The following is a 57,671-nucleotide window of genomic DNA, read 5'->3' on the forward strand; positions in this document are numbered from 1 at the left end:
GCCTACGACCGGCCCCGCGCGGTGAACGAGTAGCCGCCCTGCTGCTATCCTCTACGCGGCTTGGGGCTGTAGCGCAGTCCGGTAGCGCACCTCGTTCGCATCGAGGGGGTCAGGGGTTCGAATCCCCTCAGCTCCACCCAGTCAGAGGCGGTGTCGGGTCTCCCGGCGCCGCCTCTTTGCTGCTCGTACAGCAGTCAAGTACAGCACTACCCATCAGCTGTCCAAGCTCTCGGACAGCCGCCTCAGCGCCTCGCGGGTCTGGTGGGCGGGAGCCTGGCTGTAGATCTCCATCGTGACCTTGATCCGCGCGGGCCGGAGAATCTGCATGATCACCTGTGGGTGCACGTCGAGGTCGACGAGCAGGGTTGCGCACGTGCGGCGCGCGTCAGCACGCTGATGTCCCGGGACATGGGTAGCGGCAGGGTCGGCTTCCGAGGCCTCGGTCTCCGGGTCCGGGTGGAGCAACTGGCCGGTACCGCAGCGCCACACCGCAGTCCGGTGCAGCGTGGGCTCGCTTGACATGCCGTGGTGGCGGCGGGAGGTCTACTCAGAGCAGCCGAACGCGTGGAAGCTCTACCTGGTCCTCGCTGGCCTGTTTCCCCGGAACTGCACTGTGGGATTTGGCCATCGGCCACCCGGTGCTCACGATCGGCGGTGCGGTGGTCGCCGCCGGGTGGGTGGGAGTCTCGGTCTATGCCTTCCGTGTCGCCCGCCGAGGACGGTCCGGGCCGACCCGCGGGCACCTCGACAGCTAGAACGACCGACGCCGCGGCCGCTTGAATGGAGTCGGCGAGGTCGACGGCCGTTAGTGGCATCTCGGAGGTGGCACGGAGCCGTACGAGCCCGTGGGAGGCTGGCTGAGTGACTCGTCTTCTCGTCCTCGGCGGCACTGCTTTCGTGGGTCGAGCGGTGGTCGAAGACGCCCTGTTACGCGGCTGGACGGTGACAACCTTCAACCGTGGGAGGACAGGACCCGATCTACCTGGTGTCATCACGGTCCGAGGAGACCGGACCTCTTCCGCCGACGTGGACCGGCTCAGCCGAGAAGGGCCATGGGACGCGGTCGTTGATACCTCTGGATACGTGCCCGTCAACGTGCTCGACGTCGCCCGCCGCCTCGCTCCGACGACCGATAGGTACGTTTTCCTGTCGACGGTCAGCGCCTATGCCGGCTGGCCCACCGTTCCACTGGATGAGTGCTCCCCGGCTTTGGTGTGCCCGCCCGACGCAGGGCCCGACTACGGCGAGGATCATGAGGACGGCCCCACTCGGTACGGCTACCAGAAGGCCGGGTGCGAAGCCGCGGTCCGCGAGGTTTTCGGGGATATCCGGACCACGGTTCTACGACCTGGAGTCATTCTCGGACCGCACGAGTACGTGGGCCGTCTACCGTGGTGGTTACGGCGTATTGCCACTGGCGGTCGAGTCATCGCACCAGGTTCGCCAGATCGATCCATCCAGCCGATCGACGTACGCGACGTAGCGAACTTTGCGATTCGCTGCGTTATCGAGAACATCGGCGGCTTGTTCAACGTCACCGCACCAATCGGCCGGGACTCGTTCGGAGCGCTCCTGAGGTCCTGCCGGCAGATCGCGCAGTCGACAGCAGAACTTGTATGGGTACCCGACAGTGATCTGCTCGCGGCCGGCGTCCGCCAGTGGAGTGAGATGCCGTTGTGGCGTGTAGCTGCCGGTGTCTGGCAGGTCGATTCGTCGGCCGCAGTCCGTGTCGGGCTCGTAGCCCGCTCCCAGGCGGACACGGTCACCGACACGTGGACGTGGATGCGCACCACCGTTCCCAGCAAGGAGCCCGATCGGGCCGGCGAGACCGGCCTCGACGCCGCGGCCGAGCTGCGCTTGCTGGAGACGTTCACGCGGACGAGCTGAGCGCCGGCAGCGGTACGGCTCTGGCGAGCCAGTCGTTCGCCTCCTCGTGGAGTCGTCTCGCGGCTGGTTCGTTGCGCCAACGGGTCGTGGCGAGCTGATCCCGTGCGCGGGCGAGCCGACTCGATACGGCGACACTGGTTGGGCTGGCTCCCGGAGCCAGTACCGCTTCGAGCACAGCGCCGGCCGCGTCCAGATCACCTTTCAGGAGCAGGGCGGAGGTCAGGTCGAGACGGGCACCTGCCGCCAGCCCGGCTCCGGTCAGGCCGGACTCGTTGAGAGGTCGGCTGATGTACGCCTCCGCCCGGGTGCCGTCGCCGACCGTCAGCCATGCCGCGCCGGCGCAAGCCGCGGCCCGACCTTCGTCGAAGCGGAACTCGCCGCGGATCTCGTCGTGCAACTCGTCGTGACCGCCAACGGTCGCAGCCAGTGTTTCGGCTGTCCGTAGGGATTCCGCGACTTCCTCGACGTTGCCGCCCACCGCATGTGTTCGTGCGGCGATGTAGTGGAGTCGCATTTCCGGACTGCCGGCCGGGGCGACCGCCAGTCCGTGGCCGACTGCGTCGAGAGAGCACCGGCGACATCGCGGCTCCAGAAGGCCACCGTGGCGCGCAGGCCGTACGCCCAGGCGGTGAGAGAGGCGTGTCCGGCGAGGTCGGCGTACTCGGTCGAGCACCGAGCCAGGATCGCCGCTGCGTCCCACCGGCCGAGATCGAATGCGGTTGATCCCATCAGAGCCGTTGCCTGGCCGAGCACGGTGTAGAGGTCGGCCAGGTGCCGTGGCCGATGAGTGGTCTGCACCAGGCGCAGCGTGACGGCCCGCAGGTCGCGCGCGGTGGCGAACGCCTGGACGGAGGGCATGTCGTTGTACGAGCGGGCCAGCAGGACGATCCGTTCCTGCAGATGCGAGATTGCGCCTGTCCCGAGCTCGCCGCTCCTCGCCAGCACGTCCGTCGAGCATTCTTCCGCCGCAGCCAGCAGTCCGCTGACCGCCGCCAGCCCGATTGCGCCCTGCCGGTCAGCCGTGGAGGTCTCCGACAGGCCGATTTCTGAGAGCGTCACGGTTCGATCGAGCTTCGCGCTCAGCACCGCAGCAATGAACTGCGTTGTCCTCGCGCGCGGATGGGTGCCCTCGCACCAGCGGCTCACCGCGGTGTGATCGCATCTCACGGGGTGACTGGCGCGCACCGATTCCTCACGAACCGCCCGCGCGAGCGCCTTGTACGACAGCCCCGCACTTGTCATGACCTGCAAGAGCCGGTCGTTCGACCTCGTCTCCTTCACCGGTCGACCTTCCCCAGGCGGACGGCGCGGGCCGGCGCCCTCTTCGAGAGCCCGGCTCGCGTCATGGCCTCGTGGAGTCGGTCGCTGAACCGTCTCTCGGTCACGGGACCCTCTTTCGCGCCAGCAGGGAGCGCATTCCGCATCCCTGGAGTGCTCAAGTGCGCCCCCGTTTGCGCCCTGCTCTGCATATCACTGTAGCGGCAAGATACTTCGCAAGTAGTGCTGATCGGTTACGAAACGCCGCTCGTCGGAAGGAGTGTCGTGTCCACTCACACCGACCGGTTGCCTCGCATCCGCGGTCTCCGGATCGAACGCGGCTGGACCCAGCGGGAGCTGGCCGAGCGGATGATCTTGCGGTCGGACGATCCACAGGTCGCGGTCGTCGCCGACGTGATCTCCAAGTGGGAGCGCGGCGAGAAGGGGGTCAGCGCGCGCTATCGCGCCCTTCTCGCTGCCGTTCTCGGCGTCAGCACCGACGAGCTCGGGCTGCCCGGCCTGGCGCGCGGGCAGAAGAAGCCCGCCGTGCCGCCCGGGGAACCCGCCGCTGATCAGCTCCGCGCCGCGGCCAGCGCGCTCAGGGTGGCGCTCGATCATGTCGAGCGAGCGGCGGCCCTCCAGGACCGGGCGTCGGAAATCTGCAAGAGGGCGGACGGGGAGATCGATAGCGTCGGGGGGTGACGGAGACGATGACGAGTGGGACGGTCAACTTCGAGATTCTCGGGTGGGACGAGACTTGGACCGGGGAGCTCGCCGAAGGTTGGGTGCTGGCGAGGGCGACCGTGCGGAAGCGGATGACCGGGGCGATCGAGGGGACCTCGGTGGCCGAGGTGAGTACGACCGGGCAGGGGACCGGCCGGGCGTACTCGGCGTTGGAGCGGGTCGAGGGGGCGGTCGGCGGGCCGACCGGATCGTTCCTGCTGCAGCACGGCGGGGCCGGGGACGAGACCGGGCAGGAGGCGTTCGGGCACATCGTGCCGGGGACCGGGACCGGTGAGCTGGTCGGCCTGCGCGGGACCGCCGTGTTCGCCCACGACGACGAGGGCGCGCGGATCACGCTGAGCTGGATCCTCTAGATCCAGCTGGGGAACCAGATCCGGGAGCGCCATTCCTGGTAGGTGATGAGCTGCCCGGACAGGATCGGCCACAGCCAGGCCGAGTTCACCACGACCAGCGCGACGTACGCGCAGACCGCGACCAGGCCGATCGTGCGCCGCTGCTCGCCGGCGCCGGCCGAGCCGAGCACGGCGCCGAGGATCAGCGTCACGCCGATGACCAGGAACGGCACCAGCGGGGTCATGTAGAACAGGAACATCGTCCGGCCCGGCACCGAGAACCAGGTCACCCAGCCGGCGAAGAACGCCATCAGGATCGTCCAGCCGCGCCAGTCCCGGCGGACCAGCGCGATCCAGCCGGCCCAGAGCACCGCCGGCACGAACATCCACCACAGCGCCGGCGTCCCGACATCGAGCACCGTCCGGACGCACTGGGACGCGCCGCAGCCGGTCGGGGCCGGGTTGCTCGGGTAGTAGAAGAGCACCGGCCGCCCGGTCACCAGCCAGCCCCAGGGCGAGGACTGGTACGTGTGCGGCGTGGACAGTCCCTCGTGGAAGTGCCACATCTCGGAGTGGTAGCGCAGCAGCGACCGCAGCGGTCCCGGCAGGAACGAGCCGTAGCCGGAGTTGTGGTCGGCCCAGTGCCGGTCGTACGAGTTCTCCCCGAGAAACCAGCCCGACCAGGTCAGCAGGTACGCGATCGTCGGCGCCACGACGTACGAGCCGACGGCGCCGGGGAGGTCACGGGCGGCGGTGACGATCCAGGGCCGGGGTACGCCGGCCGCGCGCCGGGCGCCGAGGTCCCAGAGCACCGACAGGACCGCGAAACCGGCCAGGAAGTAGACGCCGCTCCACTTCACCCCGCAGGACAGCCCGAGCAGGACGCCGCCGGCCAGCCGCCACGGCCGGAAGCCGACCCGGGCGCCGACGGCGGAGAGAACCCGGTCCCGGTCCACGATCAGGCAGGCGAACCCGGCCAGCACGAACAACGCCAGGTAGATGTCCAGCAGCGCGAACCGGCTCTGGACGATCGAGAGCCCGTCGGCGGCCAGCAGGATGCCGGCGACGCTGCCGAGCAGCGTCGAGCGGGTCATCCGCCGTACGACCCGGACCAGGATCAGCACGCAGAGGGTGCCGGCGATCGCCGACGGCACCCGCCAGCCGACCGAGTTGTCCCCGAAGACCGAGATCCCGGCCGCCACCAGCCACTTCCCGAGCGGCGGGTGGACCACGAACATGTAGCCCGGGTTGTTCTCGAAGCCCCCGTTGCGCAGGATCTCGCCACCCTCGGTGGCGTAGTAGACCTCGTCGAACTGCTTCGCCTGCGGGAACCCGATCCCCCACAGCCGGACCAGCGCGGCGATCAGCGTGATCAGCCCGGTCGCGACCCAGGACAACGCCTCGTCGGCCGGCATCGGCCGGCGCTCCGTCGGGCGGACCCGGCCCCGGTGCCGTCGCGGCGGCTCGTCCGCGCCCGAGGCGTCCGGCGGGGCTGCCTCGAGCGTCAGAGCCATGCTGGGATGGTAAGCGGCAGGAGTGCGCGCCGGGAGCGGAGGCCGGGCGCGGCGGCGTCTGGACCGGAGCGCCGCCGGCCGCGACTGCGTTCATGCGGGGGCGCGGAGGGAAGACGCCGCCCGAAGCGCTCGGCCGGGAGTGAACAAAGGTGCACAGTACTCTCGGCGCGTGGAAGGCGGGACGCTCGTGCTGGCCGGGGCCCCGTTGGGTGACCCGGCCGACGCCAGCCCGCGGCTGCGGGACGCCCTGGAGAAGGCGGACGTGATCGCGGCCGAGGACACCCGGCGGCTCTTCCGGCTCGCCTCCGACCTGGGCCTTCGCGTTCCGGGGCGGGTGGTCCGGCACGACGACGCCACCGAGGAGGCCGGTACGCCCGGCCTGGTCGAGGAGCTCCGCGCCGGCCGTACGGTCCTGCTGGTCACCGACGGCGGCATGCCCAGCGTCTCCGACCCCGGCTACCGGCTGGTGTCCGCCGCCGTCGCCGCCGGGATCCCGGTCACCGCGGTGCCGGGGCCGTCCGCGGTCACCACCGCGCTGGCACTGTCCGGCCTGCCGAGCGACCGGTTCTGCTTCGAGGGCTTCCTGCCCCGCAAGCCCGGGGAGCGGCGCCGGGCGCTGACCGAGCTGCGGGACGAACGCCGGACGCTGGTCCTCTTCGAGGCCCCGCACCGGCTGGCCGCGACGCTGGCCGACGCCGCCGAGATCCTCGGCCCGGACCGGCCCGCGGCGGCCTGCCGGGAGATGACCAAGACGTACGAGGAAGTGCGCCGGGGGCCACTGCAGGAGCTCGCGAAGTGGGCCGGTGAGGGCGTACGGGGCGAGATCACGCTGGTGATCGGCGGTGCGCCGCGGGCGATCGTGGACGCCGACCCGCTCGTGTTGGCCGGTGCGGTCGCCGCCCGGGAGCAGGCCGGCACCGACCGCAAGGCCGCGATCGCCGAGGTCGCGAAGGAGACGGGCCTGCCCAAGCGGGTCGTGTACGCCGCAGTGGTGGCGGCGCGTTAAGGCGCGCACGGCTTCACTACGCTGGGTCCATGCCCGATCGACACATCCTCACCTCGGTGGCCTGGCCGTACGCCAGCGGTCCCCGGCACATCGGCCACGCCGCCGCGTACGTGCCCTCGGACGTCTTCAGCCGCTATCACCGGATGTCGGGCGACAAGGTCCTGATGGTCTCCGGGACCGACGAGCACGGCACCCCGATCCTGGTCGCGGCGGACAAGGAGGGCGCCTCCACCCGGGAGCTCGCCGACCGCTACAACCGGCTGATCTGCGAGGACTTCAGCTCGCTCGGCCTGTCCTACGACCTGTTCACCCGGACCACGACGCGCACCCACTACGAGGTGGTGCAGGAGCTCTTCACCGGCCTGCTCGCCAACGGCTACGTCTTCCCGCAGATCACGCTGGGCGCGATCTCGCCGTCCACCGGCCGGACCCTGCCCGACCGCTACATCGAGGGCACCTGCCCGATCTGCGGGTACGACGCCGCCCGCGGCGACCAGTGCGACAACTGCGGCAACCAGCTCGACGCGACCGACCTGATCAACCCGCACTCGCGGATCAACGGGGAGACCCCGAAGTTCGTCGAGTCCGAGCACTACTTCCTGGATCTGCCGGCGTTCGCCGAGGTGCTCGGCACCTACCTGCAGTCCCGGGACAACTGGCGTCCGAACGTGGTGAAGTTCTCGCTCAACCTGCTCGACGACCTCAAGCCCCGAGCGATCACCCGCGACCTGGACTGGGGCGTCCCGGTGCCGCTGGACGGCTGGCGGGACCGGCCGGACAAGAAGCTCTACGTCTGGTTCGACGCGGTCGTCGGCTACCTGTCGGCGTCGATCGAGTGGGCGAAGCGCACCGGCGACCCGGACGCCTGGCGGCCGTTCTGGCAGGCCGACGAGCGCAGCTACTACTTCATGGGCAAGGACAACATCGTCTTCCACACCGAGATCTGGCCGGCGATGCTGTTCGGCTACTCCGGGATCGGCGCCCGCGGCGGGCAGCCGGGCTCGCTCGGCGCGCTGGACCGGCCGTACGAGGTGGTCTCCAGCGAGTTCCTGACCATGGAGGGCAAGCAGTTCTCGTCCTCCCGCGGCGTGATCATCGGGCTGCGCGACGTGCTGTCCCGGTACGACGCCGACGCGCTGCGCTACTACCTCTCGGTCGCCGGGCCGGAGACCCAGGACACCGACTTCACCTGGACCGAGTTCCGCCGCCGCAACAACGACGAGCTGGCCGACAGCTGGGGCAACCTGGTGAACCGGTCGATCTCGCTGGCCGCCCGCAACTTCGGCGAGATCCCGGCCGCGGGCGCGCTGACCGACGCCGACGCGGCCATGCTGGCCTCGGCCAAGGACGCCTTCGGCACGGTCGGCGACCTCATCGCGCGGTCCCGGCAGAAGGCGGCGATCGCCGACGCGATGCGCGTAGTCGGCGACGCCAACCGCTACATCTCCGACCAGGCGCCCTGGAAGCTGGCCAAGGGTGACGCGGCGGACAAGGAGCGGATGGGCACGATCCTCAACGTCGCGCTGCAGGTGGTGGACGACTGCAAGACGCTGCTCACGCCGTTCCTGCCGACGTCGTCGGACGCCGTGCACCGGGCGCTGGGGAACACCGCGGCGCCGGGGGAGTGGGCGCCGATGCCGGAGGTGGTCGAGGTCGACGAGCCGACCGCGATCGGCTCGCCGTCGTACCCGGTGATCACCGGGGACTACACCGGCGGCGGGCACTGGGAGTCCACGCCGCTGCCGGTCGGCCGGCCGCTGGCCCCGCCGACGCCGCTGTTCAAGAAGCTCGACGAGTCCATTGTGGACGAAGAGCTGGCTCGGCTCGCTCCCCCATGAGCGGACGGTCGGGCGCGGCGGCGTCTGGACCGGAGCGCCCGCCGGCCCCGGGCGCACATTCGCCCCGGGGGCGCGGAGGGAAGACGCCGGCTGGGGCGCCCGACCGGGAGCGAGCTAAGGCGACACAACCTCCACCGTTGCCGGAAGCGCTTCCGGCGACGGTGTTCGACAGTCATTGCCACCTCGACGCCATGGGTGTCGATGTCGGACGGTCGCTTGTGGACGCTGCCGCGGTCGGGGTGACCCGGGTGGTGACGGTCGGGGACACGCTGGCCTCGTCGCAGTGGTGCGCGGACACCGCGGCCGCCCACCCGCAGGTGGTCGCCGCGGTGGCCGTGCACCCCAACGAGGTCGGCGACATCGACGAGTCCACGTGGGACGGTCTGGCCGAGCTCGCGACAAGGCCTGAGGTGCGGGCGATCGGCGAGACCGGGCTGGACTACTACTGGGGCCGGGTGCCGGAACCCGTGCAGCAGGAAGCGTTCCGGCGGCATATCGCGCTGGCCAAGGAGCACGACAAGGCGCTGGTGATCCATGACCGGGACGCGCACGCCGACGTGCTGCGGGTGCTGGCCGAGGAGGGCGCGCCCGAGCGCACGGTGTTCCACTGCTTCTCCGGCGACGCGGAGATGGCCCGCGAGTGCGTCCGGGCCGGGTACGTGCTGTCGTTCGCCGGCACGGTGACGTTCAAGAACGCGCCCGCGCTGCGGGAGGCGGCCGCGGTGACCCCGCTGGAGCAGCTGCTGGTCGAGACGGACGCGCCGTTCCTGACCCCGGTGCCGTACCGGGGGCGGCCGAACGCGCCCTACCTGATTCCTCTCACCGTACGCGTTCTCGCGGACGTGAAGAGTGTCCACATCGAACAGCTGTGCGAGAAAGTAACCCACACGGGCCAACGAATCTTCGGTATCTGGTAGTCGATGCGCTACAAAGCGTGATGCAACTTGGCTCAACCGCCTACGCCGGTTACTGTCCCGTCCTCATATGGACGGCAACAGTAGCGAGCGCGGCCGCCACCGGCACCGCGCCCACACCGAGAAGCCGCCCACTGTGGAGAATCCACAGTGGACCGCCCCGTCGGCTGACCGTCCGCAGTGGACGCCGCCGCAGCAGGCCACCGAGTCCTGGTTCGAGAAGCGGGACGAGCCCGACGGTGACCGCTGGCGGCAGGCCGCCGCGGACAACGCCTCCCGCTGGCGTCCGGTCTCCGACCTGACCGACACGGCCTGGGGCGTCGACGGGGCCTGGCACGACCCGGCCGCACAATGGAACGTCGCCGCCGGCGACGCCGGCCCGACGCCGACCCAGGCTGCGCCGCCCGCGGCGCCGCCGAGGCAGCCGAGCGCGCCGACCCGGTCGGCTTCGCCGACCCAGGCTGCGCCGCTCCCGGCCGCGCCGAGGCAGTCGGCTGCGCCGGCCCGGCCGGCAGCGCCGAGGCAGCCGGGCGCGCCGAGCACGAACGGTCCGGCCGCGCCCGAGCAGCGCGGCGCCCCGCTGGAGAGCCCGTTCGACACCGCCAACGGCTGGCGCGGCACGGACTGGGCCGGCTGGAACGGCGACACCTGGGCGTCCGGCGAGCCGACCGACGCGGCCTGGCGTGACTCGGTGGACGAGCCCGCGGCCGCGGTCGGCCTGCTGGAGCGCCCGCCGGCCGCGGACGCGCCCCCGGCCCGCACGCACGTCGTCCGGCACCCGCTGCGACTGGGCCTGTTCGCGTTGGTCCTGTTCGGGCTGGTGGCCGGCAGCGTCGCCTGGATGTCGATGGACAAGTCGGTCCAGCTGTCCGTGGACGGCCAGGCCCGCTCGATCAAGACGTACGCGTCGACGGTCGGCGGTGTGCTCGACGACCAGAAGATCACCGTCGGTCAGCACGACACGCTGGCCCCGAGCCGGGAGACCAAGGTCTCCGACGGCGCCGAGATCGTGCTGCGCCGCGGCCGCCTGGTCACGCTGACCGTGGACGGCAAGCCGCGCGCGGTCTGGACGACCGCGACCACCGTGCAGGAGGCGCTGGAGCAGGTCGGCTATCGGCAGAACGGGCTGTTCGTCTCGGCCAACCGCTCGACCCGGCTGCCGCTGGAGGGCTACCAGCTCACCCTGCGTACGCCGAAGACCGTGACGTTCCTGGCCGACGGCAAGAAGTACACGGTCACCACGACCGTGCCGACCGTGGGCGAGGCGATGGACGCGGCCGGGGTCTCCGTCGACGGCGACGACCGGGTCTCCCAGCTCGCCGGCACCTCGATCGTGGCCGGCATGACGGTCACCGTGACCCGGGTGAAGACGACCTCGACGACGACCCAGACCGTCATCGAGTACAAGAGCGTGGAGAAGACCGACCCGAAGGCCGCACCGGGCTCCCGCACGGTGAAGACCAAGGGCGTCAACGGGCTGCAGCAGGTCACCCACGTCCTGACGTACGTCAACGGCAAGCTGACCAGCAACAAGGTCGCCAAGGTCACCGTGGTCAAGAAGCCGGTCGACGAGGTGGTCGTGGTCGGGCCGGAGCCGCCGGAGGGGGCGTCCCCGCCGCCGGGTGGCTCGACGCAGCCGGCCGAGTGCGCCGACTTCCCGACCAGCGGCGGGCTGAACTGGTGCGGGCTGGCCAAGTGCGAGTCGGGGCTGAACCCGTCGGCGTACAACCCGGCCGGGCCGTACTACGGGCTCTACCAGTTCGACCAGCAGACCTGGACGGCGAACGGCGGCTCGGGCTCGCCCAGCGGCAAGTCGATCGCCGAGCAGACCGCCGTGGCGTACTCGCTCTACCAAGCCAGAGGCGCGTCACCCTGGCCGGTCTGCGGGAAGAACCTCTAGGCAGGGCAGGATGGGCCGGTGGCCGGGGACCGAGCGGGTGATGGGCTGCTCGGTCCGGCCGAGGTCCGGGCGCTGGCGGCCGGGCTCGGCATCACGCCGACCAAGTCGCTCGGGCAGAACTTCCTGCACGACCCGAACACGATCCGCCGGATCGTCCGGACGGCCGAGCTGGGGCCGGACGACGTCGCGCTGGAGGTCGGGCCGGGGCTCGGTTCGCTGACCCTCGGGCTGCTCGGCGCGGCCGGGCACGTGATCGCGGTGGAGATCGACCCGGTGCTGGCCGCGGCGCTGCCGGGCACGGTCGCCCGGCGGCGGCCGGACCTGACCGACCGGCTGACCGTGCTGGCCGCGGACGCGCTCGCGCTCGGTCCGCTGGTGCCGGCGCCGACCGCGCTGGTGGCGAACCTGCCGTACAACGTCGCGGTGCCGGTGGTACTGCACCTGCTCGAGGTGCTGCCCTCGCTCCGGACCGGGCTGGTCATGGTGCAGGCCGAGGTCGCGGAGCGACTGGCCGCGAAGCCCGGCTCCCGGATCTACGGCGTGCCGTCGGTCAAGGCGGCCTGGTACGCGGAGGTACGGAAAGCCGGGTCGATCCCGCGCTCGGTGTTCTGGCCGGTGCCGAACGTCGACTCCCTGCTGGTCGCGCTCACCCGCCGGGAGTCGCCGACCGGGGCGCGCCGGGAGGACACGTTCGCGGTCATCGACGCCGCGTTCGCGCAGCGGCGCAAGACGCTGCGGGCGGCGCTGGCGCGCTGGGCCGGGTCGGCGGCGGCCGCGGAGACTCTGCTGCGGGCGGCCGGGGTGGACCCGGGGCTGCGGGGCGAGGCGCTGGACGTCACCGCGTACGCGCGGATCGCGGCTGTCCGGGCGGCCGCCGGTCCCGCGTCGGTAGGGCGGGAGGAGGCGTGATGGCCACGTACATGCTGTTGCTGTATTCCGAGGACGCCGGCGAGGAGGAACGGGCCCGGCGCTGGGCCGAGCTGCCGGAGTGGGACGCGCTGACCGAGGAGCTCCGGGCGACCGCGGTCTGGATCGCGAACGCCGCGCTGCACCCGATCGAGTCGGCCAGCACCGTCCGGGTCCGGGACGGGGAGGCGGCCGTGACCGACGGGCCGTTCGCGGTGACCAAGGAGGTGCTGGCCGGGTATTACCTGGTCGAGTGCGCCGATCTGGACGAGGCGCTGGCGGTCGCGGCGCGGATGCCGATGGCGCGGTACGGGTCGGTCGAGGTCCGACCCGTCGTGGAGCTGTGACCGGGCCGGTCGAGCGGGCGTTCCGGGACGACTGGGCCACCGTCCTGGCCACGCTGATCGGCTGGACCGGCGACGTGCAGTTGGCCGAGGAGGCGACCCAGGACGCGTTCGTCGCCGCGGTCGCCGCCTGGCCCCGCGACGGCGTCCCGGACAACCCGGCGGCGTGGCTCACGACCGCGGCCAAGCGGCGGGCCATCGACCGGCTGCGGCGCACCCGCTCGCAGGCCGATCGGGCCGAGCGGCTGGCCGCGCTGGCCCGCCTGGACGAGCAGGAGCACCCGGTGCCGCCGGCGGACACCTCGATCGGCGACGACCGGCTGCGGCTGGTCTTCACCTGCTGCCACCCGGCGCTCGATCCGGCGGCCCGGGTCGCGCTGACCCTGCGCACGCTCGGCGGCCTGAGCACCGCCGAGATCGCCCGCGCGTTCCTGGTCACCGAGCCGGCCATGGCCAAGCGGCTCACCCGGGCCAAGCGGAAGATCGCGCTCGCCCGCATCCCGTACCGGGTGCCGCCGGACGCGGAACTGCCGGCCCGGCTGCGCGGCGTGCTGCAGGTCGTCTACGTGATCTTCACCGAGGGGTACGCCGCGGCGGCCGGCGAGCAGCTCGTCCGCGACCCGCTCTGCGACGAGGCGATCCGGCTCGGCCGGCTGCTGGCCGAGCTGATGCCGGACGAGTCCGAGGTGCACGCGCTGCTGGCGCTGATGCTGCTGCAGGACACCCGGCGGGCCGCCCGGCTCGACGCGGGCCGGTACGTCCCGCTCGACGAGCAGGACCGGTCCCGCTGGGACCGCGCGAAGGCGGCCGCGGGACTGGCCGCGCTGCGCCGCGCCACCCGCACCGGGGCGTACCAGGTGCAGGTGGCGATCGCGGCGCTGGAGCTGCAGGACCCCGTCGAATGGGACCGGGTCGCCGACCTGTACGGGGCGCTGGCCCGGATCGCGTCGTCGCCGGTGGTCGAGGTGCAGCGGGCCGCCGCGACCGGCCTCGCGTACGGCCCGGAGCACGGGCTGGAGCTGCTCGCGCCGCTGCTGGCCGAGGAGGGACTGGCCCGCTACCAGCCGCTGCACGCCACCCACGCCGAGCTGCTGCGCCGGGCCGGTCGCCCGGCGGGTGCCGCGTACGAGACCGCGATCGCGCTGACGGCCAACGAGGTGGAGAAGGCGGAGCTGCGCCGGCGGGCTGTCCTGGCGGGCGGTCCGTCCGCGTCGTCCTGACGAACGGTCTCCTACCGAGAGGACGGACGATGGGTGTGATCGTGAGCAGCCTGGCCACCGCGGACGGGCTGCGGGACGACCCGATGACGTGGATCGGCGACTTCTTCGACGCCGACGCGGTCGACGGGTCGGTCGCGCAGCTGAAGTCGGTGGACGCGTTCCTGATGGGCCGCGGCTCGTACGACTACTTCGCGCCGGCCTGGTCCGGCGGCGGCGACCCGTACACCGATGCGCTGGCCGCGCTGCCGAAGTACGTCTACTCCACGACGCTGGAGCACACCGACTGGCCGAACACGACGATCGTGTCCACCGACGCGGTCGAGCACGTCCGCTCGCTCGGCGGCTCCAGCATGCTCTACGGCTTCGGCCGGCTGGCGCAGTCGCTGCTCGCCGCCGGGCTGGTCGAGCGGGTCGAGTTCGGCGTGCACCCGGTCGTGCTGCGCCCGGCCCGCACGCTGCTGCGCCTCGGCGAGGTCGAGCGCCGCGACAACGGCGCCCTCGTCCTGCGCTACACGACCTGACCCGGGTCGGCAGCCGGGCCGCGCACTACTCTGCTGGCGTGTCCTCGACCCGTCTGCTCGGCGTCCCCGAGCCGGTCACCGTACGGGTCCCGGCGAAGGTCAACCTGCACCTGGCGGCAGGCCCGGCCCGCGACGACGGGTACCACGACCTGGTCACGGTCTTCCACGCCGTCTCGCTCTACGACGAGGTCACCGCGACCCCGGCCCGCGACCTCTCGATCGGGATCAGCGGCGAGGGCGCGGGCGACCTGCCGCTGAACGCGGACAACCTGGTGTGGCAGGCCGCGGTGCTGCTGGCCGAGCGGGCCGGGGTGCAGCCGGCCGTCCGGCTGGACGTGGCCAAGGGGATCCCGGTCGCGGGCGGGCTGGCCGGCGGCAGCGGCGACGCGGCCGGCACGCTGGTCGCCTGCGACGCGCTCTGGGGCACCGGCATGGAGCGGGCCGAGCTGCTGGAGCTGGCCGCCGACCTCGGCAGCGACGTCGCGTTCTCGCTGACCGGCGGCACCGCGCTCGGCACCGGCCGGGGCGAGCGGCTCACCCCGGTGCTGGCCACCGGCCGCTGGCACTGGGTGCTCGCGGTCGCCGGCGACGGCCTGTCCACCCCGCGCGTCTACGGCGAGCTGGACCGGCTCCGTACGGAGACGGAGCAGCCGGCCGCGGGCGAGCCGGACCGGCTGATCAACGCTCTGCGTACGCACGACCCGACCGCGCTCGGCGGGCTGCTGGCCAACGACCTGCAGGCGCCGGCGCTGGCGCTGCGGCCGGAGCTGCGGCGCACGCTGCGGGTCGGGGTCGACCTCGGCGCGCTCGGCGGGATCGTCTCCGGGTCCGGGCCGACCTGCGCGTTCCTGTCCCGGTCCCGGGAGGCCGCGGTCCGGCTGGCGGCGGCGCTGGCCGGGGCGGGCGTCTGCCGTACGGTCCGGGTCGCGTACGGCCCGGTCCCCGGCGCCCGGATCGTCGCGGACGAGGAGGGCACCCCGTGACCGGGGCGGTGCCGCTGGTCTCGCTGGAGGGTGTCGGCAAGGCGTACGCGACGACCGTGGTCCTCGACGGCGTCTCGCTCGGGGTCGGTGCCGGCGAGCGGATCGGCGTGGTCGGCGTCAACGGCGGCGGCAAGTCCACCCTGCTGCGCCTCCTCACCGGTCAGGAGGAGCCCGACAGCGGCCGGGTCGCGATGGCCGGCAGCCTGCGGATCGGGTACGTCGACCAGCGCACCGACCCGGCCGGCGGCACCGTCCGGGACGCCGTGCTGGCCGGCTACGGCGAGGTGCACGAGTGGGCCGGCGACGCCGCCGTCCGCGAGGTGCTGGCCGGACTGGGGCTGCCCCGCATCGGCCTGGACAGCCTGACCGAGCGGCTGTCCGGCGGCGAGCGGCGCCGGGTCGCGCTGGCCGCCGCCCTGGTCGCCCGGGCCGACCTGCTCGTGCTGGACGAGCCGACCAACCACCTCGACGTCGAGGGCGTGGCCTGGCTGGCCGGGCACCTCACGGCGCGGCGGGAGGGGCTGGTCGTGGTCACCCACGACCGCTGGTTCCTCGACGAGGTCAGCGAGCAGACCTGGGAGGTCGGCGACGCGACCGTCCGCCGCTACGAGGGCGGCTACTCCGCGTACGTGCTGGCCCGGGCGGAGCGGTCCCGGCAGGCGGCCGCGTCCGAGGCCCGCCGGCAGAACCTGCTGCGCAAGGAGCTGGCCTGGCTGCGCCGCGGGCCGCCGGCCCGGACCAGCAAGCCGAAGTTCCGCATCGACGCCGCCCAGGCGCTGATCGCGGACGAGCCGCCGCCGCGGGACTCGACCCGGCTGCAGGCCTTCGCCACCCGCCGCCTCGGCAAGAGCGTCTACGACGTCGAGGACGTCACCCTCAAGCTCGGCGACCGGACCCTGCTCGACGGCGTGACCTGGCGGCTCGGGCCGGGCGACCGGGTCGCGATCGTCGGCGTGAACGGGGCCGGCAAGACCACCCTGCTGCGCCTGCTGCTCGGTCAGCAGCAGCCGGACGCGGGGGCGGTCAAGGTCGGGCAGACCGTACGGCCCGGGTACCTGTCCCAGGACGTGGCCGAGCTGCCGCCGGAGATCCGGCTGCTGGAGGCGGTCGAGGAGATCGCCCGCAGCGTGAACCTCGGCGGGGTCGACCTGACCGCGTCCCAGCTGGCCGAGCGGTTCGGCTTCGGCGCGTCCCGGCAGTGGACCCCGGTCAGCGACCTGTCCGGCGGGGAGCGGCGCCGGCTGCAGCTGCTGCGGCTGCTCATGGCCGAGCCGAACGTGCTGCTGCTGGACGAGCCGACCAACGACCTGGACACCGACACGCTGGCCGCGCTGGAGGACCTGCTCGACTCCTGGGCCGGCACGCTGATCGTGGTCAGCCACGACCGGTACCTGGTCGAGCGGGTCTGCGACTCGATCGTCGCGCTGCTCGGCGACGGCCGGCTGGCCGCGCTGCCGGGCGGGATCGAGGACTACCTGGCCCGGCGCCGGGCCGACCGGGAGGCCGAGGCCGGGCCGGTGTCGCGGCGCGCCGGCGGGGACACCCGGGCCGACGCCAAGGCCGCCCGCCGGGAGCTGAGCCGGCTCGAGCGCCGGATCGCCACGCTGGACAAGCAGCAGGCCCGGCTGCTGGAGGAGCTGGCCGAGCACGCCACCGACCACGTGAAGGTGACCGAGCTCGACGGCCGGCTGCGGGCGCTCGCGGCCGAGAAGGACACGGCCGAGGCCGCCTGGCTCGAGCTCGCCGAGACCGCCGAGGGCTGATCGCCGACCCGGTGACGCCTCCGCGTACGGACTGGGTACGGTCTGTCCGGATCACGGATGGAGGCCCCGCGATGGCGATGCTCGGTCTGAAGACCCTGCCGGTGAACCATCGCCTGCACCCGATCTACCGGATCCTCGGTGTGCTGGTCGGGTTGCTGCTGGTCGCTCTCGGTATCGTCGGGTTCCTCGTGTCCGGCAACTTCCTCGGCATCCCGACCAGCGCCGCGTTCTGCGGGATCTGCCTGGTGGCCGGGGCGATCTACATCGCCGCGGCGGGGCAGGGACGCAACGCGGCGGCCGAGGCCAATGCGTACACCGGGGCCGTGCTGATCCTGCTCGGCCTGGTCGGCATGCTGACCATGCACAACGCCGGCTCGAACTTCCTCGACGTCACGATGGCGGACCTGGTCGTCTGGTTCGTGGCCGGGATGACCGGCCTCGCCGCCGGCTTCTACGGCCGCGTCGGTCCGGTCCCGGCGCACTAACGTTCGCGGGTCACGAGGGCCGGCTTGGTCTTGAGCTCGGACAACCCGTACCAGGCCAGGTTGACCAGGTGGGCGGCGACCTCGTCGCGCTTGGGCTTGCGGGCCTCCAGCCACCACTGGCCGGTCAGCGCGACCATGCCGACCAGGGCCTGCGAGTAGAGCCCGGCCAGCTTCGGGTCGAAGCCGCGGTCCTTGAACTCGCCGGCCAGCAGGTATTCGACCTGGCTGGCGATGTCGTTGAGCAGGCTGGAGAACGTGCCGCTGGTGCTGGCGACGGGGGAGTCCCGGACCATGATCCGGAACCCGTCGGTCTCCTTCTCGATGTACGTCAGCAGCGCCAGCGCCGCCTGCTCCAGCAGCTCGCGCGGGCTGCCGGCGGTCAGCGCGCCGGTGAAGACGCTGAGCATGCGCTCCATCTCGCGGTCGATGACGACCGCGTAGAGGCCTTCCTTGCCGCCGAAGTGCTCGTACACGATGGGCTTGCTGACGCCGGCCCGGTTCGCGATCTCCTCGGTGGAGGTGCCGTCGAACCCCTTCTCGGCGAACAGGGAGCGGCCGACATCGAGGAGCTGCTCGCGGCGCTCCTTGCCGCTCATCCGGACCCTCGGCCGGCCCCTGTCCGGGTCAGTCACCGGGCCAGCCTAGGGCGTGCCGCCGGCGCCCGGCGGCACGCCCCTGGCACCCGCGGATCAGGCCGGGACGTTTTCGGGGGCCCGCTCGACCGCGGTGACCCGCCGGCTGGCGATCCGCTCGGGCGTCGGCCACTTCACGTCGCGCACCCAGCCGACCTTCTCGAAGAACCAGATGAGCCGGGCGGAGATGTCGATCTGCCCGCGCAGCACGCCGTGCCGGGCCATCGACGGGTCGGCGTGGTGGGAGTTGTGCCAGGACTCGCCGAAGCTCAGGATCGCCAGCGGCCAGAAGTTCGCCGACTTGTCCCGGGCCACGAACGGCCGCTCGCCGATCGCGTGGCAGATCGAGTTGATCGACCAGGTCACGTGGTGCAGCAGGCCGATGCGGACGAGCGAGGCCCAGAAGAACGCGGACAGCGCGCCGGACCAGGACATCGTGATCAGGCCGCCGAGCAGGGCCGGCAGGCCGAAGCTGATCAGCACCAGCACCGGGAAGAACTTCTCGATGCGGACGATCGCCTTGTCCGCCAGCAGGTCCGGGGTGAACCGCTCCTGGTTGGTGTGCTCGACGTCGAACAGCCAGCCGACGTGGGCGAACCAGAGGCCCTTCAGCAGCGCCGGCACGGTCTCGCCGTAGCGCCAGGGCGAGTGCGGGTCGCCCTCCTTGTCGCTGAACGCGTGGTGCCGGCGGTGGTCGGCGACCCAGCGGATCACGCCGCCCTCGACCGACAGCGACCCGGCCACCGCGAGGGTGAGCCGCAGCCAGCGCTGGGCCTTGAAGCCGCCGTGGGTGAAGTAGCGGTGGAAGCCGACCGTCACCCCCAGCCCGGAGACCAGGTAGAAGCCGACCGCGAGGCCGACGTCGAGCCAGCTGATGCCCCAGCCCCAGGCGACCGCGATCGCGCCCACCAGGGCCAGGAACGGGAGAGTCACGATGACGTAGAGCAGGGTCTGTTCGACCATGCCTTTGCTCTCGTCGGTCATCGGCTTGGGGCCACGGGGCGGGGCGCTGACGGCTGTCGGCATGGGTCCTCCCGGTAAGGATGCGGGGGCGGGGCCGCTCGGTGCCTGGCTACGCCACCGTAACCTACGGATCCGTAACTTGCGACCGTGCATTGTGGTAGTTCCCGTTACGAGCGGGGCTCACTCGTCCTCTGGACTACTCTCGGCACACCGTGGGGGATGGGGTAATCGGCAGCCCGCCGGCCTTTGGAGCCGTGCAGTCTCGGTTCGAGTCCGAGTCCCCCAGCTCCCTAGGCGACGCTTGCCCGTGGAAAGCGCGGGCCTTGGGGAGCTGTCCATGCTTGCCGCGGGGGCGACCCCCGCGAGCCCCGCGTTCCGGCGGCCGCCGGTCGGGCGGTGGTTCCGCCCGGCCTCGCCTGTCGGCCTCGCCTGTCGGCCTCGGTTGCTCGCCTGTCGGCCTCGCCTGTCGGTCTCGGTTGCTCGGCTGTCGGCCTTGCTGTCGGTCTCGGCGGCTGGCCCCGGTCGTGGGGGTGGGGAGCTGGGGTTGTCCCGGCGGGTGGGGGAGTGGGGGCACGGTTACGCTGGGGTGGCAACGGTGCCGTCGCATGCTGAGGAGCTTCTCTTGACGGACGCCCGCCCGGCCGCAGTTGTCGTGCTCGCCGCGGGAGAGGGCACCCGGATGCGGTCGGCGACCCCGAAGGTTCTTCACGAATTGGCCGGGCGCACGCTCGTCGGGCACGCGCTGGCGGCCTGCGCGCCGCTCGGCGCGGACGCCACGGTCGTCGTCGTCGGGGCCGGGCGGGACGCGGTCTCCGCGCACCTGGCCGCGATCGCGCCCGCCGCGCTCCCGGTCGTGCAGGCCGAGCAGCGCGGGACCGGGCACGCCGCCCGGGTCGCGCTGGAGGCCGTGCCCGAGGTCGACGGCACCGTGCTGGTGCTGCCCGGTGACGCCCCGCTGCTGCGCGCGGAGACGCTGCGCCGCCTGGTCGAGGAGCACCAGAGCAGCGGCGCGGCCGCGACCCTGCTCACCGCCGTGCTGCCGGACCCGACCGGCTACGGCCGGGTGCTGCGCCGCCCCGGCGGCGAGGTCGAGGCGATCGTCGAGCACCGCGACGCCACCGACGAGCAGCGCGCCGTCGCCGAGATCAACACCAGCGTGTACGCGTTCGAGTCCGGCCCGCTGCGGGACGCGCTGGCCCGGCTCTCCTCGGACAACTCGCAGGGCGAGGAGTACCTGACCGACGTGGTCGGGCTGTTCGTCGCGGCCGGGCTCCCGGTGGGCGCGCTGCCGGCCGCCGCGCTGGAGACGGCCGGGGTGAACGACCGGGTGCAGCTGGCGGCGGCGCACCGCGCGTACAACGACCGGCTGCTGGCGGACTGGATGCGGGCCGGGGTGACCGTCGTCGACCCGGCGACCACCTGGGTCGACGCCGAGGTCGAGCTGGCCCCGGACGTGACCCTGGCCCCGGGCGTGCAGCTGAAAGGCCGGACCCGGGTCGAGCGCGGCGCCGAGATCGGCCCGGACTGCACGCTGATCGACACCGCGGTCGGCGAAGGCGCCCGCGTGCTGCGGGCGCACTGCGTCGGCGCCGAGATCGGCCCGGACGCGGACGTCGGCCCGTTCGCCTACCTGCGGCCCGGGGCCCGGCTCGGCCCCGGCAGCAAGGTCGGGACGTACGTGGAGGTGAAGGGCAGCGAGATCGGCCCCGGCGCGAAGGTCCCGCACCTTTCCTATGTGGGGGACGCCACAGTCGGTGCCGGATCGAACCTCGGAGCGGGCACGATCACGGCGAACTACGACGGCGTGGCCAAGCACCGCACCACGATCGGCGAGCATGTCCGGATCGGCAGCGACACGGTGCTGGTCGCCCCCGTGACCGTGGGCGACGGCGCCTTCACCGCGGCCGGCTCGGTCATCGTCGGCGAGGTGCCGCCGGGTGAGCTCGGGGTCGGGCGAGCCCGGCAACGGAACATCCCGGGGTGGGTGGCGAAACGCCGCGGGGGTACCCCGTCGGCCGCCGCGGCCGAGCGGGCGCGGGGCGAGGAGGGCCAGCGGTGAACCAGGCGATCCATGCGCAGAACCGCAAGAGCCTGATCCTGCTGTCCGGACGGGGCTACCCGGCGCTGGCCGAGGAGATCGCCGCGCACCTCGGGGTCGAGCTCACCAGCACCTCCGCGTACGACTTCGCCAACGGCGAGATCTACATCCGGTACGAGGACTCCGTCCGCGGCAGCGACGCGTTCGTGATCCAGAGCCACACCGCGCCGATCAACACCTGGGTGATGGAGACGCTGATCATGGTGGACGCGCTGAAGCGCGCGTCGGCCAAGCGGATCACCGTGGTGACGCCGTTCTATCCGTACTCGCGGCAGGACAAGAAGCACCGCGGCCGGGAGCCGATCTCGGCCCGGCTGATCTCTGACCTGTTCGAGCGGGCCGGGGCGGACCGGATCATGTCCGTGGACCTGCACACCGCGCAGATCCAGGGTTTCTTCGACGGCCCGGTGGACCACCTGTTCGCGCTGCCCCTGCTGGCCGACCACGTCGAGGAGAAGTACGCGGGGGCCAAGTTCACCGTGGTCTCCCCGGACTCCGGCCGGCTGCGGGTGGCCGAGCGCTGGACCGACCGGCTCGGCGGCTGCCCGCTGGCCTTCATCCACAAGACCCGCGACCCGCTCAAGCCCAACGAGGTCGTCGCGCACCGGGTCGTCGGCGACGTCGCCGGCCGCAGCTGCATCCTCGTCGACGACATGATCGACACCGGTTCGACGATCGTCAGCGCGGCCCGCCAGCTCAAGGACGCCGGGGCCGCGGACGTGATCATCGTCGCGACCCACGGCATCCTGTCCGGACCGGCGATCGACCGGCTGAAGAACGCGCCGATCAACGAGATCGTGCTGACCAACACGCTGCCGATCCCGCCGGAGAAGCAGATCGACGGGATGACCGTGCTGTCGATCGCGCCGCTGATCGCCCGCGCGATCCGCGAGGTCTTCGAGGACGGCTCGGTCACCAGCCTCTTCGACGGCGCCTCCTGAGCCGCCGGCCGGCCGGCCCGCGCTCGGGCTGACCAGCCGGATTCGGGCCCGCACCACCCCCGCTGCTAAACTCGCAGGGTTGCCCCGGCGAGGGCGTCCCAGTGGCCGCCGTCATCGACGCGGCGCGCCGTGCGCGTCTCTCGCCCCCTGCGCGCGTACGAGGAGAATTCCACCGTGGCCGACGAGGTCCGCATCCAGGCCGAGCCCCGCACCGAGTTCGGCAAGGGCGGTGCCCGCCGCACCCGCCGGGCCGGAAAGATTCCCGCCGTGCTCTACGGGCACGGCACCGAGCCGCGACACCTCTCGTTGCCGGCCCGCGAGTTCGGCCAGGCGATCAAGGGTGGCGGCAACACGCTGCTGACCCTGCAGATCGACGGCGCCAGCGAGCTCGCGCTGCCCAAGGCGATCCAGCGCAACCCGATCCGCGGCGACTACGAACACGTCGACCTGCTGCTGGTCCGCCGCGGCGAGAAGGTCACCGTCGAGGTCCGGCTCTACCTCACCGGCGAGGCCGACCGTGACGGCCTGGTCGACCAGCAGCTGATGACGCTGACGGTCGAGGCCGAGGCGACGAACATCCCGGACCACTTCGACGTGAGCATCGACGGCATGCGGATCGGCGACAACGTCACCGCCGGCGCGGTCGACCTGCCCTCCGGCACCACGCTGATCGGCGACGCGGACCAGGTCGTGGTCGCGGTGCTGGCCGCGCCTTCCGAGGCGCAGCTCGACGCCGAGCTCGCCGACGCGGAGTCCGAGGCCGGCATCGCGCGCGACGAGCCGACCGAGACGGGCGACGAGGCTCCGGCCGAGCAGCCCGCGGCGGCCCCCGCCGAGTAGTAGTGGATCCGTTCCTGGTCGTCGGGCTCGGGAATCCGGGCCCGGCGTACCGGGGCAACCGGCACAACGTCGGTTTCTTCGTGCTCGACCTGCTGGCCGGACGGGTCGGTGGCCGGTTCTCCAAGCACAAGGCCCGCGCCGACGTGCTGGAGGGCCGGCTCGGCCCGCCGCCGGCGCCGCGGGTGGTGCTGGGCGAGCCCCGGTCGTACATGAACGAGTCCGGCGGACCGGTGGCCGGGCTCTGCGGCTTCTACAAGATCCCGGTCGAGCAGCTGGTCGTCGTGCACGACGAGCTCGACCTGCCGTACGGGTCGCTGCGGCTCAAGCGCGGCGGCGGCGACAACGGGCACAACGGGCTGCGCTCGATCACCCGCTCGCTGGGCAGCAAGGAGTACCTGCGGGTGCGCTTCGGCATCGGCCGCCCGCCCGGCCGGATGGACCCGGCCGACTACGTGCTGCGGGACTTCTCCGCCACCGAGCGCAAGGACCTCGACTTCCACGTCGACCGCTGCGCCGACGCGGTCGAGGCTCTCGTCCGCGAGGGCCTCGAGGCCGCGCAGAACCGGTACAACGACTAGCTGAGCGACAGGGCCGCGGGGACCATCGCCAGGCTCTCCGAGAGCGTGGACAGGTGCGCCTGCATCTTCAGCTTGTCATCCGGCTTCAGCGCCGGGTAGAGCTTGTACCCGGCGCCGTCCTGGTACGCCGCCAGCGACTTCTCCACCTCGGTGAAGGCGTTGTCCACTGTGGACACCAGCTGGGGCGAGCGGGTCTGCAGCACCGACCGGAACGCGTCGTACGCGGCCTTGGCCCCCTCGACGTTGGCCGCGAAGTCGGACAGGTCGGTGTGCGAGTAGCGGTCCTCCTCGCCGGTGATCTTCCCGTCGGAGACCTCGGCGACCAGGTCGCTCGCACCCTTGATCACCGCGTCCGGGGTGATCTTCACGGTCGAGACCGCCTTGGTCAGCGTGGCCAGGTCGGTGTCCAGCTTGTCGGCCAGGGCACGGGTGCCGGCCGTGGTGTTCTTGGTCCACAGGATGTATTCGATCTTGTGCCAGCCGGTCCACTGCGGATCGTTGACGCTGGAGTGATCGTCGACCCGGGAGTCGAGCGCCACGTCGAAGCGGGAGACCAGCAGCGCGATCGGCTCGATCCCCTCCCACTTGTAGCGGCTCGGCGCGAACTGCTTCTTGGCCTCGGCCAGGTTCCCGGCCCGCAGCGCGTCGGTGAACTTCTTGCCGTCGGCCTGCAGCGCGACCGCTTGCTTCACCACGTACGCCTGGTAGGTGGCGATCTGGGCGGTCAGGTCCGGGGTCGCCGCGGTGGTGGCCGCGGCCGCCGGTGTGCTGGGGGCGGCCGCCGGAGCGGAGTCGCCGGAGCCGCCGGAGCCGCAGGCGGCCAGGGCCAGGACGGTGGCCGTCGCCACCAGGATTCGTACGCCACGCATGTCAGAGTCCCCCGAGCCGGCGGCGGCACCGTACGGCGCCGACCTCGTTGCCGGCTGAACCCTATGACGGCGCCCGCGACGCCTGGGCCGATTTGGTGAACCTTGCTAACCCCGGCACGGCCGGTCGACACGGCCCGTGACCACGGACGGGCTGTCCGCCCACGTCGACCTGTAATTCCTACTGAATTGGTCGATAACAGAGTCACGGAGAGTAGTTAAATTTTGGGCGACCTCTCGACACTCCCAGGCAAAATCTAAGTAATTCTCGATTTCGTTCACTGAGCGTCACAGCAGCGGCTAGGGTCGAGTTGCTCTTGGGGGGAACTGTCCTCAGATCGTGCTGTCCGGACCGGATCGCAGGCATCAGTGGCACAGCCAAGAGCTCTGTCGGACACGGGTGGTCGGGGAGAGGCGCCGGAAGCGGCGCCCAGTGGGGGGTGGCTCATGCGCGTGCGCGCGCACAGCCGTTGGGGTATCGCACTTGCTCTGGGTGCACTGGTGCTGGTCACCGTGCCGCAATCAGCGTCGGCGGCACCGCCGTCGGCGCCGAAGGCCACGGCATCAGCAGCACCGAAGGCCACGGCACCAGCAGCCCAGAAGGCGGCGACGCCGGCGGCCAAGACGCCGGCGAAGTCCACCGCGACGCCGGGCAAGGTCGACCCGAAGCAGAAGCAGCCGGGCACCGACGCCGACCCGCCGCGCGCCGGCATCGCCGGCGACCTCGACAACGAGAAGGGCTCGCCCGGCATCCACCTGCCCCGCTCCGGCGGCGGCTCGAAGGTCGCCGCGCCGGTCGTGGCGAAGAACTCCGCCGGCCAGTTGGCCGCCGGGCCCACCGCGGCCGCGGCCAAGGCGGCGGTCGCGACGAACGCGGCCACCCCGGCCGCCACGGCCGCAGCCGACCCCTGCACGGGCACGACGATCAACGCGGTCGCCTGTGAGAACTCCAAGCCGGGCACGCCGGACACGACCTGGGACGTCGTCGGTTCCGGCGACGACGGGCTGGCCGGCTTCGCCACCGACATCAGCGTGAACGTCGGCACCACCGTGCACTTCAAGGTCAAGGCGACCGGCGCGTACCGGGTCGACATCTACCGGGTCGGCTACTACGGCGGCGACGGCGCGCGGCTGATGAGCAGCTTCACCCCGCAGGTGCCGTACCCGCAGACCCAGCCGACCTGCCAGAAGTTCGCCGACACCGGGATGATGGACTGCGGCAACTGGGCCGAGTCGGCGTCCTGGGCGGTGCCGGGCACGGCCGTCTCCGGCGTCTACTTCGCCCGGCTCACCCGGCTGTCCAACGGCGCCGGCAGCCACATCCCGTTCATCGTGCGCAACGACGCCAGCCACTCGCAGGTGCTGTTCCAGACCTCCGACGAGACCTGGGAGGCGTACAACACCTGGGGCGACCAGAGCACCGCGGCCAAGCCGAACAACTGGGGTCCGGGCCTGGGTAACAGCCTCTACCTCTGCAACGACGCCTGCCCGGCCGGCAGCCCGAAGCTCTACAAGGGCGCGTACGCGGTCTCGTACAACCGGCCCTTCGACACCCGGACCACGCCGGACGGCCAGGACTGGATGTTCGCGGCCGAGTACCCGATGATCCGGTTCCTGGAGCGCAACGGCTACGACGTCAGCTACACCACCGACGTCGACAGCGACCGGAGCGGCGCGCTGATCAAGAACCACTCGATGTTCATGTCCAACGGCCACGACGAGTACTGGTCGGCCGGGCAGCGCGCGAACGTCGAGGCGGCCCGGGACGCGGGAGTCAACCTCGCGTTCTTCAGCGGCAACGAGGTCTTCTGGAAGACCCGCTTCGAGAACAGCAAGGCCGGGCCGGTCTCCTCGTACCGGACGCTGGTCACGTACAAGGACACGCACTTCGATGCCCAGACCGACCCGACCGGGGTCTGGACCGGCACCTGGCGGGACCCGCGGTTCAGTCCACCCGGTGACGGCGGGAAACCCGAGAACGGGCTGACCGGCGTCGCGTACATGGTCGACCCACCGACGGACTTCAACATGGTGGTCCCGGCCTCATTCGGGAAGCTCCGATTCTGGCGCAATACCGCGCTGGCGACGATGACGTCGGGTTCGCTGACCCTGGCCAACGCGACGCTCGGGTACGAGTTCGACGCCGATCTGGACAACGGGTTCAGACCCACGGGTCTGTTCCACGTCACCCAGCAGACCGAGAACGTGCAGAGCAAGCTGCAGGACTACGGCAACACGGTCGGGCCGGGCACGGTCACGCACAGCATGACCGAATACCGGGCGGCCAGCGGGGCGCTGGTCTTCGGCGCCGGCACCGTGCAGTGGAGCTTCGGCCTGGACGGCGACCACGACGGCCCGGCCTCCACCGCGAACGCCACCCAGCAGCAGGCCACCATCAACCTGCTCGCCGACATGGGCGCGCAGCCGTCCACGCTGATGACCGGGATGGTTGCGGCGACCAAGTCGACCGACACGACCAAGCCGACCTCGACGATCAGCAGCGCGGCCCACGCCGTGGTGGCGACGGCGTACTCGATCACCGGCACCGCGGCCGACACCGGCGGCGTGGTCGGCGGCATCGAGGTCTCCACCGACTCCGGCTCGACCTGGCACCCGGCGACCGGCACCACGAGCTGGACCTACAGCTACACCGCGACCTCGCCGGGCACGGTGACGGTGCTGGTCCGCGCGACCGACGACAGCGGCAACATCCAGGGCACGCCGACGAGCAAGACGCTCACGGTCGACCCGCGGACCTGCCCCTGCAGCATCTTCGGCAGCGTCACGCCGGACACGCCGCAGGTCGCCGACGCCACCGCGTACGAGCTGGGGGTGCGGTTCCGGGCCACGGTGCCGGGCACGATCAGCGGGATCCGCTTCTACAAGGGCGCCAACAACACCGGCACGCACACCGGCACGCTGTGGAGCAACACCGGCCAGCAGCTGGCCACCGGCACGTTCTCCGCGGAGTCCGCGACCGGCTGGCAGACGCTGACGTTCAGCTCGCCGGTCACGGTCACGGCCAACACGACGTACGTGGCCAGCTACCACACGAACACCGGCTTCTACGCCAACGATCCGACCGGCTTCACCGACAAGGCGGCCTACTCGGCGCCGCTGTTCGGGCTGCCGGACGGGCTCGACGGTCCCAACGGCGTGTTCCACACCGGGACCAGCGCGTTCCCGGCCAGCTCCGTCGGCGGCAACAACTACTTCGTCGACGTGGTGTTCAACGGCGACCCGAGCGCGGACACGGCGCCGCCGGCGGTGGCCAGCACGACGCCGCAGAACACCGCGACGTCGGTGCCGTCGAACACGACCGTGACCGTCGACTTCAACAAGCCGATCGCCCCGTCGTCGCTGTCCTTCCAGCTGCTCAACGGCGCCACGGTGGTCGCGTCCTCGGTCACGGTCGGGGAGGGCGGCCTGGCCGCGACCCTGACGCCGTCGGCGGCGCTGGCGGCCGGGGTGACGTACACGGTCAGGATCAGCGCGACCGACCTGGCCGGGCACGCGATGACCACGCCGTACACGGGGACGTTCCGGACCGGGGCGGCACAGCCACCGGCCGGCACCTGTCCGTGCTCGCTGTGGAGCGACCAGCAGCAGCCGCAGGTGCCCTCGGCGGCCGACCCGAACCCGGTCGAGCTGGGGGTGAAGGTGACGCCCAGCAGCAATGGCTGGATCACCGGCGTCCGGTTCTTCAAGGGACCGGAGAGCACCGGCGTGCACACCGGCACGCTCTGGGACGCGGCCGGGCAGGCCCTGTCGACGGCGACGTTCACCAGCGAGTCGGCCACCGGCTGGCAGCAGGTGAGCTTCGACCCGGCGGTCCAGGTGACGGCGGGCACGACGTACGTGGCCAGCTACCACTCCAACGGCGACTACTCCTACACAGCGAACTACTTCGCCACGGCCGCGACGACGTACGGTCCGCTGACGTCGCCGGTGAACGCCACCGCGACCGCGCCCAACGGCGTGTTCGCGTACGGGCCGGCCGGCACGTACCCGCGGTTCGGCACCGACGCGGCCAACAACTACTGGGTCGACGTGACGTTCCAGACGACGGCGCCACCGCCGCAGCCTCCGGTCGTGTCCGGCACGACGCCGGCCGCGGGGGAGACCGGCTCGGCGCTGAGCTCGCCGGTGACGGTGACGTTCAACAAGTCCGTGCAGCCGAGCACGCTCGGGTTCACGCTGAGCAGCAACGGCACCGCGGTGACCGGCACGACGGCGTACGACGACACGTCGCACACCGCGACGTTCACACCGTCGGCGTCGCTGGTGGCGGCCCGGGCGTACTCGGCCTCGGTGACGGCGACGAGCACGCTCGGCATGACGATGACGGCGCCGTACACGTGGTCGTTCAACACCGGCACGCCGGCGACCTGTCCGTGCACGCTGTACGGCACGGCGACACCGACGAACACGACCACCGACGACGCCGGTGACTACGAGCTGGGCGTGCGGTTCCGGTCCGACCAGGACGGGTTCGTCAACGGGGTGCGCTTCTACAAGGGCGCCGGCAACACCGGCACGCACACCGGCACGCTGTGGAGCACCGACGGGCAGGAGCTGGCCACGGCCACGTTCAGCGGCGAGAGCGCGTCGGGCTGGCAGACGGTCACGTTCGACACCTCGGTGCCGGTACAAGCCGGGGTCGACTACATCGCCTCCTACCACACGACGACCGGGCACTACGCCTTCGACGGCGGCTACTTCGCGCAGCACAATGCGAACGCGTCGCCGCTGCACGCGCTGGCGTCGACCGGGGCGGCACCCAACGGCGTCTTCGCCGCGGGCGGCCACCTGTTCCCGGACCGCACGTTCGGGGAGACGAACTACTGGGTGGACGTGACGTTCTCGACGACCCGGATCGACACCGTGCCGCCGAAGGTGAGCTCGGTGACGCCGGCCAACGGCGACACGTTCCAGGCGGCGGCCGTGAAGCCGACGGCGACGTTCAGCGAGCCGGTGTCGGCGGGGACGGTCGTCATGACGCTGTCCTCCCCGGCCGGCGCGGTGACCGGGACCGTGGCGTACGACGCGACGTCGCAGACCGCGACGTTCACGCCGTCGGCCGCGCTGGCGGGCAACACGACGTACACGGCCACGGCGAAGGCCAGTGACACCGCGGGCAATGCGATGGCCGCGGCGTTCTCCTGGAGCTTCACCACCGCGCCGGCGTCCGGGTGCCCGTGCACGTTGTTCGGGTCCGACCCGCCGACCGGGGCGGCCACCGACGACGCCAGCGACGTCGAGCTCGGGGCGAAGTTCACCTCGGACACCGGCGGGCAGGTCCGCGGGGTGCGGTTCTACAAGGCGGCCGGCAACACCGGCACGCACACCGGCACCCTGTGGTCGGCGACCGGGACAGTGCTCGGCTCCGGGACGTTCAGTGGTGAGACGGCGACCGGGTGGCAGACGCTGACGTTCGCCACCCCGGTGACGATCACGGCCGGCACGCAGTACGTGGTCTCCTACCATGCGGGCAACGGGCACTACGCCGGGACGCCGCACTACTACGACGCCGGCTACGACAAGGCGCCGCTGCACGTACCGGCGTCCGGGGGCGTCTACCACGTGGGCGCCGGGTTCCCCGACAGCTCCTTCGGCGCCGCGAACTACTGGGTCGACCTGATCTTCGGCTGACCCACATCCTCCGACGGCCCGCGACCCTTCCAGGGGCGCGGGCCGTCGTCGTTCATTCGGCGCGTATCGCAGCATCTTTCATGGAATCCGGCCAACGCCGGTCGGCAGAATGCGGGAGCGGCGGACCGGTAGCCTCGACCCATGGGCGCGACGGCGCGCAAGGTCTCGTTGACGGGCATCAAGCCCACGGGTGAGCCGCATCTCGGCAACTACATCGGGGCCATTCTTCCGGCGCTCGATCTCGCGGACAGTTACCAGTCGGTCTACTTCATCGCCGATTACCACGCACTGACCACGGTCCGGGACCGGACGTTGCTGCGGCACTACACCCGGTCGGTGGCCGCGACCTGGCTCGCCGCGGGACTCGACCCCGATCGAACCATCCTCTATCGGCAGTCGGACATCCCGGAGACGTTCGAGCTGACCTGGGTGCTGTCCTGCCTGACGAGCAAGGGCCTGATGAACCGCGCGCACGCGTACAAGGCGGCGCGGGACCGCAACCGCGAGGCCGGCCGGGACGATCTCGACGCGGGCGTCAACATGGGCCTGTTCAACTATCCCGTGCTGATGGCGGTCGACATCCTCATCAACGAGGCCGACGTGGTGCCGGTCGGTCGTGACCAACTCCAGCACGTCGAGTACGCCGCGGACATCGCGGGCGCGTTCAACAGCGTCTACGGCGATCGGTACCGGTTCAAGATTCCGGCGCCGGTCGTCCCGCAGGAGAATTCGGCGCACACACTGATCGGCACCGACGGCCGGAAGATGAGCAAGTCCTACAACAACATCATTCCGTTGTTCGCTCCGGAAGCCGAGCTGCGGAAAGTGATTCGGCGCATCCCCACCGACAGCGTCCCGGTGGAATCACCCAAAGACCCGGATTCATCGGTTGTCTTCGGCCTGCTGGAGCGTTTCGGCGAACCGAAGATAGTGGCGGACACCAGAGCCCAGCTTCTGGCCGGCGGCATGGGATGGGGCACGGTGAAAGCCCAACTCGCCGAAGCGGTGAACAACCGGTTCGCACCGCTGCGCGACCACTACGAGTCCTTGATGGATTCGGGCAGCGAATTGGACGACCTTTTGGCGCACGGCGCGGACAAGGCCCGCAAGCAGACCAGCCCCGTTCTGGAGCGGGTCCGCGACGCCATCGGCGTCGGTTGATCGTCCGTCTTCTATCTACTGCACGGCAAGGAGCACTCGATCGGTGCAGTGCCATGCCGTGGTGCTCGCTGCGCTGCTCACACACTGTGCCCCAATGCAGATTCAGGGCATGGTTGATCAGATCGAGATGTCGTCGGTCGAGGGCGGTTCTGAGCCGCTGGTTCTCGGTTTCGCTTGCCCCGTAGTGTCCGTTGATTCCGGGTAGGCCCACTCGGCCATCGTTCAGGTCGGGGCTGATGGCCAGCATATCGCCGTCGAGCCAGTAAGTCAGAGAGTGTGTCGCTGATCCAGTGTACCGACCCCAGGCGATCCGTCGCGTGTTCAAAGTGTGTTTGATTCCAATTCGGCAGTGTCGAATAGCGCGTAGCCGTGGGGTCGAGCGGCCAGCGCCGGTCGAGCCAGATCGCGCCAACGGTCCCGGTACTGCCAGCAGGCCGAAGCTACTTCGGGTAGAACCGGCGCGTAGACAGCACCCGAGTGCAATTGCCCGAAGTTAGCCAGGGATGCACCCGGAAGACCGTTATCGACACACTGGACGCGGAGACCACTTCGGGCCGCCGTGATGGCGATGCTGAGGCCGCACAGCCCTGAGCCAACAATCAGAGGCCGCTCGCTTGTCAGCCATTGGTCGCGCCGACCCGGGTTGGCTGGCAGGGGCATGTGGGGCAGGTCAGGCGGGGTGCAGGGTGCCGTTCGACTCGAGGTAGTGGTCGCCGGTGTCGGGGCAGACGAAGGTGTTGTTGCCTGCGTCGGTGAGGCGCTTGCCGGCGCGGCCGACCCAGCCGATGCGGCGGGCCGGCACCCCGGCCACCAGCGCGTACGCCGGGACGTCGCGGGTCACCACCGCGCCCGCGGCGACCATCGCCCAGGTGCCGACCGTGATCCCGGGGACGACGACGCTGCGGGCGCCGAGGGAGCAGCCCTCCTCGAGGGTCACGCCCACGGCGTGCCAGTCGTCCGCGGTCTTCAGGGCCCCCTCGGGGGTGACGGCCCGCGGGTACAGGTCGTTGGTCAGCACGACCGCCGGCCCGATGAACACGCCGTCGCCGATGCGGGCGGGCTCGTACAGGAGGGCGAAGTTCTGCACCTTGACCCGGTCGCCGATGACGACGTCGCCGTCGACGTAGACGCCGCGGCCGAGGTTGCAGTCGGCGCCGACGACCGCGCCGGAGCGCAGGTGGGCCAGGTGCCAGACGCTCGTGCCCGCACCGACCACGGCGCCGGGCTCGACCTCGGCGCTGGGGTGGATGCGGGCGGCGGTGGTCGTCATCAGCCGGTGGTGGCGGCGTCGCGCTCGGCGCGCCACCACTCGACCAGCCGGCGCAGGCCCTCCTCGAGGTCCACCTCGGCGCGGAACCCGAGCAGCGCCGCCGCCCGCGAGGTGTCGGCGAGCCGCCGGGTGACGCCGTTGACGCCCCGGGACGGCCCGAACTCGACCGAGAGGTCGGAACCCATCACCCGCAGCAGCGCCTGGGCGAGCTCCAGCAGGCTGGTCTCGACGCCGGAGGCGATGTTGAACACGTCGTCGCTGACGTCGGCCCGCGCGGCCAGGATGTTGGACCGGGCGACGTCGTGCACGTGGATGAAGTCCATCGTCTGCTGGCCGTCGCCGAAGATGAGCGGCGGCTCGCCCTTCTCGATGCGCTCCATCCAGCGGATGAGCACCTCGGTGTAGAGCCCGTGGATGTCCATCCGGGGGCCGTACACGTTGAAGTAGCGCAGCGCGACGTAGTCCAGCCCGTACATGGCGGTGAAGCTGCGCAGCATGCCCTCGTTGAAGACCTTGGCCGCGCCGTAGAACGTGTCGTTCGCGTACGGGTGCTGGGTCTCCGGGGTCGGGAACTGCGTGGCCAGGCCGTACGCGGAGGCGGAGGACGAGGCGACGACCTTCCGCACCTTCGCGTCCACCGCGGCCTCCAGCACCGTGAAGGTGCCGTCGACCAGCACCTCCAGCGCCAGCCGGGGCTCCTCGGCGCACTGCGTGATCCGGATCGCGGCCAGGTGGAACAGCACGTCGACGCCGTCCATCAGCTCACGCACCAGCGCGGCGTCGCGGATGTCGCCGTCGACGACCCGGATCGGGGCCCGGTCGAGGGCGGCGGCCAGGTTGGCCCGGCGGCCGCGGACGAAGTTGTCCAGCACGGTGATCTCGGCGCCCGCGTCGACCAGCAGGTCGACCAGGTTCGAGCCGATCGTGCCGGCCCCGCCGGTCACGAGGACGCGCTGGCCGGTCAACGGCTGCCCGCTCATCGGGCGCTCCGCAGCGGCACGACCGAGCCGGCGAACTCCAGGCTGCGGGAGGCGGCCTCGAGGATGTCCAGCACCCGCAGGCCGGCGGCGCCGTCGGTGCGCGGGGCCCGGCCTTCTCGGACCGAGGCGGCCAGCTCCTCCACGACCTCGCGGAGCGCCTCCCGCTCCGGGAGCGCGGGGGCGACCATGTCGCCGCTGCGGTACTGCACCAGGGCCTCCCTGCGTTCGTCCGCGCCGAGCTGCTCGCGCGGGGTGAGATCGACACCCCGGTCGAAGACGCTGATCCGCTGGGTGGGGTGCAGGTCGTCCCACACCAGGGTCCGCTTGGACCCGCCCACCATCGTGGTGCGCACCTTCGTGGGGCTGAGCCAGTTCACGTGCACGTGCGCGATCGCGCCACCGGGCAGGGTCAGCGTCAGGTACGCCACGCAGGCGTGCCCGGCGCCGATCGGGTCGGCGCCGTGCGCGGCGACCGCCAGCGGGTGCACCCCGTCCGGCAGCACGAAGTCCAGAATGGACAGATCGTGCGGGGCGAGGTCCCAGAGCACGTCGACGTCCCGCTGGACCAGCCCGAGATTGATCCGGACCGAGTCGATGAAGTGCACCTCGCCGAGCTCGCCGCTGTGCACCAGCTCGCGGATCTTCCCGACCGCGGGCGTGTAGCAGTACGTGTGGTCGCACATGAGGACCAGCCCGCGCTCGGCCGCCGCGGTGACCATCTCCTGGCCGGCCGCGAACGTGGTCGCCAGCGGCTTCTCCACCAGCACGTGCTTGCCGGCGGCCAGCGCCGCCAGCACGATCTCGTGGTGGGTGCCGGCCGGGGTGGCGACCGCGACGCAGTCGACCTCCTCGTCGGCGAGCACGTCGGCCAGCCGGGTCGTCGTCTCCACCGTGCTGTACGAGCCGAGCACCCGGCGGGATCGCTCCTCGTCCAGGTCGCACAGCCAGCGCAGCCGGAACGACGGCGATGCCTGGAAGTTGCGCAGCAGGTTCGGACCCCAGTAGCCGGCGCCGATCACAGCGACGCCCAGCGGCCGGGATGCGGGCACGGTCGAACGACTATTTCCCCCCATGCGGCAATCCTGCCCGAACCGGGGCCCCCGCGTCAGCGGAACGGCGAGGCCGCACCCGTCCGTGGCGTGGTGTTCATCTCAGCGGGCGGGCCGGGTTGCCCACCCAGACCGCACCGGCCGGCACGTCCCGGGTCACGACGGACCCCATCCCGATCAGCGCGCCGGCCCCGACGGTGACCCCTTCGCGGACCAGGGCGCCCGACCCGACGTACGCGCCGCGCTCCAGCCGGACCCCGCCGCCGAGCCGGACGCCGGCCGCGATCGTGCAGAAGTCCTCGACCACGTCGTCGTGGGTGATCACCACCTGCGGCATCACCGCGACGTGGTCGCCGACCGACGCGGCCGCGGTGACGACGACGCCGGCCAGCAGGACGGTGCCGCGGCCCACGGTCGCGGTGGACGCGACGACGGCGGACGGGTGCAGAACCTGTCCGTACCGGTCGCGGGGGAGGGCGAGCCGCCCGGTGATCCGCCGCCGGCTGTCGAAGTCGCGCGGGCTGCCGGTGCAGACCACGACCGCCGCGTCCGGGTACGCCGCGACCTCGGCCGAGCCGCCGAGCACCGGGACCCCGTCGACGGCGGTGTTCCAGCGGTCCGGGTCGTCGTCGAGATGCCCGAGCAGCTCGAGGTGAGCGGCGCGGGCGGCCTCGGCGGTCTCCCGCGCGAAGCCGCCCGCCCCGATGAGCAGGAGCGCGGTCACCGCGCCTGGTACACCCGGTGCTGGTACGCCCCGAAGTGGTCGGTGATCGTGCCGCCCTTGACGGTGAGCGAGCGGCCCTCGCCGACCACGTCGATCACCGTGCCGTCCGGCACCGGGACCTTGACGGTCAGGTCGGTCGCACCGGACATCGTGTGCGACTCGTTGCCGTCGGCCTGGGCCAGCATCCAGAGCTTGCCGCCGACGTCCTTCGCCAGCACGGTGCCGGGCACCGCGGTCGAGGAGGTGACGGTGACCCCGGCGACGGTCGGCGCGTTCAGGGCCGGCGCGTTGGTCTTGATCCAGGAGTTCACCGAGGCCAGCCGGGTCTTCACCGGCACGGCCGCCGCGTCGGTCAGCACCGCGTACTCACCGCCGCCGCCGTCGAAGTCGTGGATGAAGTACTCCACACCGCGGCCGCCGTGGACCAGCACGTTGAACACGGCCTGCTCGGCCTCGTCCGGGGTGATCCGGTCGTTGTTGCCGGAGAACGGGCGGGTCGTCTCGACGAAGCCCCACGCGGCCTTGCCCGGGCACATCTGCTGCTGGCGGTCGATGCCGAGGCCGTAGACCCAGGCGCCGGAGTGCGGGCCGCCGGCCTCCCAGGGGTCGGTGTAGCCGTAGATGTCGGTCGAGGTGATGTCGATGTTGCGGCAGTAGAGCTGCAGGTCAGCGGTCTTGCCGGCGTACACCATGCCCTTGGTGAAGTTGCCGTACGTCGGCCGCTCCGGGTCCTGCTGCTTGGCCTGCTGCGCGTCCGCGTCGTAGGTCGAGGCGGCGACGTTCCCCTCGGGCTCGTCCGGCTGGATCATGTTGCCGCGGTTGGCCGAGCCGCCCGGGAAGCTGTCCGCGTCCGGGGTGGCGGCGCCGACGGTGTACATGCCCTGTGCCTTGGCGGCAGCCAGCGCCTGCGCGGTCCACGGCGAGTCGCCGTAGTTGTAGAGCCCGACGAACGTGTTCGCGCCCCAGGCCTGGTAGTCCGCCGCGGTCGCACCCTTGTCCGGCCGCTGCGGGGTCTGGTCGAACACGCTGACCGGGAAGAAGCCCGGGTCGGTCGGGAAGCTGGTCTTCCACTTCGCGTAGTAGTCCGGGCCGACGTACGCGGGGTCGTGCGGCAGCGCACCGGCCGGGGGAGCGCCGGTCGCGCTCCCGCTCGGCGTCGTCGGGGCCGGCGTGGTCGGCTTCGCGGTCGGCGACACCGGTGACATCGAGGGCGCACCCGGCGCGGTCGTCGTCGCGGACGGGGCGGGCGCGGGCGTCGTGGTCGGCGCCGGGGCCGTGTCGCCGGAGGCCGCGAACAGCGGGGAGACGAAGTACTCGGACGCGGCATACCGCTGCCGCGGGAAGGCCTCCGCCGCGCCGTACCGGTAGACGCCGGCCCGGGCCGGAACGGCCAGGTCACCGACCGTCCGGGCGGCGGCGAGGCTGGCGTCGTCGGAGTTGTAGCTGCCGCGGTCGGTGAAGTAGCTCGCGACGTACCGGGTGCCGGCGGTGACCGGGACCGGCGTGGCGAACGTGGTGCTCACCCAGCCCTGGCCGGCCGCGGCCCGCGTGGTGGCCAGCCGCTTGCCGCCGGTGGACCACAGGGTCACGGCCGAGGGGCGGCTCTGCGCGCTGCCGCGGAAGAACTGCACCCCGCGGACCGTGCCGTTCTTCGCGGTGCTGAAGACCACACCGACGGTCACCGCCTGCCGGTCGCCGTCCACCTGCCCGGACGGGCTGGCGCCGGTGTAGAGCGACTGGATCCTCGGCTGCTCGGCCCCGGGCAGGGCCACCGCGGCGGTGACGCCGGCAGTGGCACCGACCACCACCGCCGCCGTCGTCAGGGCTACGACACGCTTCATATGGTGCAGGCTCCTCTGTCGTGGCCGGGGGTGGCCGCGAACCTTCGGGCTTGTCGGCGAAGTTTCTAGCAGGTCGTATGACGATCCGCGACCGACGGTCACAATGGGTAAGTCGGACCGCACGGAGCGCTGTAAGGGGACATGTTTGTACGACCCGTACAGGACCGTCCATCGGTGAACTCCGCCGCAATTTCTCCGGTTCGCACCCGATCACCAGGCGTGAACCGGGAGACTGGGGTACGCGGGCGGGGGGTCGTCCGTGGGTGTCCAAGGGGGAACCGTGTCTTTCAGTTCGATCCCGGTCATGCTGCCCTGCCTCGGTGAGGACGAAGCCGAGGCAGCCGCGGCGGCCGTCCGTTCCGGGTGGGTGGCGCAGGGGCCGCGGGTCGCGGCCTTCGAGCGCGCCTTCGCCGAGCGGGTCGGGGCCGCGCACGGCGTGGCCGTCTCGTCCTGCACCACCGGCCTGCACCTCGCTCTGCACGTGCTCGGCCTCGGGCCGGGCGACGAGGTGATCGTGCCATCGTTCTCGTTCATCGCGACGACGAACTGCGTGGTCTACACCGGTGCGACGCCGGTCTTCGCCGACGTCGACCCGCTCACCGGAAACCTCACGCCGGAGACGGTGGAGGCTGTCCGGACACCCGCGACCCGGGCGGTCATCGCGGTGCACCAGGCCGGCGTGCCCGCCGACGTCGACGCGCTGCGCGCGGTCCTCGACCCGTACGGGGTGACGGTGGTCGAGGACGCCGCCTGCGCGGCCGGCTCGACCTACCGCGGCCGTCCGGTCGGAGCCGGCGCCGGGCTGGCGGCCTGGTCGTTCCACCCGCGCAAGCTGCTCACCACGGGCGAGGGTGGGATGGTCACCACCGACGACGCCGAGCTCGCGGCCCGGCTGCGGCGGCTGCGCGAGCACGGCATGAACGTCAGCGCCGCGGACCGGCACACGGCCGGCAAGCCGGTGCTGGAGGCGTACCTGGAGGTCGGGTTCAACTACCGGATGACCGACATCCAGGCCGCGGTCGGGCTGGTGCAGCTGTCCAAACTGGACGGTCTGGTGGCCGACCGGCGGGCCAGGGCGGCGCGCTACCAGGAGCTGCTGGCCGCGGTCCCGGGTGTGCGCGCGGTGACCGACCCGGCGTACGGCACCACGAACTACCAGTCGTTCTGGGTCGAGCTGGCCGCGGACTTCCCGGCCTCCCGCGACGACGTGCTGGCGGCGATGAACGCCGAGGGCATCTCGCCCCGGCGCGGGATCATGGCCGCGCACCTGGAGCCGGCGTATCAGGGGCACCCGCACGGGCCTCTTCCGGTGACCGAGCGGCTCACCCGCACCTCGCTGGTGCTGCCGCTGCACCATCTGCTGACCGACGGGGACCAGGAGCGGATCGTGGGAGTGCTGCAGCGGCTCGGGGAAGCCCGCCTCGTCGCGGGAGGGGTCCGATGAGCACGTCGATCCCGCTGGTCGACCTCGGCTGGCAGCACGCGCAGGTCGCGGACGAGGTCCGGGCCGGGTTCGAGCGCGTGTTCGCGGCGACCTCGTTCGTGCTCGGCCCGGAGGCCGAGCGGTTCGAGCAGGAGTACGCGCGCTACACCGGCGTCCGGCACTGCGTCGGCGTCGGCAACGGCACCGACGCGGTGGAGCTGGCGCTGCGCGCGGCCGGCATCGGGCGCGGCGACGAAGTGGTGATCCCGGCGAACACGTTCGTCGCGACCGCCGAGGCCGTGCTGCGCTCGGGTGCCGAGCTCGTGCTCGCGGACTGCGACGAGCACCACCTGCTCGACCCGGAGTCGGTCGCGCCGCGCGTCACCGCGCGCACCCGCGCCGTCGTCCCCGTCCACCTGTACGGACAGGTCGCCCCGATGAAGGCGGTCGCCGACGCGGCCGGCGACGGTGTCGTGGTCGTCGAGGACGCGGCCCAGTCGCAGGGCGCGACCCAGGACGGCCGGGCCTCCGGATCCTTCGGCGTGGCCGCGGCGACCAGCTTCTACCCGGGCAAGAACCTCGGTGCGTACGGGGACGCGGGCGCGGTCACCACCGACTCCGACGAGGTCGCCGGGCGGCTGCGGGCGCTGCGCAACCACGGCGGTGTACGGCGGTACGAGCACGGCGAGTTCGGGGTCAACTCCCGCCTCGATGGGCTGCAGGGCGTGGTGCTCTCGGCCAAGCTGGCCCGCCTCGACGGCTGGAACGCGCTGCGCCGCGCCGCCGCCGCCCGCTACGAGGAACTGCTCGCCGACCTGCCCGAGGTCACGCTGCCCCGCACCGCACCCGGCAACGAGCACGTCTGGCACCTGTACGTGGTGCGGGTCCCGCGCCGGGACGAGGTGCTGACGACGCTCAACGCGGCCGGGATCGGGGCCGGGATCCACTACCCCGCGCCGGTGCACCTGTTGCCGCCCTTCGCCCACCTCGGCCACGGCCCGGGCTCCTTCCCGCGCGCCGAGGCGTCCGCGGCGGAGATCCTGTCGCTGCCGCTGTTCCCGGGCATCACCCCGGAACAGCAGCAGCGGGTGGCGGCCGAGTTGCGGTCCGCGCTGCGGTGACCCGCGCCGAGCAGGTCCGGACCGGCATCCCTTCGGTCACGGTCGTCGTGCCCTGCTACAACTACGGACACCTGCTGCCCGGGTGCCTGGACAGCATCCTGCGCCAGCCCGGGGTCGACGTCGTCGCGCACGTCATCGACGACGCCTCGCCGGACGGGTCGGGGGCGGTCGCCGAGACGATCGCGGCGTCCGACCCGCGGATCCGGGTCACCGTGCACAAGCAGAACCAGGGCCACATCCGGACGTACAACGAGGGCCTGACCGCGGCGGACACCGACTACGTGGTGCTGCTGTCGGCCGACGATCTGCTCGCCCCGGGCGCGCTCGGGCGGGCCACCCGGCTGATGGAGGCGCACCCGCGGGTCGGCTTCGTCTACGGCTTCTCCCGCTACTTCGACGGGCAGCCGCCCCGGCCGCGGCGGGCGCCGGCCCGGGCCCGGGTCGAGCCCGGCCCGCGCTGGATCGAACGCCGGCTGCGCAAGGCGACCAACACGATCTCCAGCCCGGAGGTCGTGGTGCGGACGTCCGTGCAGCACGCGGCCGGCGGCTACCGGACCGACCTGCCGCACGCGGGCGACCTGGAGATGTGGCTGCGGCTGGCCGCGCACGGCGACGTCGGCATCGTCACCGGGCCGGACCAGGCGTACTACCGGGTGCACCAGGCCAGCATGTCCCGTACGTCGTTCGCGGCGGAGCTCTCGGACCTGCAGCAGCGGCACGCGGCGTTCGAGGTGTTCCTGGCCGAGCCCGGGGAGTCGGTCCCGGACAAGGATGCGGCCGCGCGGACGATGGCGCGGGTGCTGGCCCGGACCGCGCTGTGGCGGGCGGCCCGGCTGCGGATGGGCGGCGGCGACGCCGGGACGGCCGACGCGATGGCGGACTGGGCGCTGTCCGTCGCGCCGGAGGCGAAGGACAGCCCGGAGCACCGGGCGCTGGAGCAGGCTGCTCTTCGGGGGCGCGGCGCGCTGAAGGACCCGGCGGTCGCGGTGCTGGCCGTGCGCCGGCGGGCCGCCGTGCAGTGGTTCTGGTTCTCCCGGCGCTGGCGGGGCGTGTGAGCCGGCACGCCGCGCCGGGCACCGCGTTCGAGTCCGTCCGGGTCGGGCGGCACCGGGCGCCCGAGCCGGGACTGCCGTTCGGCATCGACGAGGTCACCCAGACGCTGGTCTACACCGACGACCCGACCCAGCCGATCGCGTCCCGGCCGGCGCTCGTCGCCGCGGCGGTGGACGTCGCGGTCGACGAGGAGCTCGGCCGGCAGGTCAAGCACGGTCTCAAGTGGAGCTTCGTCAACAACGTGGTCAGCCGGGCCGGCCAGGTCGTGGTCGGCATCGTGCTGGCCCGCCTGCTCACCCCGTACGACTACGGCGTCTTCGCCGCCGCGCTGATCGCGTACGCGGTGCTGATCAGCTGCAGCGAGCTCGGCGTCACCGTCGCGCTGGTCAGCCGGCGCGGCGACAGCCGGACGATCGGGCCGACGGTGACGTCGCTGTCCTGGGCGTCCGGCGCGGTGCTCACGATCGCGATCTGGCTGACCGCGCCGACGATCGCCGACCACCTGCACACGCCGGCCGCGGCGGGCGTGCTGCGGGTGCTGGGGCTGGCCATCTTCGTGGCCGGCCTGTCGGCGGCGCCGTCGGCGATCGTGCAGCGCGACTTCCAGCAACGGACCCGGTTCGCCGCCGACACCGCGAACTTCGTGGTGTCCACGGTGGTCGCGATCGTCGGTGTCGCGCTCGGCGGCGGCGCGCTCGCGCTGGCCTGGTCCCGGGTGGCCGGCAACGCGGTGGCCGCGGTGATCGTCGTGCTGGCCGCGCGCGAGCGGTACCGGCCGGGCTGGAACCGGGCCGTGGCGAAGGACCTGCTCGCCTTCGGCCTGCCGCTGACCGGCGCCAGCGCGCTCGCGTTCGCCGTGCTCAACGTCGACTACGTCGTCGTGGCCGGCGTGCTCGGGCCGGTCGCGCTGGGCTACTACCTGATCGCGTTCAACCTCTCCAGCTTCCCGGTGACCGCGTTCTCGACCGTGGTGCGCAGCGTCTCGCTGCCGGCGTTCGGGCGGTTGCGGGACCGGCCCGACCAGGCCGGCCCGGCCTTCGTCGACGCCACCCGGCTGCTGGTCCTGGTCTCGGCCCCGGTGGCCGTGCTGCTCGCGGTGCTCGGCCGCCCGCTGATCGACTTCCTGTACGGGTCGGTCTGGGTGCCGGCCGCGCTGCCGCTGGCCTTCCTGGCCGGGCTGGGCCTGTTCCGGGTCTTCCACGAGCTCGGCTACGACTACCTCACCGCGCGCGGCAAACCCCGGCTGGTGCTGCTGATCCAGCTCGGCTGGCTGGTCGCGCTGGGCGTGCTGCTACCGGTGGGCGCGCACCTCCGGGCGCTGCCCGGCATCGGCATCGGCCACCTCATCGCCGCGTTCGGCCTGGTGCTGCCGGCGTACCTGCTCGTGCTGCGCCGGTACGACATCGCGCTCGGGCCGCTGCTGCGGGTGGTCCTCCGGCCGGTGCTGGGCGCCGCCGCGACCGCCGCGGTCGCGCTGGCCGCGCGGTTCGGGTTCACGCACCCGCTGCCCGAGCTGCTCGTCGGCGGGGCCGGCGGCGTGCTCGTCTACCTGGCCGTGGTCGGGCCGCAGCTGCCCGGCCGGTTCCAGGCGCTCTCGCCGTGGTCCTGGCTGCGGATGCCGCGCCCGGCCCGGATCACCCGAATCGAGGAGACCGGATGACGGGGACGGCAGCCCGGGCGGCGGGCCGGGCCGCGCAGCTCTGGCGGGTCGCGCGGCAGGAGGGCGGGACGGCGGTCGCGGACCGGGTGCTGCGGGCCGCGCGGGCGCGGGTCGCCCGTACCGACGGGGACTTCCCGCTCCTGCCGGGGGACGTGGCCGACTCGACCGCGCCGGCGCCGCGGCCGGTCCGGCGCCCGGTGACCGGGCCGCTGCACCTGGCCTGGGTGACCACGCCGCCGGCGCCCGGCTCGGGCGGCCACACCACGATGTTCCGGATGGTGCGGGCGCTGGAGCAGGCCGGGCACCGCTGCACGCTCGTGCTCTACGACCGCTGGCTGGGGGACCCGGCCCGGCAGGCCGAGGTCATCCGGGCGCACTGGCCGTACCTGGCGGCGGAGATCGTCGGGATCGACGCGGGTGTGCCGGCCGACGCGGACGGCGTGGTCGCGACGTCCTGGCCGACCGCGCACGTGGTCGCCACCCGGGCCGCGGTGCACCCGGCCGAGCGGTTCTACCTCGTGCAGGACTACGAGCCGTACTTCTACCCGCACGGCACCGAGCGGGTGCTGGCCGAGGACACGTACCGGTTCGGGTTCCGGGGGATCACCGCCGGGCCGTGGCTGGCCGAGACACTGGCCTCCCGGTTCGGGATGGACTGCACGGCGTTCCCGTTCGGCACCGACCTGGACGTCTACCACTACGACAACACCGGGTCCCGGCCCGCGGTCGTCTTCTACGCCAGGCCGGGGACGCCGCGGCGCGCGTACGGGCTGGGGGTGCTGGCGTTGGAGCAGTTCGCGCGGCGGCATCCCTCGACCGAGATCCACCTGTTCGGCGACCGGGTCACCGGGCTGCCGTTCCCGGCCACGGTGCACGGCACGGTCAGCCCGGCCGAGCTCAACGCGCTCTACAACCGCTGTGTCGCCGGGTTGTCGCTGTCGCTGACGAACGTGTCGCTGATCCCGTGGGAGCTGCTGGCCGCGGGCGCGGTGCCGGTCGTCAACGACGCCCCGCACAACCGGCGGGTGCTGGACAACCCGCACGTTCGCTGGGCCCCGCCGACGCCGCACGCGCTGGCGGACGCGCTGTCCTCGGTCGTCTCCCGCGGCGGGTCCGGCGCCGCCGAGGCCGCGGCGAGCGTCCGCGGCACCGACTGGGGCGAGCCCGGCCGCATCGTCGTCGAGGCGATCACCGGCACGCTGTCCGGAGTGCCGCGATGACCACCGAGCTGCCCCGCCCGCGCACCACCGCGCTCCCGCCGGTCGCGCTCCCGCCGGTCGCCCTCCGGGCGGCCGAGCCGCATCCCTCCGGTCCCGTCCCCGCCGTCCCGCCGACCGCGTCGGGCGTGCGGGCCGGGGCGCACCGGGGTGGGGCGACCGAGGCGGAGCTGCCGGTGACGGTGGCGGCGGAGGCGTTGCCGGTGGCGGCGGAGCCGGCGCACCGTCCCAACCGGGTGCCCTGGATCGACGGCGTCCGCGGCGCCGCCGCCTGCTTCGTCGTGCTGCACCACATCTGGCTGGCGTCCTGGCCGTACTTCCCGGAGAACCTCGGCCCGTGGTGGCTCGGCTGGGCCCTGTACGGACACCTCGCCGTCGCCGTGTTCATCGTCGTGTCCGGCTTCTCGCTCGGCCTCGCGCCGGCCCGGCACGACTGGGCCCTGCGCGGCGGCCTGCGGCAGTTCCTGCGGCGCCGGGTCTGGCGGATCCTCCCGCCGTACTGGGCCGCGCTGGTCTTCTCGATGCTCATGATCGCGCTGGTCAACGGACCGCGCAGCGGCGAAGTGGTGACGGCCAAGACCGCCGCGGTCTACGGCCTGCTGGTCCAGGACGTGATCGGCGCCCCGGTGCCGAACGGCACGTTCTGGTCGATCGCGCTGGAGTGGCAGATCTACTTCGTCTTCCCGCTGGTGCTGCTGGTGGCCCGCCGCTTCGGCCTGCGCTGGGCCGTGCTGCTGTCCGGTGTCGCCGTGCTGGTCGTGCACGTCGCGGCCAAGGAGGTCGGCGCGCTGGCCCGGCTGGACCAGCTGCTGCCGCAGTTCTTCGGGCTGTTCGTGCTCGGCGTGGCCGCGGCCCGGGTGACGGTCGTGCCGCCCTCGCCGCGGGTGACCCGGCTGATCGCGGCCGGCAGCGCGGGCGCGTTCGCCGCCTTCGTCGGGTACGCGGCCAAGGCCGGCTCGCCCACGGTCGTCGCGCACTACTTCTGGATCGACCTGCTGGTCGGCGCCGCCGCCGCCGGGATGCTGGCCACGATGGCGGCCGGGCTGGCCGCGCCGCTGCGCGCGTTCTTCGGCTCCCGCCCGCTGCTGCGGCTGGGACTGTTCTCCTACAGCATCTACCTCGTGCACGCGCCGGTGCTGGAGGCACTGACGCTGTACGTGGCCCGCCCGCTCGAGCTGCCCGCGCTCGGCACGTACGGCGTGCTGCTGGCGTTCGTCCCGGTCGTGCTCGGGTTCTGCTACCTGTTCTTCCTCGTGTTCGAGCGGCCGTTCCTCACCGCCCGCTCGTTCGCCGACCTCCGTGGCCGGGAAAGCGGGCGGCGGCCGGGCAGGCACGCCCGCGGGCACGTGTCACGACCGCCACTAATACCGCCGAACCGGCCGGCCGCCGAGGTCGCGCCTGTAGGATCCGAGGTCAGGGGTCCGGTGCCATCGACCGTCCGGGGAGAAGCCTGGCCGGGTCGCACGTCGGGGTCCCCGGGGGGATATTGATGTATTGGGTGGACTCCGCCAGGGTGCTCATGCGCCGCTGGTACGTCGTGCTGCCGATGCTGGTGCTGACCGCGGTGGCACAGGTGCTGCTCGTCGTCGCGATCCCGGCCCAGTATCAGGTGAAGGCCAGCGTCGTGCTGGTCCAGAACGGCCCGGTGAATTCCGCGGCGAACCCGAACGCTCCGGTCAACCCGTACGTCGCGTCGTACTCGCTGCCGGCCCTGGGCTCCCTGCTGTCGCAGAAGCTGCTGGCGCCGGAGACGGTCCTGAAGGTCCAGGCGGCCGGGCTTCCCGGCAAGTACGAGGTGCTGCCGTCGATCGACCAGACCGGCTCGATCGCGTTCTCCGCGGAGGACGTCTCGGCCGAGAACGCGCGCAAGCGCGTCGACCTGCTGATCTCGACGGCGTCGGCGCAGCTGGCGACCTGGCAGAGCGGCGTGCCCGAACGCGGCCAGGTCAGCGCGCGGGTGCTGAGCCCGCCGAGCCCGCCGATCCCGCAGAACGGCAGCCGGATCCGGGCGATGCTGGTGGTCCTCGTGCTCGGCGTCGGGGCCAGCATCTACCTGGCCTTCCTGGTCGAGGGCCTGGTCGACCGGCGCCGCGACGACGGGTACGACGACGCCCGCCGCCGGTCGGCGAGGGCCGACGCCTCCGCGGTCTGAGCACCCCATGGGCCCGCTCCTCCCGTCCTTCGGGCGTTCCCGCCCGGCGGGCCTGCCCGCCGGGCGCTCTCGGCCGGCCGTCGTGACCGGCCTGCGCGCCGGACGTTCCCGGCTGGGTGCCGTGGCCGGTCGGCTCGTCCTGCCGGGCGGGGCGGGCCGCCTCCGGCTGGCCGCGGCGACCGGGGTCGAGCTGCCGGTGCGGCCGGTTCGCCGGCCGGCCCCGCCGAGGCCGCCGGCCCGGGCCGCCGTCCCGCCCGCGCCCCCGGCCGTTCGCCCGCAGCCGCGCCGGGATCCGCCGCCGCGCCGGGCCGGCCGCGCCCGGCACGACGCGGTCACGTTCCTCACCATCCAGCTGGTGCTGCTCGTCGGCATCCCCGCGACGCTGGTGTTCGAGCCGCTCGGCGCGGCCGGCTCGCCCGCCAACGTCTTCGGCATGCTCGCGTTCGGCTGGTGGGCGCTGGCCCGGTTGGTGCCGCGGCTCGGGGTGGCCCGCGGCCTGCAGCCGATCCGGGTCGCGCTGGTCGTGTTCGCCGTCGGCATCCTGCTCAGCTACGCGCACGCCATGGTGCGCATCATCAGCAACCCGGAGATCTCCAGCGCCGACCGCTCGTTGCTGAGCCTGCTGTCCTGGGCCGGCGTCGCGCTGGTCGCCGCGGACGGCATCCGGACCCGCGAGCGGCTGGACACGCTGCTGCGCCGGCTCACCTGGGCCGCCGCCGCGCTCGCCGTGGTCGGGCTGCTGCAGTTCGCGATCGACCTGGACATCGCCGCGTACATCCGGATCCCGGGGCTGTCGGTGAACTCGGCGGCCAGCTTCATCCAGGACCGGGCGTCGCTGCGCCGGGTCGCCGGCACCGCCAGCCACCCGATCGAGTTCGGCGTGGTGCTCGCGGGCACGCTGCCGATCGCGCTGCACTACGCGCTGCACGACCGGCACCGGTCGATCACCGCCCGGTGGACGCCGGTCGGGCTGATCGCGGTCGCGATCATGCTGGCGATCTCCCGGTCCGCGGTGATCGCCACCGGCGCGGCGCTGCTGCTGATGGTCCCGGTCTGGCCGGGCCGGGTGCGCCGCCGGATGCTGCTGGCCGGCGGGGTCTTCCTGGCCGCGATGCGGGTGGCCGTGCCGGGGCTCGTCGGCACGATCGCCAACCTGTTCCTGCTGCTGAACAGCGACTCCAGCACGAAGGCGCGCACCGAGGACTACTCGGCCGTGTACGGCTACATCCACGACTCGCCGTGGGTCGGCATGGGCTTCCGCACCTTCCTGCCCAGCGTGTACGACCGGGTGCTGGACAACCAGTACCTCTCGATCGTCGTGGAGGCCGGCTACGTCGGGCTGGCCACGACGCTGATCACGCTGGCCATCGTGTTCTTCACCGCCCGCGGGATCCGGCGGCGCAGCACCGACCCGGCGACCCGGCACCTCGGGCAGGCGCTGGCCGGCGTGCTGCTCGGCATGACGCTGTCGTTCGCGACCTTCGACGCGCTGAGCTTCTCGATGTACGCGGACTTCATCTTCCTGATCTTCGGCGTGACCGGAGCGCTGTGGCGCTTCACCGTCGCCGAGGAGAAGGCCGGGCCCCCGGTCCCGGCCCGTGCTCCCGACGCGGTCCGGCTGCACCTGCCGGTGACCGTCCGCACGCGACCACCGGCGGGCGCCGACGAGCCCACCGTCCACATCGGACGCCCCACCGGGTTCGATGTGGACGACAGGACCATCCGCCTGCGCCGGCCGGAACGGCCGCCCGCCGAGAAGACGGTCCGGCCGGCACCGGCGGCGGGAACGGCCCCGGGACGGCGGCCGGATCCGACCGGCGTTGCCGAGCCGACGATGCAGATCGGGCGGCCCCGGCTGGACGGGGGCCGCGACGAGGCGCTGGGCGTCCGCTGGCCGGAGCGCACCGCCTACCGGGACGTCCCGGACGACGAGCAGGCATGAGTAGCCCTGTGTCAAGCGGCCTGGTTCAGGACCGTGATGGCCCGGTGGGGACCAGGGGTGCACCGGCGACATCCACACCACCGGCACCAACACAGTGCCCCAGATGCCACCGACAACGAGAAGGTTGAACCAGTGAGCGAACGAGAGGAACCGCACGTGTCCGTACAGGCGTCGGTGGTGATCCCGGCACACAACGAGGCGGGCGTGATCGGCCGCTGCCTGCGCACCCTGCTCGACGGGGCCCCGGCCGGCGGCCTGGAGGTCGTCGTCGCGGCCAACGGCTGCACGGACGACACCGCCGCCCTGGCCCGGGCCGTGCCCGGCACGACCGTGGTCGAGCTGGCCGAGGCGGGCAAGGCCGGCGCGCTCACCGCCGGGGACGCCGCCGCGACCGCCTTCCCGCGCTTCTTCCTCGACGCCGACCTCGAGCTGACGTACCCGGCGCTGGTGGCCACGGCCCGCGCGCTCACCGACCGGGGCGCGCTGGCCGCCTCACCCCGGCTCACGATCGACGCGACCGGCTGCTCGCGGGCGGTCCGCGCGTACTACTCGATCTGGCAGCTGATGCCGTACGGGCGGGACTCCCTGGCCGGCGGCGTCTACGCGCTGACCGCCGCGGGCCGGGCCCGGTTCGGCGACTTCCCGGACGTGATCGCCGACGACCTGTTCGTCCGCAACCTGTTCGCCCCGGCCGAGCGGGTCCGGGCCGACGACGCGACCTGCGTGGTCCGCCCGCCGGCGACGCTGCGGGACCTGGTCCGGGTGCAGACCCGGGCCCGGGTCGGCAACGGCGAGCTGCGCGAGCAGGCGCCGGCCGCACCCGGTGCGGACAAGGGCGGCCTCGGCTGGATCGCCCGCCGGCTCGCGCTGCTGGCCCGCTCGCCCCGGGTGTGGCCCGCGGTGCCGGTGCACGCGGCCGTGTACGTCCTGGTGCGGCTGCGCGGCCGGCGACTGCTGCGCGAGGGCGACCGGACCTGGTCCCGCGACGAGTCCTCCCGGGTCGCATGACCGCGGCGCAGGACGGGCCGGTCGTCTCGGTCGTCATCGTCACGTACAACAACGGCGCCGACATCGGCCGTGCGCTGCGGTCCGTGCACGCCGCGACCGCCCGGCATCCGCGCGAGGTGGTGGTGCTCGACAACGCCTCCGCCGACGACACGGTCGAGCGGGTCGCCGAGGCCGGCGGCTGCCGGGTGCTCGCCTCCCCGGTCAACCTCGGATTCGCCCGCGGCTGCAACGCCGCCGCGCACACCGCCCGTGGCCGGTACGTGCTGCTGGTCAACCCGGACGCCGTGCTGCACCCGGACGCGATCGACGCCGCGGTCGACTTCGCCGAGGCGCACCCGCAGGCCGGTCCCGTCGGCGGCCGGACGCTGCACCCGGACGGCTCGCTCGACCCGCGGTCCTGCTGGGGCCGGCAGACGCTGTGGAGCACGGCCTGCTTCGCCACCGGCCTGAGCACGGCGTTGCGCGGCTCGCCGATCTTCGACCCGGAGGCGCTCGGCGGCTGGGAGCGCGACAGCGTGCGCGAGGTCGGCACGGTCACCGGCTACTTCCTGCTGCTGCGGCGGGCGGACTGGCTCCGGCTCGGCGGCCTCGACCCGACCTTCTTCATGTACGGCGACGACGTCGACCTGTCCGAGCGCGCCCGGCGGATCGGGCTGCGCCCGACGGTGACCCCGGACGCGGTCAGCGAGCACGAGGCGGGGGCGTCCTCGACCAGCGAGGACCGTACGGTGATGCTGCTGCGGGGCCGGCGCACGCTGATGGTGACGAGCTGGGCCCGGCCCCGGGCCGCGGCCGGGCTGGCGCTGCTGCGGGCCGGTGTGCTGCTGCGCTCGGCCGCCGCGGGGGATCCGCGCTGGCGCGCGGCCTGGCGCCGCCGCGCCGAGTGGACCGCCCCCTACCCGCCCGTGCACGTCTCCGCCGCCGACGACGCGGCGACCCTCACCCCGATCCCCGACCCGGCCCAGTAGGGACTGTCACCGCCGGCGAGCGGTGGGCGCTCGCCGGCGGCTGCTGTGGGGCCGCCGGAGCGGGCCGCGATCAGCCACGCTCGCCGGCGGGTGCGGCCGCGCCAGCCGGAGCGGGCCGGGATCAGCGACGCTCGCCGGCGGGTGCCGCCGCACCAGCCGGAGCCGCGTGCGCGGCCGGAGCCGCGGGCGCCGCCGCAGCGGCCGGTGTCACGTGACCCGGCGGCAGCCCGCCGGCGAGCAGCTCGTCGACCGCACCGGCCAGATCGGCCCGGAGTAGGCCGGCCGCGGTCGCCGTCCCGGGCGGCCCGAGCCGCACCGTCCGTACCCCGGCCGCGATCCCGGCGGCGACGTCGCTCTCGGCGTCGCCGACCAGCACCGCGCCGCCGGGCGAGATGCCCGGGTCGTCGGCCATCGCCCGCAGCAGCAGCCCCGGCCGCGGCTTGCGGCAGTCGCAGCCGGCCTCGTGCGGGCACATGTACGAAGCGTCCAGGCGGGCGCCGTCGGCGGCCAGCAGCGCCCGCAGCCGGTCCGCGACCGCCGCGTACCCGGCCGGGGTCAGCAGCCCACGGGCGAGGCCGCGCTGATTGGTCACCAGCACCACCCGGACGCCGGCCTCGTTCAGCCGCCGCACCGCCGAACCGGCGCCGGGCAGCAGCACCACGGCGTCCGGCGACGTGACGTAGGAACCCTCGGGCGCCTTGACGTTGAGCGTGCCGTCCCGGTCGAGGAACGCGGTCCGGATCAAGACCCGGCCAGGTCCCGCTCGACGATCTCGCAGAGGGTGTGGCCGAGCAGCATGCACAGCTCCTGCACCCGGGGCGTGTCGTCGGTCGGAACCCGGACGCAGACGTCCACCAGTCCGGACAGCTTTCCGCCACCGGCCCCGGTGAACACCACCGTCGCCAGCCCGGCCGCGCCCGCCGCCTCCAGCCCGCGCACCACGTTGGGGGAGTTGCCGCTGGTGGACAGTCCGACCGCGACGTCCCCGGGCCGTCCCAGCGCCCGCACCTGCCGGGAGAACGTCTCCTCGTACGAGTAGTCGTTGCCGATCGCGGTCATCGCGGCGGTGTTGTCGGCCAGGCTCACCGCCGCCAGCGGCCGCCGCTCCAGGTAGAAGCGCCCGAGCAGCTCGGCCGCGAGGTGCCCGGCGTCCGTGGCGGAGCCGCCGTTGCCGAAGAACAGCACCTTGCCGCCGCCGCTCAGCGCGCGCACGACGAGCTCGGCCGCCTCCGCGGTGGCGCGCACCGCGTCGGACTCCAGCAGCCGCTGCTTGGCCTGCAGGCTGTCGGTCACCCGCTGCCGCAGCAGCGCCTCGCCCTCGGTCACGCCCGCCATGTCGTCAGCCCTCTCGGCTCGAACGCGAACGGTGTCACGACGCCGCCCATCCGGGTCAGCGCCTCGGCCAGCCGGTGCTGGCGGGTGAAGTCGCAGTAGAACAGGATGTAGCCACCGCCGCCCGCGCCGGTCACCTTTCCGCCCAGTGCGCCTTCCCGCATCGCGACGTCGTACGCCTCCTCGATGAACTCGGTGGCGATCAGCGGCGACATCCGCTTCTTCTGCTTCCAGGCCTCGCCCAGCATCGAGCCGAACTCGGACAGCTCGCCGCGCAGCAGCGCCGACTTCATCGCGACCGCGAGCTCCTTCTGCGCCCGCAGGCCCTCCAGGGTCTCGGAGTCGCCGCCGGTGACGCGGGCGGTCTGGTCCTCGATGATGCGGGAGGACTGCCGGGTGGTGCCCGTGTAGCAGAGCATCAGGTTCAGCTGCAGCTCGTGCATCGTCGAGTCCTTGATCCGCAGCGGGTTGACGATCACGCGCTCGCCGAACTCGATGAAGTTGAAGCCGCCGAACGTGGCCGCGTAGTGGTCCTGGTGCCCGCCGCGGATCTGCAGGTCCTCCCGCTCGGCCTGGTACGCCAGGTCCGCGATCTCGTACTCGGTCAGCGGCAGCCGGTGGTATTCGCGCAGCAGGCCGACCAGCGCCACCAGCATCGTCGAGGAGGATCCGAGACCCGACCCGGGCGGGGCGTTGGAGCGCAGCACCATGTCGAATCCGGAGCTGTCCCCGCCGAGCCGCCGGACGGCCGCCTTGACCAGGTCCAGCTTCCCGTCGAAGTCGGGGATGTCGGAGAGGTCGTAGTCCAGCGACATGTCCAGGTCGTGCGAGTGCACGCTGACCCGCGAGTCCGGCCGCGGCGTCAACGAGCCGTACGCGTACTTGTCGATCGTCGCGCTGAGCACGACGCCGCCCTCGTTCTCCGGGAACGGCGAGACGTCGGTGCCGCCGCCGGCGAAGCTCAGCCGCAGCGGCGCCCGGGACCGCACGACGCGGCTCACGATGACCGCCGGGCGCGCCGCCCGGCCAGCGCGCTGCGGGCCAGCAGGCCCAGCGCGTACGGCGCGTCGTGCACCAGGTACCGCCGGGCCAGCCGGCGCGGCTCACTGACCAGCCGGAAGACCCACTCCGCGCCGATGCGGCGCAGCCACTGCGGGGCCCGGGCGACCTCGCCCGCGGCGAAGGCCAGGCTCGCCCCGGAGCCGATGAACCAGGTCCCGCTGAACTCGTCCACCAGCCAGGAGATCAGCTTCTCCTGCTTGGGGAAGCCGAGCCCGCAGAACACGATGTCCGGCTGAGCCGCGGCCAGCGCGGCCCGGATCGCGGCCAGCTCGGCCGGGTCGTTCTCGAAGCCCAGCGGCGGGCAGTGCGTCCCGGCCACCCGCAGCTCCGGCGCGCCGGCCGCGCGCACGTCCTCGGTCAGCGCGGCCACGGCCCGCTCGGCCACACCGGGCGCCCCGCCGAGCAGGAAAATCGATCTACCACTGCGGGCCGCCGCCTTGGACAGCGACCAGATCAGGGTGGAACCGGGCACCCGCGGCGGCAGCGGCGTGCCGGCCAGCCGGGCCGCCCACTCCAGCGGCGCCCCGTCGGCGACGACGAGCGTGGCCTGCCCGACCAGTCGCCGGACCTGCGGGTCGCGCTCGATCTGGCGCAGCACGTCGACGTTGGGGTTGACCAGCCAGCCGCCCTTGCCGATCTCGAGGGCGGACATGACGTGCGCGATGGTGCCGGCCTCGTCGAGGGCGTGCAGCTCGACGCCGGCGAGTTGGGTGGTGCGGAGCGCGGGCTCCACGGACATGGTCACTGTGTGCCTCCAGCACGTCGTGTCCTGACCGGACAGGGAGGACGGGCCCCGACGACCCGTCCCGGGCGGCTCTCAGCCGGAGCGGCCGGGAAGCGCGGTCGGAGCGGGCCGGCCGGTCCGCTGCGGTGTCAGCCAGCAGTCGAGCAACCAGCCCAGCGCCCACGGGCGGCACTCGCGATCGACGGTGGTGGGGGGCCAGATCCGGTCCAGGGTCCGCAACCGCAGCGTCGGCGAGACCGCGGAGCCGAGCGTCCGGGCGCCGCGGACGAGCTTGCCCGGGTCGCCCCGGTGGACCCCGTGGGCGATGAGGCCGGGACCGTCGAGCACCAGCGGCTCGTCGACCTCCGGCGCGGCGACGAGCCAGGACAGCCCGCGCCGGATCTCCTCCGGGTACGCCTCGCCGCCGGCGTCGGCGAGGTCGAGCAGGGCCATCGGCGCCAGCGCGTACTGGTGGGCGCTGTGCACCGGGTAGCCCTCGATCACCTCGCCGGTGCGCACGTCCCAGTGCCACCACCACTGCCCGGCCGGCCCCTGCCTCGCGCTGACCCGCCGCGCGCACCGGTCCGCGGCCGCCAGCGCGGTCGCGTCCCCACCGGAGGCGTGCAGCCGGGCCAGCGCCTGGATCGCGTATGCCTGGTCGGCGAAGGACGCGACGTGCCGGCGGTAGCGGGTCACCAGGTCCGGCCCGGCGACATGTCCGAACAGGTCGCCGGTGCCGGTCCGCGAGCCGAGCAGCCGGGTCCGGGCGTGGTCCAGCCGCCGCTCCACGTCCGCGACCTCCCGCGCCGCGACCAGCGCGCTGACCGTCCAGGCCAGGTCGACGACGAGGCGGCCGCCGAGGCCGGCGTCCAGCACGTCCAGGCGGCGCAGCGCCTCGCCCACGCCGTCATGCCCGCAGGCGGCCGCGGCCCAGACGGCCAGCGCGGCGTCTCCGGGCGAGTTCGTGCTCGGCAGGCGGTCGACCAGGATGCCGCAGACCTCGGCGACCGTGCGGCCGCCCAGCACCCGGCGCTGCCCGCCCTCGTCGAGGTGGCGCACGCCCAGCACCGTGATCGCGGTGCCGCGCAGGCTCCAGCCCTCGGGCTCCGCGACCACCCCGGCGGCCGAGAACCGCCGGGTCGTGCAGACCAGGCCGGCGGCCGTCTGCATCCCGGGCAGACCGGTGCCGGCGACCCGGACCAGCCGGTCCACCAGCTCGGCCGAGTCCGTGTCGAGCTCGCTCACCCGGTCCACGCGCGGCCCGGCCCGTTTCCGGGCAGGCTCGCGCAAGACTCCGTGCTCGCACATAATTCCCCCCGCACGGCGCAGGCGCCGGCGTGTGTCACTACCCCCGCGGCCGGACCCCTCCGGCCGGGCTGCAGACCCCCTACAGCCATCGCCAAGCTAGCCACATCGGGCGTCCCGTGGGTCCCGTTTACCTAATTCCTACTGAACTAGTAGTGAATAAAGGCCCGGATTGAGCCGAATGCTCAGCCGGTGTTACGCAGTCCGGCGGCAATTCCGTTGACGGTGAGCAGCAGCGCACGGCGCAGCTGGGGAACCACGTCCTCGCCGGCCTCCCGGACCCGGGCCAGCAGCGCGACCTGAAGGTAGGAGATCGGGTCCAGGTAGGCGTCGCGCACCTGCAGCGTCCGCTTCAGCGTCGGCTGGGTGTCCAGCAGCTCGGCCTCGCCGGTCAGCCGCAGCACCTCGGTGACCGTCCGGTCGTGCTCGGCCCGGATCCGGTCGAAGACGTGCCGCAGCTCCTCCGGCACGAGCGAGGCGACGTAGTGCCCGGCGATGCCGAAGTCCGTCTTCGCCAGCGTCATCTCCACGTTGGACACGAACGCCCGGAAGAAGTGCCACTCGGCGACCATCTCGTCGATGACGTCGCCGAGCCCGGCCCCGCGGGCGGCGGCCAGCCCGGCGCCGACCCCGAACCAGCCCGGCACGATCTGGCGCGACTGGGTCCAGCCGAACACCCACGGGATCGCCCGCAGCCCGCCGAGGCCGGCCCCGCTGTCCGGCCGCTTCGACGGCCGGGAGCCGATGTTCATCCCGCCGAGCTGCTCGACCGGCGTGGACGCGAGGAAGTATGCCGGCAGGTCCGGGTCGTCGACCAGCGACCGGTACGCCGCGTACGCCCCGGCCGAGACCACTTCCATGGCCGCGTCCCAGCGCTCCAGCACGTTCGGCGGCTGCCGGGATTCCCGGTGCAGCACCGAGGCCCGCAGCACCGCGGCCACGGTCAGCTCGAGGTTGTCCCGGGCCAGCACCGGCAGCGAGTACTTGTCCGAGATGACCTCACCCTGCTCGGTGAGCTTCATCTCGCCGTCCAGCGTCCCGTACGGCTGGGCCAGGATCGCCTCGTGCGTCGGCCCTCCGCCACGCCCGACCGTGCCGCCTCGGCCGTGGAAGAGCCGCAGCCGTACGCCGTAGTTCGCGGCCAGGTCCCGCAGCCGGCGCTGGGCTTTGTGGATCTCCCACTGCGAGGTGGCGATGCCGGCCTCCTTGTTGGAGTCCGAGTAGCCGAGCATGACCTCCTGCACGTCGCCCCGCAGCCGCACCAGCTCCCGGTACGTCGGGTCGTCCAGCAGCCCGCCCACCAGCGCGTCGGCCGAGCGCAGCTCGGCCACGGTCTCCAGCAGCGGGACGAACCCGAGCCGGGCCACCCCGGAGTGCACGTCGACCAGCCCGGCCTCGCGGGCCAGCACGACCGCGGCCAGCACGTCGTCGGGGCCGCGGGTCATCGAGATCACGTACGACTCGATGACCTCGGGGCCGAAGCGGTCCAGCGCGTCCCGGATCGTGGTGAAGACCGCGAACGTCCGGGCCGCGGTCCCCTCCAGCGGCGGCGGGTACGGCGAGAGCGGCCGGCGCCCGGCCAGCTCCCGTGACAGCATCCGCTTGCGGTACTCCCGGGGCAGGTCGGAGTAGCGCCAGGACTCGACCCCGAGCCGGTCCACCAGCTGACCCACGGCCTCGTGGTGGGCATCGGCGTGCTCCCGTACGTCCATGGTCGCCAGGTGCAGCCCGAACGCGGCCACCGTCCGCTCCAGCGCCGCCAGCGGCCCGTCGGCCACCAGCGCGCCGCGGTGCGCCCGCAGCGAGTCGCCGATCAGCGCCAGCTCCTCCAGCAGCTCCGCGCTGCCCAGGTAGTCGACGCCGGGCTCGTGCCGGGTCCCGGCCGCCAGCCGCTCCCGGGTCGCGACCAGCTTGGCCCGGATGCAGCTGGCCTTCAGCCGGTACGGCTCCTCGGCGTTGAAGCGCAGGCTCCGCCCGTCCAGCCCCCGCACGGTCTCCAGGTCGCGGTCGATGGACTTGCGCAGCTCGGCGCTGATCCCGACGATCCGCGACGAGGACGACAGCTCGCGGGTGACCCGGTCCACGGCCCGGATGAGCACGTCGATGCCGTGCGCGTGCATGAGCCGCAGCACCTGGTCGGTGACCTCGGCCGTGACGTTCGGGTTGCCGTCCCGGTCGCCGCCGGTCCAGTTGCCGAACGTGAGCGGCCGGGCCTGGGCTGCCAGCGTGCCGCCGTGCGCGGCGGCTTCGTCGGCCAGGTCGGCCAGCAGCCCCGGCACGGTCCCGGCGGCCAGGTCGTCCAGGTAATAGGTGACGTTGCGGGCCTCCTCGACCGGGTCGGGCCGGTCCAGCCGCAGCTCGTCGGTCTGCCAGATCAGGTCGACCACGGTGGCCAGCCGCCGGTCGTGCCGGCGCCGCGCGGTCGCCGAGGCCGACCGCCCGGCCGGCTCGGCCAGCAGCACGTCCCCGACCGCACGCAGCTTGTCCAGGATCGTGCGCCGGCTGGCCTCGGTCGGGTGGGCGGTGAAGACCGGCCGTATCGCGAGCGCGGCCAGCGCCTCGGTCAGCCCCTCCGGCCCGACCTCGGCGGTGACCGCGGCGACCGCCTCGGCCAGCCAGCCCCGCTCCGGCGGCCGCTCGGCCAGCCCGCGCACCCGGTGCACCTGCTCGGCCAGGTTGGCCAGGTAGAAGTACGCCGAGAAGGCCCGGACCAGCGCGATCGCGGTCGGGAGCGGGGCGTCGCCGAGCAGCCGGCGCAGTTCCCGCAGCGCCGCACCGTCATCGTCCTGGGACGCCTTGGTCAGCCCGCGGACCTGCTCGACCAGGTCGAGCAGCTCCTGTCCCTCCTGCCGCACCAGCGACTCGCCCAGCAGCACGCCGACCCGGCGGACGTCAGCGCGCAGCGCAGCGTCGTCCGCGGTGCCGCTACCGGGATCCATGAAGTCCAGGTCGTCCTGCGCGACCGGAGCGCGAGCGGCCTCCGACGCGCGCTCGTCGTCGATCCGCACCGGCACAGTCTCCCCGACGCCACAAGGCGGCGCGAGCTGCCCCAACGGGTGGTCGGCGGTGTGGGTACCGGACCGCCTCGGTGGCTCTGAGTGGTTGTGTGTATTGTCCTTTCGGCCGCCCGGAGCAGCGACGTGGAGTTCCTGGGCGACCTCCGCTTGTTGCACCGAGTGGTGACTACATAGAGTAACCAAATTGCCCGGGTGGACAGTGTTCTCACGCCGACATCAGAGTTTTTTATTGGACGCTTCACACTGCGTGACCTAAGCCGCTATGTTTGGGCTCGCTCTTGGGGGGACCCGACGTGCCGCTACCGCGGCCCGGCGGGCCGAGGGCGTCATGCGAAAGCGGTCCGGTGGTGCTCCGCGCACGGCCGGACGGGGGGTGGGGTGTACATGAGCGTCCTCGACCGGTCGGCCCGGTTCGTCGACGACGGCGTGGGCGTCGGCGTTGCCCGGCGCCGGGGTTGGGAGCGGCGCTACGCGCGCC

49 protein-coding genes and 2 tRNA genes (1 of these 51 running past the window's edge) are annotated in these 57,671 nt (G+C 72.8%); 33 read left to right on the forward strand and 18 right to left on the reverse strand.

Going from position 1 to position 57,671, the window contains the following annotated elements; translation table 11 throughout:
* The first annotated feature begins 62 nt into the window (after positions 1-62).
* A tRNA-Ala gene (locus VGP36_20840) sits at positions 63-136 on the forward strand.
* A gap of 77 nt (positions 137-213) precedes the next feature.
* On the opposite strand, the gene VGP36_20845 is transcribed toward VGP36_20840, so the two are convergent.
* Entirely contained in the window at positions 214-522 is a 309-nt protein-coding gene (locus tag VGP36_20845) for a hypothetical protein (protein HEV7657157.1), read from the reverse strand.
* Positions 523-861: 339 nt separating this feature from the next.
* On the opposite strand from VGP36_20845, the gene VGP36_20850 reads away from it, so the two are divergent.
* Positions 862-1,887, forward strand: a complete 1,026-nt coding sequence (locus VGP36_20850) for an NAD-dependent epimerase/dehydratase family protein (protein HEV7657158.1) — start codon at positions 862-864, stop codon at positions 1,885-1,887.
* Here the strand turns inward: VGP36_20850 and VGP36_20855 are convergent.
* Together VGP36_20855 and VGP36_20860 are read right to left on the reverse strand one after the other, a co-directional pair.
* Positions 1,871-2,284, reverse strand: a complete 414-nt coding sequence (locus VGP36_20855; GenBank protein HEV7657159.1) for a hypothetical protein — start codon at positions 2,282-2,284, stop codon at positions 1,871-1,873. The two genes, VGP36_20850 and VGP36_20855, sit on opposite strands and share 17 nt — an antisense overlap.
* The gene (locus tag VGP36_20860) at positions 2,209-3,168 is read right to left on the reverse strand and encodes a hypothetical protein (GenBank protein HEV7657160.1); all 960 of its coding nucleotides are present in this window, start codon (positions 3,166-3,168) and stop codon (positions 2,209-2,211) included. The genes VGP36_20855 and VGP36_20860 overlap by 76 nt, the downstream gene beginning before the upstream one ends.
* Positions 3,169-3,387: 219 nt before the next feature.
* On the opposite strand from VGP36_20860, the gene VGP36_20865 reads away from it, so the two are divergent.
* Entirely contained in the window at positions 3,388-3,846 is a 459-nt protein-coding gene (locus VGP36_20865) for a helix-turn-helix transcriptional regulator (protein ID HEV7657161.1), read from the forward strand.
* Positions 3,843-4,241: a DUF3224 domain-containing protein gene (locus VGP36_20870; GenBank protein HEV7657162.1), complete on the forward strand. Its 399-nt coding sequence runs from the start codon at positions 3,843-3,845 to the stop codon at positions 4,239-4,241. Before VGP36_20865 ends, VGP36_20870 begins: the two co-directional genes overlap by 4 nt.
* Here the strand turns inward: VGP36_20870 and VGP36_20875 are convergent.
* Positions 4,238-5,734: a phospholipid carrier-dependent glycosyltransferase gene (locus VGP36_20875; protein HEV7657163.1), complete on the reverse strand. Its 1,497-nt coding sequence runs from the start codon at positions 5,732-5,734 to the stop codon at positions 4,238-4,240. The two genes, VGP36_20870 and VGP36_20875, sit on opposite strands and share 4 nt — an antisense overlap.
* Before the next feature lie 169 nt (positions 5,735-5,903).
* Here VGP36_20875 and rsmI point away from each other — a divergent pair, with 169 nt between their 5' ends.
* The 11 genes from rsmI to VGP36_20930 all read left to right on the forward strand — a co-directional run bounded on the left by rsmI (position 5,904) and on the right by VGP36_20930 (position 17,614).
* Positions 5,904-6,740, forward strand: a complete 837-nt coding sequence (gene rsmI / locus VGP36_20880) for a 16S rRNA (cytidine(1402)-2'-O)-methyltransferase (protein ID HEV7657164.1) — start codon at positions 5,904-5,906, stop codon at positions 6,738-6,740.
* A gap of 29 nt (positions 6,741-6,769) precedes the next feature.
* On the forward strand, positions 6,770-8,578 hold the full coding sequence (gene metG, locus VGP36_20885; protein ID HEV7657165.1) for a methionine--tRNA ligase: 1,809 nt from the start codon (positions 6,770-6,772) through the stop codon (positions 8,576-8,578).
* 161 nt (positions 8,579-8,739) lie between these two features.
* Positions 8,740-9,495 carry a TatD family hydrolase gene (locus tag VGP36_20890; protein HEV7657166.1) on the forward strand — a complete coding sequence of 252 codons (756 nt, stop codon included), beginning with the start codon at positions 8,740-8,742 and terminating at the stop codon, positions 9,493-9,495.
* A gap of 67 nt (positions 9,496-9,562) precedes the next feature.
* Positions 9,563-11,392, forward strand: a complete 1,830-nt coding sequence (locus tag VGP36_20895) for a ubiquitin-like domain-containing protein (GenBank protein ID HEV7657167.1) — start codon at positions 9,563-9,565, stop codon at positions 11,390-11,392.
* Positions 11,393-11,410: 18 nt separating this feature from the next.
* On the forward strand, positions 11,411-12,301 hold the full coding sequence (gene rsmA / locus VGP36_20900; protein ID HEV7657168.1) for a 16S rRNA (adenine(1518)-N(6)/adenine(1519)-N(6))-dimethyltransferase RsmA: 891 nt from the start codon (positions 11,411-11,413) through the stop codon (positions 12,299-12,301).
* Positions 12,301-12,645: a YciI family protein gene (locus tag VGP36_20905; GenBank protein HEV7657169.1), complete on the forward strand. Its 345-nt coding sequence runs from the start codon at positions 12,301-12,303 to the stop codon at positions 12,643-12,645. The genes rsmA and VGP36_20905 overlap by 1 nt, the downstream gene beginning before the upstream one ends.
* The gene (locus VGP36_20910; protein ID HEV7657170.1) at positions 12,642-13,862 is read left to right on the forward strand and encodes a sigma-70 family RNA polymerase sigma factor; all 1,221 of its coding nucleotides are present in this window, start codon (positions 12,642-12,644) and stop codon (positions 13,860-13,862) included. The genes VGP36_20905 and VGP36_20910 overlap by 4 nt, the downstream gene beginning before the upstream one ends.
* Positions 13,863-13,891: 29 nt before the next feature.
* A complete protein-coding gene (locus tag VGP36_20915; protein HEV7657171.1) occupies positions 13,892-14,383 on the forward strand; it encodes a hypothetical protein in 492 nt (163 codons plus the stop codon).
* A gap of 38 nt (positions 14,384-14,421) precedes the next feature.
* Positions 14,422-15,366, forward strand: coding sequence for a 4-(cytidine 5'-diphospho)-2-C-methyl-D-erythritol kinase (locus VGP36_20920; protein HEV7657172.1), 945 nt, complete (start codon positions 14,422-14,424; stop codon positions 15,364-15,366).
* Positions 15,363-17,129 carry an ABC-F family ATP-binding cassette domain-containing protein gene (locus VGP36_20925; protein HEV7657173.1) on the forward strand — a complete coding sequence of 589 codons (1,767 nt, stop codon included), beginning with the start codon at positions 15,363-15,365 and terminating at the stop codon, positions 17,127-17,129. Before VGP36_20920 ends, VGP36_20925 begins: the two co-directional genes overlap by 4 nt.
* 71 nt (positions 17,130-17,200) lie before the next feature.
* The gene (locus tag VGP36_20930; protein HEV7657174.1) at positions 17,201-17,614 is read left to right on the forward strand and encodes a hypothetical protein; all 414 of its coding nucleotides are present in this window, start codon (positions 17,201-17,203) and stop codon (positions 17,612-17,614) included.
* Here VGP36_20930 and VGP36_20935 read toward each other — a convergent pair.
* Both VGP36_20935 and VGP36_20940 read right to left on the reverse strand, forming a co-directional pair.
* Positions 17,611-18,210, reverse strand: coding sequence for a TetR/AcrR family transcriptional regulator (locus VGP36_20935; GenBank protein HEV7657175.1), 600 nt, complete (start codon positions 18,208-18,210; stop codon positions 17,611-17,613). The genes VGP36_20930 and VGP36_20935 overlap by 4 nt on opposite strands.
* Before the next feature lie 93 nt (positions 18,211-18,303).
* Complete coding sequence (locus tag VGP36_20940) at positions 18,304-19,272, reverse strand: acyl-CoA desaturase (protein HEV7657176.1); 969 nt, start codon at positions 19,270-19,272, stop codon at positions 18,304-18,306.
* Positions 19,273-19,422: 150 nt separating this feature from the next.
* Between VGP36_20940 and VGP36_20945 the strand changes: the two genes are divergently transcribed.
* From VGP36_20945 to pth, 5 genes are all read left to right on the forward strand, one after another.
* A tRNA-Gln gene (locus VGP36_20945) sits at positions 19,423-19,495 on the forward strand.
* Positions 19,496-19,831: 336 nt separating this feature from the next.
* Positions 19,832-21,268: a bifunctional UDP-N-acetylglucosamine diphosphorylase/glucosamine-1-phosphate N-acetyltransferase GlmU gene (gene glmU / locus VGP36_20950; GenBank protein ID HEV7657177.1), complete on the forward strand. Its 1,437-nt coding sequence runs from the start codon at positions 19,832-19,834 to the stop codon at positions 21,266-21,268.
* The gene (locus VGP36_20955) at positions 21,265-22,248 is read left to right on the forward strand and encodes a ribose-phosphate diphosphokinase (protein HEV7657178.1); all 984 of its coding nucleotides are present in this window, start codon (positions 21,265-21,267) and stop codon (positions 22,246-22,248) included. The genes glmU and VGP36_20955 overlap by 4 nt, the downstream gene beginning before the upstream one ends.
* A gap of 129 nt (positions 22,249-22,377) precedes the next feature.
* Positions 22,378-23,088, forward strand: a complete 711-nt coding sequence (locus VGP36_20960; protein ID HEV7657179.1) for a 50S ribosomal protein L25/general stress protein Ctc — start codon at positions 22,378-22,380, stop codon at positions 23,086-23,088.
* Positions 23,089-23,090: 2 nt separating this feature from the next.
* Complete coding sequence (gene pth / locus VGP36_20965) at positions 23,091-23,666, forward strand: aminoacyl-tRNA hydrolase (GenBank protein HEV7657180.1); 576 nt, start codon at positions 23,091-23,093, stop codon at positions 23,664-23,666.
* On the opposite strand, the gene efeO is transcribed toward pth, so the two are convergent.
* Positions 23,663-24,535 (reverse strand): iron uptake system protein EfeO, encoded by an 873-nt coding sequence (gene efeO, locus VGP36_20970; GenBank protein HEV7657181.1) that lies wholly within the window; start codon positions 24,533-24,535, stop codon positions 23,663-23,665. The two genes, pth and efeO, sit on opposite strands and share 4 nt — an antisense overlap.
* A gap of 498 nt (positions 24,536-25,033) precedes the next feature.
* On the opposite strand from efeO, the gene VGP36_20975 reads away from it, so the two are divergent.
* Positions 25,034-30,184, forward strand: a complete 5,151-nt coding sequence (locus VGP36_20975) for a DUF4082 domain-containing protein (protein ID HEV7657182.1) — start codon at positions 25,034-25,036, stop codon at positions 30,182-30,184.
* A 141-nt stretch (positions 30,185-30,325) separates the two neighbouring features.
* Entirely contained in the window at positions 30,326-31,345 is a 1,020-nt protein-coding gene (locus tag VGP36_20980) for a tryptophan--tRNA ligase (protein HEV7657183.1), read from the forward strand.
* 670 nt (positions 31,346-32,015) lie between these two features.
* Here VGP36_20980 and VGP36_20985 read toward each other — a convergent pair.
* From VGP36_20985 to VGP36_21005, 5 genes are all read right to left on the reverse strand, one after another.
* Positions 32,016-32,615, reverse strand: a complete 600-nt coding sequence (locus tag VGP36_20985; protein ID HEV7657184.1) for an acyltransferase — start codon at positions 32,613-32,615, stop codon at positions 32,016-32,018.
* Positions 32,615-33,595, reverse strand: a complete 981-nt coding sequence (locus tag VGP36_20990; GenBank protein HEV7657185.1) for an SDR family NAD(P)-dependent oxidoreductase — start codon at positions 33,593-33,595, stop codon at positions 32,615-32,617. The genes VGP36_20985 and VGP36_20990 overlap by 1 nt, the downstream gene beginning before the upstream one ends.
* Complete coding sequence (locus VGP36_20995) at positions 33,592-34,644, reverse strand: Gfo/Idh/MocA family oxidoreductase (protein ID HEV7657186.1); 1,053 nt, start codon at positions 34,642-34,644, stop codon at positions 33,592-33,594. Before VGP36_20995 ends, VGP36_20990 begins: the two co-directional genes overlap by 4 nt.
* Before the next feature lie 97 nt (positions 34,645-34,741).
* Entirely contained in the window at positions 34,742-35,368 is a 627-nt protein-coding gene (locus VGP36_21000; GenBank protein ID HEV7657187.1) for an acetyltransferase, read from the reverse strand.
* The gene (locus VGP36_21005) at positions 35,365-37,209 is read right to left on the reverse strand and encodes a DUF4082 domain-containing protein (GenBank protein ID HEV7657188.1); all 1,845 of its coding nucleotides are present in this window, start codon (positions 37,207-37,209) and stop codon (positions 35,365-35,367) included. Before VGP36_21005 ends, VGP36_21000 begins: the two co-directional genes overlap by 4 nt.
* A 280-nt stretch (positions 37,210-37,489) precedes the next feature.
* Here VGP36_21005 and VGP36_21010 point away from each other — a divergent pair, with 280 nt between their 5' ends.
* From VGP36_21010 to VGP36_21055, 10 genes are all read left to right on the forward strand, one after another.
* Complete coding sequence (locus VGP36_21010) at positions 37,490-38,653, forward strand: DegT/DnrJ/EryC1/StrS family aminotransferase (GenBank protein HEV7657189.1); 1,164 nt, start codon at positions 37,490-37,492, stop codon at positions 38,651-38,653.
* A complete protein-coding gene (locus VGP36_21015) occupies positions 38,650-39,753 on the forward strand; it encodes a DegT/DnrJ/EryC1/StrS family aminotransferase (GenBank protein HEV7657190.1) in 1,104 nt (367 codons plus the stop codon). Before VGP36_21010 ends, VGP36_21015 begins: the two co-directional genes overlap by 4 nt.
* Positions 39,750-40,808 (forward strand): glycosyltransferase family 2 protein, encoded by a 1,059-nt coding sequence (locus tag VGP36_21020; protein ID HEV7657191.1) that lies wholly within the window; start codon positions 39,750-39,752, stop codon positions 40,806-40,808. Before VGP36_21015 ends, VGP36_21020 begins: the two co-directional genes overlap by 4 nt.
* Positions 40,805-42,466, forward strand: a complete 1,662-nt coding sequence (locus VGP36_21025) for a lipopolysaccharide biosynthesis protein (protein HEV7657192.1) — start codon at positions 40,805-40,807, stop codon at positions 42,464-42,466. Before VGP36_21020 ends, VGP36_21025 begins: the two co-directional genes overlap by 4 nt.
* Positions 42,463-43,686, forward strand: coding sequence for a hypothetical protein (locus tag VGP36_21030; GenBank protein ID HEV7657193.1), 1,224 nt, complete (start codon positions 42,463-42,465; stop codon positions 43,684-43,686). Before VGP36_21025 ends, VGP36_21030 begins: the two co-directional genes overlap by 4 nt.
* The gene (locus VGP36_21035) at positions 43,683-45,173 is read left to right on the forward strand and encodes an acyltransferase family protein (protein ID HEV7657194.1); all 1,491 of its coding nucleotides are present in this window, start codon (positions 43,683-43,685) and stop codon (positions 45,171-45,173) included. Before VGP36_21030 ends, VGP36_21035 begins: the two co-directional genes overlap by 4 nt.
* A gap of 8 nt (positions 45,174-45,181) precedes the next feature.
* Positions 45,182-45,835: a hypothetical protein gene (locus VGP36_21040; GenBank protein ID HEV7657195.1), complete on the forward strand. Its 654-nt coding sequence runs from the start codon at positions 45,182-45,184 to the stop codon at positions 45,833-45,835.
* Positions 45,836-45,956: 121 nt separating this feature from the next.
* The gene (locus VGP36_21045) at positions 45,957-47,777 is read left to right on the forward strand and encodes an O-antigen ligase family protein (protein HEV7657196.1); all 1,821 of its coding nucleotides are present in this window, start codon (positions 45,957-45,959) and stop codon (positions 47,775-47,777) included.
* Positions 47,778-47,909: 132 nt separating this feature from the next.
* Positions 47,910-48,785, forward strand: a complete 876-nt coding sequence (locus VGP36_21050; GenBank protein ID HEV7657197.1) for a glycosyltransferase — start codon at positions 47,910-47,912, stop codon at positions 48,783-48,785.
* Positions 48,782-49,753, forward strand: coding sequence for a glycosyltransferase family 2 protein (locus tag VGP36_21055; GenBank protein HEV7657198.1), 972 nt, complete (start codon positions 48,782-48,784; stop codon positions 49,751-49,753). Before VGP36_21050 ends, VGP36_21055 begins: the two co-directional genes overlap by 4 nt.
* A 121-nt stretch (positions 49,754-49,874) precedes the next feature.
* Here the strand turns inward: VGP36_21055 and VGP36_21060 are convergent, their stop codons facing one another.
* The 6 genes from VGP36_21060 to ppc all read right to left on the reverse strand — a co-directional run bounded on the left by VGP36_21060 (position 49,875) and on the right by ppc (position 57,184).
* Complete coding sequence (locus tag VGP36_21060) at positions 49,875-50,498, reverse strand: HAD-IIIA family hydrolase (protein ID HEV7657199.1); 624 nt, start codon at positions 50,496-50,498, stop codon at positions 49,875-49,877.
* Positions 50,495-51,088: an SIS domain-containing protein gene (locus VGP36_21065; GenBank protein ID HEV7657200.1), complete on the reverse strand. Its 594-nt coding sequence runs from the start codon at positions 51,086-51,088 to the stop codon at positions 50,495-50,497. Before VGP36_21065 ends, VGP36_21060 begins: the two co-directional genes overlap by 4 nt.
* On the reverse strand, positions 51,076-52,086 hold the full coding sequence (locus VGP36_21070) for a GHMP kinase (protein HEV7657201.1): 1,011 nt from the start codon (positions 52,084-52,086) through the stop codon (positions 51,076-51,078). Before VGP36_21070 ends, VGP36_21065 begins: the two co-directional genes overlap by 13 nt.
* The gene (locus tag VGP36_21075) at positions 52,083-52,886 is read right to left on the reverse strand and encodes a WecB/TagA/CpsF family glycosyltransferase (GenBank protein ID HEV7657202.1); all 804 of its coding nucleotides are present in this window, start codon (positions 52,884-52,886) and stop codon (positions 52,083-52,085) included. Before VGP36_21075 ends, VGP36_21070 begins: the two co-directional genes overlap by 4 nt.
* A 78-nt stretch (positions 52,887-52,964) precedes the next feature.
* Positions 52,965-54,116, reverse strand: a complete 1,152-nt coding sequence (locus VGP36_21080; protein ID HEV7657203.1) for a hypothetical protein — start codon at positions 54,114-54,116, stop codon at positions 52,965-52,967.
* Between the two features lie 245 nt (positions 54,117-54,361).
* Entirely contained in the window at positions 54,362-57,184 is a 2,823-nt protein-coding gene (gene ppc, locus VGP36_21085) for a phosphoenolpyruvate carboxylase (GenBank protein ID HEV7657204.1), read from the reverse strand.
* Between the two features lie 393 nt (positions 57,185-57,577).
* Here ppc and VGP36_21090 point away from each other — a divergent pair, with 393 nt between their 5' ends.
* A protein-coding gene (locus tag VGP36_21090; protein HEV7657205.1) for a sugar transferase crosses the window boundary here: on the forward strand, positions 57,578-57,671 show its 5' end (the start). Its footprint extends 1,370 nt past the window's final position; the window shows 94 of its 1,464 coding nt (coding positions 1-94); it begins with the start codon at positions 57,578-57,580; the stop codon falls past the right edge of the window.

It is taken from the genome of Mycobacteriales bacterium (assembly GCA_035995165.1).
GTDB lineage: Bacteria > Actinomycetota > Actinomycetes > Mycobacteriales > CADCTP01 > CADCTP01.

Coding starts and splice junctions, on each gene's coding strand:
- VGP36_20845 (HEV7657157.1), bottom strand. CDS start 522: ATGTCAAGCGAGCCCACGCTGCACCGGACTGCGGTGTGGCGCTGCGGT.
- VGP36_20875 (HEV7657163.1), bottom strand. CDS start 5,734: ATGGCTCTGACGCTCGAGGCAGCCCCGCCGGACGCCTCGGGCGCGGAC.
- metG (HEV7657165.1), top strand. CDS start 6,770: ATGCCCGATCGACACATCCTCACCTCGGTGGCCTGGCCGTACGCCAGC.
- VGP36_20895 (HEV7657167.1), top strand. CDS start 9,563: ATGGACGGCAACAGTAGCGAGCGCGGCCGCCACCGGCACCGCGCCCAC.
- VGP36_20905 (HEV7657169.1), top strand. CDS start 12,301: ATGGCCACGTACATGCTGTTGCTGTATTCCGAGGACGCCGGCGAGGAG.
- VGP36_20915 (HEV7657171.1), top strand. CDS start 13,892: ATGGGTGTGATCGTGAGCAGCCTGGCCACCGCGGACGGGCTGCGGGAC.
- VGP36_20930 (HEV7657174.1), top strand. CDS start 17,201: ATGGCGATGCTCGGTCTGAAGACCCTGCCGGTGAACCATCGCCTGCAC.
- VGP36_20935 (HEV7657175.1), bottom strand. CDS start 18,210: ATGAGCGGCAAGGAGCGCCGCGAGCAGCTCCTCGATGTCGGCCGCTCC.
- VGP36_20940 (HEV7657176.1), bottom strand. CDS start 19,272: ATGCCGACAGCCGTCAGCGCCCCGCCCCGTGGCCCCAAGCCGATGACC.
- efeO (HEV7657181.1), bottom strand. CDS start 24,535: ATGCGTGGCGTACGAATCCTGGTGGCGACGGCCACCGTCCTGGCCCTG.
- VGP36_20980 (HEV7657183.1), top strand. CDS start 30,326: ATGGGCGCGACGGCGCGCAAGGTCTCGTTGACGGGCATCAAGCCCACG.
- VGP36_20985 (HEV7657184.1), bottom strand. CDS start 32,615: ATGACGACCACCGCCGCCCGCATCCACCCCAGCGCCGAGGTCGAGCCC.
- VGP36_20990 (HEV7657185.1), bottom strand. CDS start 33,595: ATGAGCGGGCAGCCGTTGACCGGCCAGCGCGTCCTCGTGACCGGCGGG.
- VGP36_21005 (HEV7657188.1), bottom strand. CDS start 37,209: ATGAAGCGTGTCGTAGCCCTGACGACGGCGGCGGTGGTGGTCGGTGCC.
- VGP36_21015 (HEV7657190.1), top strand. CDS start 38,650: ATGAGCACGTCGATCCCGCTGGTCGACCTCGGCTGGCAGCACGCGCAG.
- VGP36_21030 (HEV7657193.1), top strand. CDS start 42,463: ATGACGGGGACGGCAGCCCGGGCGGCGGGCCGGGCCGCGCAGCTCTGG.
- VGP36_21035 (HEV7657194.1), top strand. CDS start 43,683: ATGACCACCGAGCTGCCCCGCCCGCGCACCACCGCGCTCCCGCCGGTC.
- VGP36_21055 (HEV7657198.1), top strand. CDS start 48,782: ATGACCGCGGCGCAGGACGGGCCGGTCGTCTCGGTCGTCATCGTCACG.
- VGP36_21065 (HEV7657200.1), bottom strand. CDS start 51,088: ATGGCGGGCGTGACCGAGGGCGAGGCGCTGCTGCGGCAGCGGGTGACC.
- VGP36_21075 (HEV7657202.1), bottom strand. CDS start 52,886: ATGTCCGTGGAGCCCGCGCTCCGCACCACCCAACTCGCCGGCGTCGAG.